The 57,130-nt window shown below is 61.7% G+C and carries 52 protein-coding genes, 1 tRNA gene and 3 pseudogenes (1 of these 56 running past the window's edge); 18 read left to right on the top strand and 38 right to left on the bottom strand.

What is annotated here, in order from left to right:
- The 12 genes from ACOZK4_RS22510 to ACOZK4_RS22455 all read right to left on the bottom strand — a co-directional run.
- On the bottom strand, positions 1-1,050 hold the 5' portion of the coding sequence (locus ACOZK4_RS22510) for an alpha-D-glucose phosphate-specific phosphoglucomutase (RefSeq protein ID WP_421593910.1). It extends 582 nt beyond the left edge of the window; only the first 1,050 of its 1,632 coding nucleotides appear in the window; it begins with the start codon at positions 1,048-1,050; its stop codon lies beyond the left edge, outside the window.
- 3 nt (positions 1,051-1,053) lie between these two features.
- Positions 1,054-2,493, bottom strand: coding sequence for a glycogen synthase GlgA (glgA, locus tag ACOZK4_RS22505; protein ID WP_421593908.1), 1,440 nt, complete (start codon positions 2,491-2,493; stop codon positions 1,054-1,056).
- Between the two features lie 7 nt (positions 2,494-2,500).
- Entirely contained in the window at positions 2,501-3,763 is a 1,263-nt protein-coding gene (glgC, locus tag ACOZK4_RS22500; protein WP_313521832.1) for a glucose-1-phosphate adenylyltransferase, read from the bottom strand.
- 20 nt (positions 3,764-3,783) lie between these two features.
- On the bottom strand, positions 3,784-5,997 hold the full coding sequence (glgB, locus tag ACOZK4_RS22495; protein ID WP_421593906.1) for a 1,4-alpha-glucan branching protein GlgB: 2,214 nt from the start codon (positions 5,995-5,997) through the stop codon (positions 3,784-3,786).
- Positions 5,997-8,456, bottom strand: coding sequence for a glycogen/starch/alpha-glucan phosphorylase (locus ACOZK4_RS22490; RefSeq protein WP_409530303.1), 2,460 nt, complete (start codon positions 8,454-8,456; stop codon positions 5,997-5,999). The genes glgB and ACOZK4_RS22490 overlap by 1 nt, the downstream gene beginning before the upstream one ends.
- 206 nt (positions 8,457-8,662) lie before the next feature.
- Positions 8,663-9,880 carry a TadE/TadG family type IV pilus assembly protein gene (locus tag ACOZK4_RS22485; protein ID WP_313521836.1) on the bottom strand — a complete coding sequence of 406 codons (1,218 nt, stop codon included), beginning with the start codon at positions 9,878-9,880 and terminating at the stop codon, positions 8,663-8,665.
- Positions 9,881-10,019: 139 nt separating this feature from the next.
- Positions 10,020-10,907 (bottom strand): transglutaminase family protein, encoded by an 888-nt coding sequence (locus tag ACOZK4_RS22480; RefSeq protein ID WP_421593904.1) that lies wholly within the window; start codon positions 10,905-10,907, stop codon positions 10,020-10,022.
- A 23-nt stretch (positions 10,908-10,930) separates the two neighbouring features.
- Positions 10,931-13,339, bottom strand: a complete 2,409-nt coding sequence (locus ACOZK4_RS22475) for a circularly permuted type 2 ATP-grasp protein (RefSeq protein ID WP_421593900.1) — start codon at positions 13,337-13,339, stop codon at positions 10,931-10,933.
- Positions 13,340-13,357: 18 nt separating this feature from the next.
- A complete protein-coding gene (locus ACOZK4_RS22470; protein WP_421593898.1) occupies positions 13,358-16,690 on the bottom strand; it encodes a DUF2126 domain-containing protein in 3,333 nt (1,110 codons plus the stop codon).
- Positions 16,691-16,828: 138 nt separating this feature from the next.
- Positions 16,829-17,605, bottom strand: coding sequence for a VOC family protein (locus tag ACOZK4_RS22465; RefSeq protein WP_421593896.1), 777 nt, complete (start codon positions 17,603-17,605; stop codon positions 16,829-16,831).
- Between the two features lie 26 nt (positions 17,606-17,631).
- Positions 17,632-18,366: a DUF899 domain-containing protein gene (locus tag ACOZK4_RS22460; RefSeq protein ID WP_421593895.1), complete on the bottom strand. Its 735-nt coding sequence runs from the start codon at positions 18,364-18,366 to the stop codon at positions 17,632-17,634.
- Between the two features lie 81 nt (positions 18,367-18,447).
- Complete coding sequence (locus ACOZK4_RS22455; protein ID WP_421593893.1) at positions 18,448-18,909, bottom strand: MarR family winged helix-turn-helix transcriptional regulator; 462 nt, start codon at positions 18,907-18,909, stop codon at positions 18,448-18,450.
- An 85-nt stretch (positions 18,910-18,994) separates the two neighbouring features.
- Here ACOZK4_RS22455 and ACOZK4_RS22450 point away from each other — a divergent pair, with 85 nt between their 5' ends.
- Positions 18,995-19,399, top strand: a complete 405-nt coding sequence (locus ACOZK4_RS22450) for a GFA family protein (RefSeq protein ID WP_421593891.1) — start codon at positions 18,995-18,997, stop codon at positions 19,397-19,399.
- A gap of 44 nt (positions 19,400-19,443) precedes the next feature.
- Here ACOZK4_RS22450 and ilvD read toward each other — a convergent pair whose 3' ends face one another.
- Entirely contained in the window at positions 19,444-21,279 is a 1,836-nt protein-coding gene (gene ilvD, locus ACOZK4_RS22445) for a dihydroxy-acid dehydratase (protein ID WP_313521850.1), read from the bottom strand.
- Between the two features lie 157 nt (positions 21,280-21,436).
- On the opposite strand from ilvD, the gene ACOZK4_RS22440 reads away from it, so the two are divergent.
- A complete protein-coding gene (locus ACOZK4_RS22440; RefSeq protein ID WP_421593889.1) occupies positions 21,437-22,522 on the top strand; it encodes a GntR family transcriptional regulator in 1,086 nt (361 codons plus the stop codon).
- Positions 22,523-22,532: 10 nt separating this feature from the next.
- On the top strand, positions 22,533-22,886 hold the full coding sequence (locus ACOZK4_RS22435; protein ID WP_421593886.1) for a VOC family protein: 354 nt from the start codon (positions 22,533-22,535) through the stop codon (positions 22,884-22,886).
- On the opposite strand, the gene ACOZK4_RS22430 is transcribed toward ACOZK4_RS22435, so the two are convergent.
- The gene (locus tag ACOZK4_RS22430) at positions 22,887-24,416 is read right to left on the bottom strand and encodes a UxaA family hydrolase (protein WP_421593885.1); all 1,530 of its coding nucleotides are present in this window, start codon (positions 24,414-24,416) and stop codon (positions 22,887-22,889) included.
- Between the two features lie 163 nt (positions 24,417-24,579).
- On the opposite strand from ACOZK4_RS22430, the gene ACOZK4_RS22425 reads away from it, so the two are divergent.
- Both ACOZK4_RS22425 and ACOZK4_RS22420 read left to right on the top strand, forming a co-directional pair.
- Positions 24,580-25,326 (top strand): FadR/GntR family transcriptional regulator, encoded by a 747-nt coding sequence (locus tag ACOZK4_RS22425; protein ID WP_421593883.1) that lies wholly within the window; start codon positions 24,580-24,582, stop codon positions 25,324-25,326.
- A 41-nt stretch (positions 25,327-25,367) separates the two neighbouring features.
- Positions 25,368-25,507, top strand: a pseudogene (locus ACOZK4_RS22420) (D-galactonate dehydratase); the annotation flags it as partial.
- A 32-nt stretch (positions 25,508-25,539) separates the two neighbouring features.
- Here ACOZK4_RS22420 and ACOZK4_RS22415 read toward each other — a convergent pair.
- Positions 25,540-25,943 (bottom strand): annotated as a pseudogene (locus tag ACOZK4_RS22415) (GFA family protein).
- A 251-nt stretch (positions 25,944-26,194) separates the two neighbouring features.
- Between ACOZK4_RS22415 and ACOZK4_RS22410 the strand changes: the two are divergent.
- Positions 26,195-26,332 carry a hypothetical protein gene (locus ACOZK4_RS22410; protein WP_421593881.1) on the top strand — a complete coding sequence of 46 codons (138 nt, stop codon included), beginning with the start codon at positions 26,195-26,197 and terminating at the stop codon, positions 26,330-26,332.
- A gap of 29 nt (positions 26,333-26,361) precedes the next feature.
- Here ACOZK4_RS22410 and ACOZK4_RS22405 read toward each other — a convergent pair whose 3' ends face one another.
- Entirely contained in the window at positions 26,362-27,495 is a 1,134-nt protein-coding gene (locus tag ACOZK4_RS22405) for a sensor histidine kinase (protein ID WP_421593880.1), read from the bottom strand.
- 54 nt (positions 27,496-27,549) lie between these two features.
- A complete protein-coding gene (locus tag ACOZK4_RS22400; RefSeq protein WP_313521864.1) occupies positions 27,550-29,034 on the bottom strand; it encodes a nucleobase:cation symporter-2 family protein in 1,485 nt (494 codons plus the stop codon).
- A gap of 366 nt (positions 29,035-29,400) precedes the next feature.
- Between ACOZK4_RS22400 and ACOZK4_RS22395 the strand changes: the two genes are divergently transcribed.
- Positions 29,401-29,580 carry a hypothetical protein gene (locus tag ACOZK4_RS22395; protein ID WP_313521866.1) on the top strand — a complete coding sequence of 60 codons (180 nt, stop codon included), beginning with the start codon at positions 29,401-29,403 and terminating at the stop codon, positions 29,578-29,580.
- 30 nt (positions 29,581-29,610) lie between these two features.
- Here the strand turns inward: ACOZK4_RS22395 and ACOZK4_RS22390 are convergent, their stop codons facing one another.
- The 3 genes from ACOZK4_RS22390 to ACOZK4_RS22380 all read right to left on the bottom strand — a co-directional run bounded on the left by ACOZK4_RS22390 (position 29,611) and on the right by ACOZK4_RS22380 (position 31,434).
- Positions 29,611-29,868, bottom strand: coding sequence for a hypothetical protein (locus ACOZK4_RS22390; RefSeq protein WP_313521868.1), 258 nt, complete (start codon positions 29,866-29,868; stop codon positions 29,611-29,613).
- 131 nt (positions 29,869-29,999) lie between these two features.
- Complete coding sequence (locus tag ACOZK4_RS22385; RefSeq protein ID WP_421593878.1) at positions 30,000-30,248, bottom strand: DUF982 domain-containing protein; 249 nt, start codon at positions 30,246-30,248, stop codon at positions 30,000-30,002.
- 1,018 nt (positions 30,249-31,266) lie between these two features.
- Positions 31,267-31,434, bottom strand: a complete 168-nt coding sequence (locus ACOZK4_RS22380) for a hypothetical protein (RefSeq protein ID WP_421593877.1) — start codon at positions 31,432-31,434, stop codon at positions 31,267-31,269.
- A 489-nt stretch (positions 31,435-31,923) separates the two neighbouring features.
- On the opposite strand from ACOZK4_RS22380, the gene ACOZK4_RS22375 reads away from it, so the two are divergent.
- Complete coding sequence (locus ACOZK4_RS22375) at positions 31,924-32,067, top strand: helix-turn-helix domain-containing protein (protein WP_421593875.1); 144 nt, start codon at positions 31,924-31,926, stop codon at positions 32,065-32,067.
- 216 nt (positions 32,068-32,283) lie between these two features.
- Here the strand turns inward: ACOZK4_RS22375 and ACOZK4_RS22370 are convergent.
- From ACOZK4_RS22370 to ACOZK4_RS22350, 5 genes and pseudogenes are all read right to left on the bottom strand, one after another.
- Positions 32,284-32,418: pseudogene (locus tag ACOZK4_RS22370) on the bottom strand (type II toxin-antitoxin system RelE/ParE family toxin); the annotation flags it as partial.
- Positions 32,415-32,705, bottom strand: coding sequence for a ribbon-helix-helix domain-containing protein (locus ACOZK4_RS22365; RefSeq protein WP_313521873.1), 291 nt, complete (start codon positions 32,703-32,705; stop codon positions 32,415-32,417). The pseudogene ACOZK4_RS22370 and the gene ACOZK4_RS22365, both read right to left, overlap by 4 nt.
- A gap of 90 nt (positions 32,706-32,795) precedes the next feature.
- Positions 32,796-34,019, bottom strand: coding sequence for a calcium-binding protein (locus tag ACOZK4_RS22360; RefSeq protein ID WP_421593873.1), 1,224 nt, complete (start codon positions 34,017-34,019; stop codon positions 32,796-32,798).
- A 122-nt stretch (positions 34,020-34,141) separates the two neighbouring features.
- Positions 34,142-34,591 carry a hypothetical protein gene (locus tag ACOZK4_RS22355; RefSeq protein ID WP_421593871.1) on the bottom strand — a complete coding sequence of 150 codons (450 nt, stop codon included), beginning with the start codon at positions 34,589-34,591 and terminating at the stop codon, positions 34,142-34,144.
- 12 nt (positions 34,592-34,603) lie between these two features.
- A complete protein-coding gene (locus ACOZK4_RS22350; protein ID WP_421593870.1) occupies positions 34,604-35,614 on the bottom strand; it encodes a DUF4892 domain-containing protein in 1,011 nt (336 codons plus the stop codon).
- A 126-nt stretch (positions 35,615-35,740) separates the two neighbouring features.
- Here ACOZK4_RS22350 and ACOZK4_RS22345 point away from each other — a divergent pair, with 126 nt between their 5' ends.
- On the top strand, positions 35,741-36,814 hold the full coding sequence (locus tag ACOZK4_RS22345) for a hypothetical protein (RefSeq protein WP_421593868.1): 1,074 nt from the start codon (positions 35,741-35,743) through the stop codon (positions 36,812-36,814).
- Positions 36,815-36,868: 54 nt separating this feature from the next.
- The gene (locus ACOZK4_RS22340; RefSeq protein WP_421594151.1) at positions 36,869-37,369 is read left to right on the top strand and encodes a ribonuclease H family protein; all 501 of its coding nucleotides are present in this window, start codon (positions 36,869-36,871) and stop codon (positions 37,367-37,369) included.
- A gap of 231 nt (positions 37,370-37,600) precedes the next feature.
- On the opposite strand, the gene ACOZK4_RS22335 is transcribed toward ACOZK4_RS22340, so the two are convergent.
- The 5 genes from ACOZK4_RS22335 to ACOZK4_RS22315 form a co-directional block, all read right to left on the bottom strand.
- The gene (locus tag ACOZK4_RS22335) at positions 37,601-37,801 is read right to left on the bottom strand and encodes a hypothetical protein (RefSeq protein ID WP_421593867.1); all 201 of its coding nucleotides are present in this window, start codon (positions 37,799-37,801) and stop codon (positions 37,601-37,603) included.
- A gap of 122 nt (positions 37,802-37,923) precedes the next feature.
- Positions 37,924-38,226, bottom strand: a complete 303-nt coding sequence (locus ACOZK4_RS22330; RefSeq protein ID WP_421593866.1) for a DUF982 domain-containing protein — start codon at positions 38,224-38,226, stop codon at positions 37,924-37,926.
- Positions 38,227-39,330: 1,104 nt separating this feature from the next.
- Positions 39,331-39,492, bottom strand: a complete 162-nt coding sequence (locus ACOZK4_RS22325) for a hypothetical protein (RefSeq protein ID WP_313521886.1) — start codon at positions 39,490-39,492, stop codon at positions 39,331-39,333.
- A gap of 206 nt (positions 39,493-39,698) precedes the next feature.
- Positions 39,699-39,980 (bottom strand): acyl carrier protein, encoded by a 282-nt coding sequence (locus ACOZK4_RS22320; protein ID WP_421593865.1) that lies wholly within the window; start codon positions 39,978-39,980, stop codon positions 39,699-39,701.
- 70 nt (positions 39,981-40,050) lie between these two features.
- Entirely contained in the window at positions 40,051-40,338 is a 288-nt protein-coding gene (locus tag ACOZK4_RS22315) for a hypothetical protein (protein WP_313521890.1), read from the bottom strand.
- 371 nt (positions 40,339-40,709) lie between these two features.
- Between ACOZK4_RS22315 and ACOZK4_RS22310 the strand changes: the two genes are divergently transcribed.
- Positions 40,710-41,237 (top strand): Panacea domain-containing protein, encoded by a 528-nt coding sequence (locus tag ACOZK4_RS22310; protein ID WP_421593864.1) that lies wholly within the window; start codon positions 40,710-40,712, stop codon positions 41,235-41,237.
- Positions 41,224-41,610 (top strand): hypothetical protein, encoded by a 387-nt coding sequence (locus ACOZK4_RS22305; RefSeq protein ID WP_421593863.1) that lies wholly within the window; start codon positions 41,224-41,226, stop codon positions 41,608-41,610. The genes ACOZK4_RS22310 and ACOZK4_RS22305 overlap by 14 nt, the downstream gene beginning before the upstream one ends.
- A 52-nt stretch (positions 41,611-41,662) precedes the next feature.
- Here ACOZK4_RS22305 and ACOZK4_RS22300 read toward each other — a convergent pair whose 3' ends face one another.
- The 3 genes from ACOZK4_RS22300 to ACOZK4_RS22290 form a co-directional block, all read right to left on the bottom strand.
- On the bottom strand, positions 41,663-41,866 hold the full coding sequence (locus tag ACOZK4_RS22300; RefSeq protein ID WP_313521894.1) for a hypothetical protein: 204 nt from the start codon (positions 41,864-41,866) through the stop codon (positions 41,663-41,665).
- Between the two features lie 11 nt (positions 41,867-41,877).
- A complete protein-coding gene (locus ACOZK4_RS22295; RefSeq protein WP_421593862.1) occupies positions 41,878-42,123 on the bottom strand; it encodes a hypothetical protein in 246 nt (81 codons plus the stop codon).
- Between the two features lie 318 nt (positions 42,124-42,441).
- A complete protein-coding gene (locus tag ACOZK4_RS22290) occupies positions 42,442-42,687 on the bottom strand; it encodes a hypothetical protein (protein ID WP_313521898.1) in 246 nt (81 codons plus the stop codon).
- 631 nt (positions 42,688-43,318) lie between these two features.
- On the opposite strand from ACOZK4_RS22290, the gene ACOZK4_RS22285 reads away from it, so the two are divergent.
- Positions 43,319-43,459, top strand: coding sequence for a hypothetical protein (locus tag ACOZK4_RS22285; RefSeq protein WP_421593860.1), 141 nt, complete (start codon positions 43,319-43,321; stop codon positions 43,457-43,459).
- Positions 43,460-44,015: 556 nt separating this feature from the next.
- Here ACOZK4_RS22285 and ACOZK4_RS22280 read toward each other — a convergent pair.
- A tRNA-Val gene (locus ACOZK4_RS22280) sits at positions 44,016-44,090 on the bottom strand.
- 94 nt (positions 44,091-44,184) lie between these two features.
- Positions 44,185-44,547, bottom strand: coding sequence for a response regulator CpdR1 (gene cpdR1 / locus ACOZK4_RS22275; protein WP_069061148.1), 363 nt, complete (start codon positions 44,545-44,547; stop codon positions 44,185-44,187).
- Between the two features lie 191 nt (positions 44,548-44,738).
- On the opposite strand from cpdR1, the gene ACOZK4_RS22270 reads away from it, so the two are divergent.
- On the top strand, positions 44,739-45,623 hold the full coding sequence (locus ACOZK4_RS22270; protein WP_421593859.1) for an N-formylglutamate amidohydrolase: 885 nt from the start codon (positions 44,739-44,741) through the stop codon (positions 45,621-45,623).
- A gap of 270 nt (positions 45,624-45,893) precedes the next feature.
- Positions 45,894-46,667 (top strand): histidinol-phosphatase, encoded by a 774-nt coding sequence (hisN, locus tag ACOZK4_RS22265; protein WP_421593858.1) that lies wholly within the window; start codon positions 45,894-45,896, stop codon positions 46,665-46,667.
- Positions 46,668-46,671: 4 nt separating this feature from the next.
- Here the strand turns inward: hisN and ACOZK4_RS22260 are convergent, their stop codons facing one another.
- Positions 46,672-47,634: an alpha/beta fold hydrolase gene (locus ACOZK4_RS22260; protein WP_421593857.1), complete on the bottom strand. Its 963-nt coding sequence runs from the start codon at positions 47,632-47,634 to the stop codon at positions 46,672-46,674.
- Positions 47,635-47,921: 287 nt separating this feature from the next.
- On the bottom strand, positions 47,922-48,455 hold the full coding sequence (locus ACOZK4_RS22255) for a GNAT family N-acetyltransferase (protein WP_421593855.1): 534 nt from the start codon (positions 48,453-48,455) through the stop codon (positions 47,922-47,924).
- 249 nt (positions 48,456-48,704) lie between these two features.
- Between ACOZK4_RS22255 and ACOZK4_RS22250 the strand changes: the two genes are divergently transcribed.
- A complete protein-coding gene (locus tag ACOZK4_RS22250; protein ID WP_421593854.1) occupies positions 48,705-49,166 on the top strand; it encodes an Hsp20 family protein in 462 nt (153 codons plus the stop codon).
- A gap of 60 nt (positions 49,167-49,226) precedes the next feature.
- On the opposite strand, the gene ACOZK4_RS22245 is transcribed toward ACOZK4_RS22250, so the two are convergent.
- Complete coding sequence (locus tag ACOZK4_RS22245) at positions 49,227-50,273, bottom strand: threonine aldolase family protein (RefSeq protein ID WP_421593852.1); 1,047 nt, start codon at positions 50,271-50,273, stop codon at positions 49,227-49,229.
- A 515-nt stretch (positions 50,274-50,788) separates the two neighbouring features.
- Here ACOZK4_RS22245 and gltB point away from each other — a divergent pair.
- Both gltB and ACOZK4_RS22235 read left to right on the top strand, forming a co-directional pair.
- Complete coding sequence (gene gltB, locus ACOZK4_RS22240; RefSeq protein ID WP_421593850.1) at positions 50,789-55,513, top strand: glutamate synthase large subunit; 4,725 nt, start codon at positions 50,789-50,791, stop codon at positions 55,511-55,513.
- A gap of 137 nt (positions 55,514-55,650) precedes the next feature.
- The gene (locus tag ACOZK4_RS22235; protein WP_421593849.1) at positions 55,651-57,108 is read left to right on the top strand and encodes a glutamate synthase subunit beta; all 1,458 of its coding nucleotides are present in this window, start codon (positions 55,651-55,653) and stop codon (positions 57,106-57,108) included.
- The last annotated feature ends 22 nt before the right edge of the window (positions 57,109-57,130 follow it).

The raw sequence follows: 57,130 nt of genomic DNA, 5'->3' as shown, positions 1-57,130 counted from the left end.
GCCGAAGAATTTCCAGCCGGTCGGTGTCTCATAAATGCCGATGCCGAGCTTTTCGGCCACGCGGTCGGCGGCCCCCGAGGTCGGCATGGAGCGGGCGATGCCGGCAAGGCCCGCGGCATAGCCGGGGGCGAGATGGGCGTTGGCCGCGAGCATTGCCAGGCTGTCGGAGGGTGTGACGAAGATGCCCTTGCCGATGATCAGGTTGCGGTCGCCGTCGCCGTCGGAGGCCGCACCGAAGTCGGGCGCATCCTCGGCCATCATGGTCTCGTAGAGGGCGCGGGCATGCACGAGGTTGGGGTCGGGATGGTGGCCGCCGAAGTCGGGCAGCGGCATGAAGTTGAGCACCGAGCCCTTGGCGGCGCCGAGGCGGTTTTCCAGGATTTCCTTGGCATAGGGGCCGGTTACGGCGCTCATCGCGTCGAAGACGATGCGGAAGCCGCCGGCCAGCAGCTTGCGGATGGCGTCGAAGTCGAAGAGGGTCTCCATCAGCGCGGCATAGTCGGCGACTGGATCGATGACGGTGACCGTCATGCCTTCGATCTCATGGGTGCCTTCGATGTCGAGGTTGAGATCGTCGGCATCGGCGATCCTGTAGCTGTCGATGGTCTTGGTGCGGGCGAAGATGGCATCGGTGATCTTTTCCGGTGCCGGGCCGCCATTGCCGATATTGTACTTGATGCCGAAGTCTTCCGTCGGGCCGCCGGGATTGTGGCTGGCCGAGAGCACGATGCCGCCGAAGGCCTGGTATTTTCGGATGACGTTGGAGGCGGCGGGCGTCGAGAGGATGCCGCCGCGGCCGACAAGCACGCGGCCGAAGCCGTTGGCGGCCGCCATCTTGATGGCGAGCTGGATGACCTCGCGGTTGTAGTAACGGCCGTCGCCGCCGATAACCAGCGTCTGGCCCGCAAACCCTTCCAGGCTGTCGAAGATCGACTGGATGAAGTTCTCCGCATAGTTCTTCTGCTGGAAGACGGGAACCTTCTTGCGCAGACCCGACGTGCCGGGCTTCTGGTCGCTATAGGGCGTGGTCGGGACGGTCTTGACGGTCATGGCTTACACTCGCGATAGAAGGCTGGAATAAAGGTCGGCATAGCGCGCGGCGCTGTTTTCCCAGGAAACGTCAGACTTCATGCCCTGGTTCTGGATGCGGCCCCAGATTTTCGGCTCGCTATAAGCTTTGAACACGCGGCGCAGCGCCTGGCGCAGCCCGTCGGCATTGATGGGAGTAAACTGGAAGCCGGTGGCGACGCGGGCGGAAAGGGCGGCTTCGTTGGCGTCGATGACCGTATCGGCAAGCCCGCCGGTGCGCGCGACGACGGGAATGCAGCCGTAGCGCAGGCCGTAGAGCTGGGTCAGCCCGCAGGGCTCGAAGCGTGAGGGGATGAGGATGGCGTCGCTGCCGGCCTGCATGAGATGCGACAGCGGTTCGTTATAGCCGATGACGATTCCGATGCGGCCACGGTGGCGGGATGCGGCGGCAAGCAGCGCGCCCTCCAATGCCTGATCGCCCGAACCGAGCACGGCAAGCTTGCCGCCCTGCTCGACGATCCAGTCGGCGACCTCGGCGATCAGATCGATACCCTTCTGCCATGTGAGACGGCTGATGATGCAGAAGATCGGGCCGGTGTCGTCCTCCAGGCTGAAACGCTCGGCGACGGCCTGCCGGTTGACGGAGCGCTGCTTCAGCGAGCCGGCGGCATAGGGGCGGGCGATATTGGCGTCGGTCTCCGGGTTCCACACGGCGGTGTCGATGCCGTTGACGATACCGATGAGATCGTTGGAGCGGGCGTTCATGAGGCCTTCGAGGCCCATGCCGTATTCCGCCGTCATGATCTCGTGCGCATAGGTCGGGCTGACCGTGGTGATCGACCAGGCGGTGCGAAGCCCGCCCTTGAGGTAGCCGACATCGCCGTAATATTCGAGCCCATCCATGGTGAAGGCTTCGGGCGGCAGGGCGAGCCCCGCGAAGATATCGGCGCCGAACTGGCCCTGGAAGGCGAGGTTGTGCACGGTGATGACGGTGGGAATGTGCTGCAACCCGGTATAGCGCATGTAGACGGCGGTCATCGCCGCCTGCCAGTCATGGGCGTGCACGATATCCGGCCGCCAGTCGGGCAGCAGGCCGCGAGCGATTTCGGCGCCCGCAAAGGAAAGTGCGGCGAAGCGCCGCCAGTTGTCGGTGAAATCCTTTCCCGTGGCATCCACATAGGGGCCGCCCGGCCGGTCGTAATAGGCCGGGGCGTCGAGCACGAGGATATCGAGGCCCTCATGCGTGGCGGCGAGGATGCGCGCCGGTTCGCCGAGCAGGTCGTCGAAACCGGCGACCACCTCGACCGCGCCCAGCCGCTGCATGACCGCGGGATAACCGGGCATGAGCGTGCACATGTGCATGCCATGCCCGGCAAGCGCGATCGGCAGCGCGCCGGCGACGTCGGCGAGGCCTCCCGTCTTGATGAGCGGGAATACTTCGGATGCCACCGAAAGGATGTTCATGACCCGGCTAGAGCTCCAGCTTGTCGATCATCGGTTGGGTGATGAGGCAGATGCCGTTCTCCGAGCGGCGGAAGCGGCGGGCATCGAGCTCGGGATCCTCGCCGACGACGAGGCCTTCGGGGATGACGACGCGGCTGTCGATGACGACGTTCTTGAGATTGGCATGCCGGCCGATCATGACGTTCGGCAGCACGACGGCCCCTTCCAGGCGCGAATAGGAATTCGCCCTGACGCCGGTGAACAGCATGCTGCGGTTCAGCGAGGCGCCGGAGATGATGCAGTCGCCCGAGACCAGCGAGGAGGTCGCCGATCCGCGGCGGTTCTCGTCGTCATGCACGAACTTGGCCGGCGGCTTGATCTCGGCGAAGGTCCAGATCGGCCAGGAGCTGTCGTAGATGTCGAGTTCCGGGGTGATGTGGGTCAGGTCGATATTGGCCTGCCAGTAGGCGTCGATCGTGCCGACGTCGCGCCAGTAGGCTTCGCGCTCGAAGTTCGAGCGCACGCAGGAGGAATTGAAGCGGTGGGCGACGGCTTTGCCGTTCTGCACGATATAGGGGATGATGTCCTTGCCGAAGTCGCGGCTCGACGTCGGGTCGGCGGCGTCGCGGCGCAAGAGGTCCATCAGGAACTTGGTGTGGAAGACGTAGATGCCCATGGAGGCGAGCGCGAAGTCGGGGTTGCCGGGAATGCCCGGCGGGTCGGCCGGCTTTTCCACGAAGGCGATGATCTGGTCCTTTTCGTCTACATGCATGACGCCGAAGCCGGTCGCTTCCATGCGCGGCACTTCCAGGCAGCCGATCGTGACCTGCGCGCCGGAATCGACGTGCTGCTGGAGCATCAGCTCGTAGTCCATCTTGTAAATATGGTCGCCGGCCAGGATGACCATGTATTCGACGCCGTAATCCTCGATGATGTCGATGTTCTGGTAGACGGCGTCGGCCGTGCCCTCATACCACTGCGTCTCGGAGACGCGCTGCGAGGCCGGCAGGATATCGAAGCTTTCGTTTCGTTCGGGGCGGAAGAAGTTCCAGCCACGCTGCATGTGGCGGATCAGCGAATGGGCCTTGTACTGGGTGGCGACCCCGATGCGGCGGATACCGGAGTTCAGCGCATTGGAGAGCGCGAAATCGATGATGCGGGCCTTGCCGCCGAAATGCACGGCCGGCTTGGCGCGGCGGTCGGTCAGCTCCTTGAGGCGGCTTCCCCGTCCGCCGGCCAGGACATAGGCCATCGCGTCACGGGCGAGGGGTTGAATACGCTTTTGCTCCATAGTGTCGCCTCCCAGCTCTGTTATGCATCCAGCTCGAACATTACCGTCGCCAGCGGCGGCAGGGTGATGGTGGCTGCTATTCTTCCGTTGCCGTGCTTTGTCGCCTCGACGGCGCCGCCGTTGCCCTTGCCGGAACCGCCGTAGATCTCGGCATCGGTGTTGAGTATCTCGCGCCACCTCCCCTCCGACGGCAGCGGCACGGCGTAGCCCTCGCGATAGACGGGTGTGAAGTTGGTGATGACGGCGATCGGCTTTTCGCCGGGCGCCTTGCGAAGCCAGGCGAAGACCGAGTTCTCGCGGTCGTCGGCGATCAGCCATTCGAAGCCGTCGCCCTCGCAGTCGCGGGCATGGAGTGCTGCCTTGCGGCGATAGGTGCCGTTCAAGTCACGCACCAGCCGGCGCATGCCCTCGTGCAAGGGATATTCGAGCAGGTTCCAGTCGAGCGATTTTGCTTCGTTCCATTCCTGCCACTGGGCGAACTCCTGGCCCATGAACAGGAGCTTCTTGCCGGGATAGCCCCACATGAAGCCGTAATAGGCGCGCAGGTTGGCGAACTTCTGCCAGTCGTCGCCGGCCATCTTGGCGATCAGCGAGCCCTTGCCGTGCACCACCTCGTCATGGGAGAGCGGCAAAACGAAGTTCTCCGAGAAGGCATAGATGAGGCCGAAGGTCATGTCGTTGTGGTGGAACTTGCGGTGCACGGGCTCGCGCGACAGATATTGCAGCGTGTCGTGCATGAAGCCCATGTTCCACTTGAAGCCGAAGCCCAGCCCGCCGTCATGCACGGGGGCGGAGACCTTCGGCCAGGAGGTGGATTCTTCGGCGATCGTCAGGATGCCGGGATGGGCGGCATAGACGCGGGCATTCATCTCCTGCAGGAAGCGCACGGCGGCCAGGTTCTCGTTGCCGCCATATTCGTTCGGCACCCATTCGCCGTGTTTGCGCGAATAGTCGAGATAGAGCATCGAGGCGACCGCATCGACGCGCAGCCCGTCGAGATGGAACTTCTCCGACCAGTAGAGCGCGTTGTTGATGAGGTAGGACAGGACCTCTGCGCGACCGAAATTGTAGATCGCCGTGTTCCAGTCCGGATGAAAACCCTGGCGCGGGTCTTCGTGCTCGTAGAGTGCGGTGCCGTCGAACTTGCCGAGCCCATGCGCATCGGTCGGGAAGTGGGCGGGCACCCAATCGAGAATGACGCCGATGCCGACCTTGTGGCAGCCATTGACGAAGCGGGCAAAGCCCTCCGGCTCGCCGAAGCGGGCGGTCGGCGCATAGAGGCCGGTCGTCTGGTAGCCCCAGGACGGATCGAAGGGGAACTCCGAGATCGGCAGGAATTCGATATGGGTGAAGCCCATGTCGACGCAATAGGGGATCAGCCGGTCGGCAAGCTCGTCCCAGGTGAGGAACTCGCCGGCAGCGTTGCGCTGCCAGGAGCCGGCATGGACCTCGTAGATGGAGATCGGCTGGCGGCGGGCGTCCGTGCTTGCCCAATGCTTCAGATGCGCCTCGTCCTCCCAGTCCTGCTCGATCGGCCCCGTCGTCATCGAGGCGTTGTTGGGGCGCAGTTCCGAGCGGCGGGCGAAGGGGTCGGCCTTGAGCGGCAGGACCTCGCCGTTGATGCCTACGATCTCGTATTTGTAGGCGTGGCCTTCGGTGATGCCGGGGAGAAAAATCTCCCAGATGCCGGTGTCGCGGCGAAGCCGCATGGCATTGCGCCGCCCGTCCCATTCGTTGAAATTGCCGACGACGGAGACGCGCTTGGCGTTCGGCGCCCAGACGGCGAAGTGGAAACCGTCGATGCCGTCGAGCGTCATCGGATGGGCGCCGAGCTTGTCGAAGAGCCTGAGATGCGAGCCTTCGCGGATATAGTAGTCGTCCATCGGCCCGAGAACCGGACCGAAACTGTAGGGATCTATGACAACCCATTCGCCGCCGTCATTGCGGGCGCGGTAGCGGATCGGCTGGAGTTTCTTCACCGCAATCTCGCCGGCAAAGATGCCCGCCGGATCGACCTGTGTAAGGGCACCGATCACCTTGCCCGACAGCGTTTCTGCCGTCACTTCGGCAGCGCCCGGCAGGAAGCAGCGGGCGACGTAGGTATCGCCCACCGCGTGGACGCCGAGCACTGCGAACGGGTCCCAGTGCCGGCTTTCCAATATCGCGTCGATGTCCGCTTTCGCCAGGAGCTCTGACGGTCGTTCCGTCGTGCCTTTGTTCGGCGGTGCGGTCATCAGGCTCTCCAGATTTCCTTGGCGTATTGGCGAATGGTGCGGTCGGAGGAGAACCAACCCATGCGGGCTGTGTTCCGTATCGTCTTCGAAAACCAGGCAGTTTTGTCCGCCCAGATGCCGTCGACCTGGCGCTGGGCCTTGGCATAGGCGTCGAAATCGGCCGCCACCATGAACCAGTCGTGATTGTAGATGCCGTCGACGAGACCGGTGAACCGGTTGCGGTCATCGGGCGAAAACACGCCGGAGGAGATCGCGGCGAGCGCCTGCGACAATTCCTTCGACTGCTCGATGATGGCACGCGGATTGTGTCCTTCGGCCCGGACCTTCGCCACTTCCTCGGCGGTCATGCCGAAGATCACGATGTTTTCCTCGCCGACATGGTCGCGCATCTCGACATTGGCGCCGTCGAGCGTACCGATCGTCAGCGCACCGTTCAGCGCGAACTTCATGTTGCCGGTGCCCGAGGCTTCCATGCCGGCGGTGGAAATCTGCTCGGAGAGGTCGGCGGCGGGAACCATGATCTCGGCCAGCGAGACATTGTAGTTCGGCACGAAGACGACCTTGAGCAGGCCGCGAACGGAGGGGTCGTTATTGATCACCCGCGCCACGTCGTTGGCGAGCTTGATGATCAGCTTAGCATTGTGATAGCTCGGCGCCGCCTTGCCGGCGAAGAGTTTCACACGCGGCGCCCAGTCCAGTTCGGGATGTGAGCGGATCTGGTCATAAAGTGCCACAGCCTCGATGATGTTGAGCAACTGGCGCTTATATTCGTGGATGCGCTTGATCTGGATGTCGAACATCGCCGCGGGGTCGATGCGCACGCCCATGCGGCTGCCGACAAGATTGGCGAGGCGGTTCTTGTTCTCGCGCTTGATCGTGGCAAAACGTGCCTGGAAATCCGTGTTGTCGGCAAAGGCGTCGAGCGCCTTCAGCGCCTCGGCATCGTCCATGAAGCCTTCGCCGATCGCATCGCGGATCAGGTTGAACAGGCCCGGATTGCACTGCATCAGCCAGCGCCGCGGCGTGATGCCGTTCGTCTTGTTGTTGATACGGTCGGGATAGAGCTTGTGCAGGTCGGCGAACACCGTTTCCTTCATCAGCTCGGTGTGCAGCGCCGACACGCCATTGGTCGAATGGGAGCCGACGAAGGCGAGGTTGCCCATGCGCACCCGGCGCTCGCCCGATTCTTCGATCAGCGAGATATTGCGGATGCGCTGGTCCTCGAAACCCTTGTCCTTACGCGCCTCGACGAGGATTTTGGCGTTGATCGCGTAGACGATCTGCATATGGCGGGGCAGCAGCCGCTCGAACAGCGGCACTGGCCAGCTTTCCAGCGCCTCGGGAAGAAGCGTGTGGTTGGTATAGGAGAAGGTGCGGCGGCCGATATCCCAGGCCACGTCAAAATCGAGCCCGTGCACATCCGTCAGCAGGCGCACGAGTTCGGCGACCGAGACCGCGGGATGCGTGTCGTTGAGCTGGATAGCGACGGCATCCGGCAGGGATGTGAAATCCGGATATTGCTGGAGGTGGCGGCGCAGGATGTCCTGCAGCGAGGCGGAGCAGAAGAAGAATTCCTGGCGCAGGCGCAGCTCCTGGCCGGCCGGCGTCGCATCAGCCGGGTAGAGAACGCGCGTCAGGCTTTCCGCCCGGTTGCTCTCCTTCAGCGCGCCGATATGATCGCCGGCATTGAAGGCTTCGAGCAGGATCGGGTCGATCGGGTTTGCCGCCCACAGGCGCAGCGTGTTGACGCGCTTGGCCCGCCAGCCGACGGCCGGCGTGTCATAGGCTGTCGCGATGACGCGCTCGGCCGGCTTCCAGACGAAGCGCTGCTTGTCCTCGCCGATATTGATGGTCTCGACGCCGCCGCCGAAACCGATCTCGTAGGAGCTTTCGCGGCGCTCGAATTCCCAGGGATTGCCGTGGGCGAGCCAGGTTTCCGGCAGCTCGACCTGCCAGCCGTCCGCCATCTGCTGGCGGAAGAGGCCGTGCACATAGCGGATGCCGTAGCCATAGGCCGGCACGTCGACGGTCGCCATCGATTCCATGAAACAGGCGGCAAGACGGCCGAGACCGCCGTTGCCCAGCGCCGCATCCGGCTCTAGCTCGGCGATGACGTCGATATCGACGCCATGCATGGCGAGCGCCTGGCGCATTTCTTCCATGATGCCGGTATTGGTCATGGCATCGCGCATCAGGCGGCCGATGAGGAACTCGAGCGATAGATAATACACGCGCTTGGCACCCGTCGCGTAGGTGCGCCGGGTCGAATCCATCCATTTGTCGGTGATGCGGTCGCGCGCAACCAGGATCGCGGCCGTCAGCCAGTCATGCGGCTTGGCGACTTTCGGGTCCTTGCCGATGCGGTATTTGAGGCGTTCGAGCAGCTCCGTCGCGAGCTGTTCGACATCTGAGGATCGTAGAGCGGGCGCGAGATCGTTGTTGGTAACCCGGTTCATCATCGGTGACCTTTGCTCCCTCGCATTCAATGCGTTCGTTCATCCGAAATCGCGTTTAAATCAATTTATGCATCTATCCGAAGCGCTTGCAATATACCTTTTCAAGAAACGCCCCATGCATTTTCGACATGTCTGAAACACGGCGAAAATGCTAAAAAAACCCGCTGCGGGACTGCAGCGGGTTTCGATTTTCGGGGATGTAGACCGAATTATTTCGTCAGGCGGGAGACCACGGCGGAGGTGCGCTCGCCGATCACCTTGAAGGCGGCGACGAGGGCGGCCATGTTTGTGGCTTCAAAGTAGTGCGAGCTGTCGGTCGCGCAGGTCTTCAGAAGGTTCTGGCCGGCGGTCGGTGCCATGAAGGCTACGGTGTAAATCTCCATGCCGTCTTTCTTCGCGCTTGCGCAGGTCGCCAAGGTGCTGGTGTCGTCGCTCGAGTAGTTGTTCGCGCCATCCGTCATGAAAACGATGTATTTCGTCGGCACCTGCCCATTCTTGGTCTTGTGCGCGGTGTTTTCCGTGGTTGCCTTCAGCTTGTCATAGGCGGTTTTTATCGAAGCGCCCGAAGCGGTACCCCCGTCGGCGACCAGCTTGTTGACATAGGCGAGCGAGGCTGTGGATCCCCACGCGAGTTCGCTCGGCGTGTAGCTTGCGAGATCATAGGAGATGGCCCCGGTCCGTACGAAGGTATTGGTTGGATCGGCGAGCGTGAACTGCGTGAACAGGCTCGCGACGGCGAGTTTCAAGGCCGCCATCTTCGAGACGTAGCAGGGGCTGGTCGGCTTGGTTTTGCTGTTGCCCCAGTTGGATTCCGTCCAGTTGATGCAGGAATTGACGAGCTTGTCCTTTTCGTTGGTGATCCAGGCCATCGAGCCGGACTTGTCGAGCACGAGGAACATCGAAAGGGCATTTTTCGATTCCGTCGCGCTTTCGGCGGTGCTCTTGGCATTCATGACAGTCGAAGTCTGGCCAAGCAGTCGGGTAAAGGCGTTGAACTTGACGGTATACTTCGTCGAGATGTCGACCTTGTAGGACTTGCCGTTGCCGAGCATCGCCGTTTCCGTGATGGTGATGTCGGTGCCGGTTGCGAATTCCGGATCGTTATCATCATCGGACTGCCCGGCCTGGTGCTCTTCGTCGGTGGCGACCCCGCCGTTCATCTGCGTCTTGAGAAACTGCATGGCAAGGAGCTTTGCTTCCGCCTTGCTCTTGCTGTCGTTTGCCAGTGCGGAGGCTGCGGCAAGGGCCGCGGAATCGGCCGCGTCCTGCAGGGTCGTCCGCGTCATCACCATCTTGGTGAGGTCGATCGCCACGCCGCCGGCCGCCAGGATGAGCGGGCAGACAATGGCTGTCATCATCGCGAAATTGCCGCCGCGGTCGCCGAGGAGCCGCGCGATCATCGTCCGTTTTCCAGTCTTCTTCGTCATGAGACTTTACCCACCATTGTCATAATGTGGGCTGAAGTTAACAACGAAATGTTATTTAACGGTTCGGGGCCGTGGTATAGTTTTCGTAAAATTTTATAGGCCTTGAATTTCCGGGTTTTCCCGCTGTTTCCAATCGGGATTAGGCGGTCTGCCGTACCGGAATAACATCGACCGCCTGGCTCGTTTTGTGCTGCCCGTATCCTTTCAGGACACCGATGACGGGGGCGACATCCGCATAATCTCGGCCATAGGCGACGACGATATGATCGGTGCCGGCGGGGATGTCGTTGGTCGGGTCGAGTTCCATCCAGCCGTTCACCCGGCCGCACCAATAGCGCACCCATGCATGCATGGCGTCCGCCCCCTCCAGGCGCTCCTTGCCAGGCGGCGGGATGGTGCGCAGGAAGCCGCTGACATAGCCGGCGGGAATGCCGAGGCTGCGCAGCGCCACGATCATCACATGGGAAAAATCCTGGCAGACGCCGCGCTTCAGCTTGAAGGCCTCGCGCGGGGTCGTGTCGACATTCGTCGCCTTTGGATCGTAGGTGAAGTCCTTGTGGATGCGCGCGCAGATCGCCGTTGCGATGGCGCGGATTGTCATGCCGGGCTTGGCTATCGCGCGGGCGTATTCGGCGATCTCGGGGCAATCCCTCAGCCTCGGGCTCGGACCTGTATAGTGGTGCGGCGAGCCGGCATCGAGCGACCAGTAGCCGGCGATATCCTCTGGCAGATCCTCGACACCGGGCGAAAAATCGGCGGCCGGCTCCGGCACATCGACATGCACGCGCGCCTGCATGCGGATATCCAGCCGCTCGTGGGCATTGCGGAAGAGGATGGCGCTCATCGGGTTTTCGAAGAAGTCGTTGTGATCGACCCGCTCGCCCGGACCGGGTGTTACGCCCACCGTGCCGGCGACGAGCCGCTGGCGGCCGCCGATCGAGAGCGGCAGGACCCGCACGATGTGTCGACCGCCGGAAACCGGCGTGTCGTAGAGGTAGCTGATATGAAGGTTGACGTCGTAGAGCATGGTTTTCGGCGCCTCCCTTTCGCTCAGCTCAGATAGGTTTGCGCGAGGATGTCCGACAGCTTTTCGAGTTCCGCCTCGAAACGCTGATAGACGGCATCCGTCATCGTTTCCGGCGTCATCACCGCGAGCCCCGCATGCAGGCGCATTGCCTCGCGGTAGAATGGCGACATCTGGCCGTTGGAATAGGCGTTCGGCAGCTGCTCGACCTCGTTCTTGATCTCATTCAGCTGGTAGAGGATCGAGCGCGGATTCAGCGGATCGAGCGCCAGCAGATCGGTGACGGTGAGGCGTGCGGTCGCCACATTGTAGCGGCGGCGGTGGGTCATCACGCTGTCGCCGATCTCCAGCAGCATGTCGAGTGCGCCGTCGGGTGCATCCTCGCCGGACATATGGCCGAGCAGGCGCGTCATATGCAGGCCGCGTTCGAGATAGCGGCCGATGGAGAGGAAGCGCCAGCCGGTGAAGCGGTACATGTTTTCATGCACGAGCCCGGCAAAGCCGGCGAGCTTGCGCAGGAGCACGGTCATGGCGCGCGTCGCGTCGTCGCCGGGTTCTATGCTGACGTGGAAGCGCCGTGCGGTCTTCGCCAGGTCGTTCAGCGCCAGCCAGCCGTCCGGCGAGAAACGGTCGCGGATGTTGCTGGCGGAGAAGACCGCGCTGTCGATGCTGCGGATGAGGGTCGACGGCACGGCTTCCGACGTGTCGATGTCGAGCGCGTCGAGATAGTCGCTGACATCCTTCAGCAGCGGCTGCTCCGGATTGGCATATTCGGCGTAGCGGCCGTGCCATGCACGCAGGATGCGCAGCGCGCCTTCCGCCCGCTCGATATAGCGGCCGAGCCAAAACAGATTGTCGGCGGCGCGGCTCGGCAGGCTGCCGGGCATATTGCGGGTGAAGACTTCTTCCGCCGGCAGGAGCGAGGTGCGCTCGACCGGTTTCTGGCTGACGATCCAGACGTCCGCCGCCGAGCCGCCTTCCTGCATGGCGATGGCCGAGACATTGTCGCCGGCGCCGATGCGGGCGAAGCCGCCGGGCATGATCTGCCAGCCGTCGCGCGTGCGGGCGGCGAAGACGCGCAGCGACATCGGCCGCGGCACGAGCTTGCCGTCGACGAAGGCAGGCGTGGTGGAGAGCGTTACCGCCTCCTGGCCGACCAGCTTGGTGCCGTCGCTTTCCAGCCATTCGGCGATCGAGTGTTTTGCCGTGTCGCGCAGCGTCGAGCCCAGCACGGACTGTTCGTTGTCGTCGAAGAAGGGGCGCGTCGAATAGGCCGGGCCGATGACCATGCGCTCGATATTGGCCGCGACGTGCGCGCGCTCCTCCTTCTGGCCGCACCACCAGGTGGCGATCGAGGGGAGGCGCTGTTCCTCGCCGAGCAGTTGCCGGCAGATATTCGGCAGGAAGGCGAGCATGGCGCGCGTCTCGACGATACCGGCGCCAAGCGCATTGACGAAGGTGACGGAACCGGAGCGCAGGGCCTCGACCATGCCGGGTGTACCGATATGGGAGTTCTGGTTGAGTTCCAGCGGATCGGCGAAGGCGGCATCGAGGCGGCGCCACAGCACGCCCACGGGTTTCAGGCCTGCGACCGTGCGCACCATGACCTTGCCGCCGACCACCGTCAGGTCTTCGCCCTCCAGCAGCATGAAGCCGAGATAGCGCGCGATATAGGCGTGTTCGAAATAGGTTTCGTTGGCAAGGCCAGGTGTGAGAACGGCGATGCGGTCTTCCGCCGATTTTTCGGCCTGCAACGTGTTGCGGAAGGCGCCGAAGAAGCCGGCGAGGCGGTGCGCGTGGGTCTCGGCATAGACATCGGAGAAGGCGCGTGTCGTCGCGACGCGATTTTCCAGCGCGAAGCCGGCGCCCGACGGGGCCTGCGTGCGGTCGGACAGCACCCACCAGTTGCCGTCGGGGCCGCGGCCGATCTCGAAGGAAACGAAATGCAGGAAATGCCGGCCGTGCGGCTGTACGCCGACGAGGGGGCGCAGGAATTCGCTATTGGACGCGACGAGGGCGGGCGGCAGCAGGCCGTTCGCGACCAGTTCGTTCTTGCCGTAGATATCGGCGACGACGGCTTCCAGCAGTTCGGCACGCTGAACGAGGCCGCGCGACAGATCTTCCCATTCGGTTTCGTCGATGAGCACGGGAATGTGGGAAAGCGGCCAGGCGCGATCGGTGGCGGCCTCCTTGCCATAGGCGCGATAGAAGACGCCGGCATCGCGCAGATACCGGTCGGCGCGGGCGAAGCGGCCTGCAAGGTCCGCCTCGTCCATGCGTTCGAGCGCTGAAAGGAAGTGCCGCCACACCGGGCGCACCTTGCCCTGCGTGTCGACCATCTCGTCGGCGACATCAGGAAGCGGTGCATAGGCGCGGGCAGGCGCTTCCACCGTCTCGGCCTCGATCTGCTCTGCCTCCACGCTCGTGGTCTTCAATCACTGTCTCCTAGAGGGCTAGATGCCGGGCGGCCTGCGCAAATCCAGCGTCAGCGGAAAATCCGCCGGCGGATTTTCCGGCTGCAACAGATAGCCGCCCGTCCTGTGCCCCCAGGGCTCGAACCGCGCCAGCCGGCGCGCCTCGGCCTCGTTTCCGTTTACCGGGAAGGTGTCATAGTTGCGTCCGCCCGGATGGGCAACGTGGTAAATGCAGCCCCCGATCGCTCGCTTCGACCATGTATCATATATGTCGAAAGTAAGCGGTGTGTTGACGGGCAGTCCCGGATGCAGGCCCGATGCGGGCTGCCACGCCTTGTAGCGCACGCCTGCGACCGAGACGCCACGGGTGCCCGTGCTTTTCAGCGGAACCGGGCGACCGTTGCAGGCCACGGTGTAGCGTTCGGGATTGGCGGTCTCCAACTTCACCTGAAGCCGTTCGACCGACGAATCGACATAACGTACGGTGCCACCGATCGCACCCTCTTCCCCCATGACATGCCAGGGTTCGAGCGCCTGGCGCACTTCGAGATTGGCGCCCTCGTATTCGACCTCGCCGCAGAAGGGGAAACGGAATTCGAGCTGGGCGGCAAACCATTCGGGCCTGAGATCGAAGCCGTTTGCCCGGAGGTCGGCCAGCACGTCGAGGAAATCCTGCCAGACATAGTGCGGCAGCATGAAACGATCATGCAGGGTCGTGCCCCAGCGCACGAAGCCGCCCTGTGCCGGGTTGAGCCAGAACCGGGCGATCAGCGCGCGGATCAGAAGCTGCTGGGCAAGGCTCATGCGGGCGTTCGGCGGCATTTCGAAGCCGCGAAACTCGACGAGGCCGAGACGGCCGGTCGGGCCGTCAGGCGAGAACAGCTTGTCGATGCAGATTTCCGAGCGGTGCGTGTTGCCGGTGACGTCGGTCAGGAGATTGCGGAACAGCCGGTCGACCAGCCACGGGAGCGGTGGCGCGCCCTCATTGGGCGCCGGCACCTGCGACAGGGCGATCTCCAGCTCGTAGAGACTATCGTGCCGCGCCTCGTCGAAGCGCGGGGCCTGGCTCGTCGGGCCGATGAACATGCCGGAAAACAGGTAGGAAAGCGACGGGTGGCGCTGCCAGTGCAGCACGAGGCTCTTCAGAAGATCCGGCCGGCGCAGGAACGGGCTGTTGTTCGGATTGTCGCCGCCGACGACCACATGGTTGCCGCCGCCGGTGCCGGTATGACGGCCGTCGATCATGAATTTGTCGGCGCCGAGCCGGGTGAGGCGGGCCTCCTCGTAGGTCGCGGTGGTGATCGCCACGCAATCCTGCCAGTTGGCGGCGGGATGGATGTTGACCTCGATGACGCCGGGATCGGGTGCGACCCGCATCACATTGATGCGCTCGTCCTGCGGCGGGGCATATCCTTCGATATGGACCGGCAGGCCGAGATCGGCGGCTGCCTTCTCCGCAGCGGCGATCAGGTCGAGATAGTCCTCGATGCGCTCGACCGGCGGCATGAAGACGCACAGGCGGCCGTCGCGCGGTTCGACGCTGAGCGCGGTCCGCACAGCGCCGCGGATGTCGCCGGTCGATCCGGCGATATTCTGTTCGTTGCGGTCCTGCTGGGGTTCTGCTGCCCGGAGCGATGCCTGCGCCAAGGTCCTTGCCGGAGCGCTGTAGTCGGGCAGCGGCTCGCGCGGGATCGAGGGATCGGCGTGATGGATATAGGGATATTGCGACGGCGGCACATAAGGCAGCGTGCCGAGCGGCATGCGGAAGCCGATCGGGGAATCGCCGGGAATGAGGAATATCTTGCCGCGGCGGGTGCGCCATCTCTCGCTCACCCAGCGCCGCCCGCCGGCCTTGGCGTTCCAAGCCTGCACCGGCAGGATGTAGCCGGTGGCGGTCGTCAGGCCCCGCTCGAAGACCTTTGCGATACGCGCCCGCTCTTCCGGACTTTCGAGTTTGGAATTCGAGGGATCGACGTTTTCCGGCAGGCTGCCTTCCTTGATGATCCACTCCGCCGGGTCTTCGTATGCGGGGATGATCATGTCCGGCTCGATATCGAGTTCGGCGGCGATGCCGGCCAAGAGGGCTTCGGCCTGCTTTTCGGTGACCTCGGTGTCGGCGGCCTCCGTGGCGATCAGCTCGGGATTGTGCCAAATCGGCTTGCCGTCCTTGCGCCAGTAGAGCGAGAAGGTCCAGCGCGGCAGGCTTTCGCCGGGATACCACTTGCCCTGGCCATAGTGCAGGAAACCGCCGGGGGCGAAGCGCTGGCGCAGGCGCCGGATCAGTTGGTCGGCCTTCTCGCGCTTGGTCGGGCCGACGGCCTCGGTGTTCCATTCTCCCGATTCGAAATCGTCGATGGAGACGAAGGTCGGCTCGCCGCCCATGGTGAGGCGCACATCATTGGCCGCAAGCACGCCTTCAACCTCGCGGCCGAGCGCATTCAGCGCCTCCCAGCTTTCGTCGGAGAAGGGTTTCGTGATGCGCGGATGTTCGGCGACGCGGTCCACCGTCATCGCAAAGTCGAATTCGGTGTTCGCCTCGCCGAAATAGCCGCCGCTGATCGGCGCGGCATTGCGGTAATGCGGCGTGGCGGCAAGCGGGATGTGGCTTTCGCCCGTCAGCAGGCCGGAGGTCGGGTCGAGCCCGATCCAGCCGGCGCCGGGCAGATAGACCTCGCACCAGGCGTGCAGGTCGGTGAAATCGACCTCGGTGCCGGAGGGGCCGTCGAGCGCCTTCAGATCCGGGGCGAGCTGGATGAGATAGCCCGAGACGAAGCGGGCGGCAAAACCCAGATTGCGCAGGATCTGCACGAGCAGCCAGCTTGAATCGCGGCAGGAGCCGAGCGCGGTCGTCAGCGTCTGCTCGGGCGTCTGCACGCCCGGTTCCATGCGGATGACGTAGCCGACCGTCTGCTGGAGCCGCGCATTGAGGCCGACGACCATGTCGACCGTGCGCTGTTTCGGCGTGCGGTCGATCGTCTTCATGAAGGCGTCGAGGGCCGGGTCCATCGGCTCGGGCGTGCGATAGATCTTGAGGTCTTCGCGCAGGTCTTCCGGGTAGTCGAAGGGCCAGTGTTCGGCCTCTTCCTCGACGAAAAAGTCAAAGGGATTGTAGACGGTCATGTCCGCAACGAGATCGACCTCGATCTTCAGCTCGGTGACCGGGTCGGGAAAGACGTAGCGGGCGAGATAGTTGCCGTAGGGATCCTGCTGGAGGTTCACGAAGTGGTTTTCGGGCGAAACCTTCAGCGAGTGGCTGATGACCTTTGTCTTGGAATGCGCCGCCGGCTTGAGCCGGATGATCTGGGGTCCGAGGCGGACCGGTTTGTCGTAGATATAATGGGTGAGGTGGTAGATACCGGCCTTGATGGACATGCGCGCTCTTGTTCCCCTCGGGCGGTCTTAAGCCGCCATCGAGGGGAGTTTGTGCAATGCGAAGAGAGATTGCAAGCGGGAATGCCTGCGGGGTGCCGGGGACCTTGGCACCCCGCCTGCTCGCCGACCGGCCATTCGTCAGCGGTGCATCGCGACCAGCGAGAAATGGGCGCCCTGCGGATCGGCGCAATTGAGGATCCAGGCGCCGCCGGGCACCTCCATCGGTCCCATCAGGATCTGGCCGCCGCCATCCATGACGCGCTTTCCGGCCGCATCCAGCCCTTCGACGACGAAATAGTAGCCCCAGACCGGCGGGGCGGGCGAACCGGGCGGGTTCGTCATCATGCCGCCGATGGCATTGCCGCCACGCACCGCAAAGGTCTGGTAGGTGCCCATACCGGCCTCCGACATGTCGACGGCCATGTCCTTCGTCCAGCCGAAGGTCTTCGAATAGAAGGCCCAGGCCTCTTCGAGGTCGCCGGCCATCAATTCATGCCAACCCACGCGCTGCGGCTCCATCATGCCGGGATCGGCGGGGCCTTCGTCCTCGGTGGAAAAGAGTGAGAAGATCGCCCCGTGCTGATCGGCGGCGACGGCAAAGCGGCCGACACCGGGAATGTCCTGCGGCTGGCGATGCACGGTGCCGCCATTCGCCGTGATATCCTTCAGCGTGTTCTCGATGTCGTCGCTGAAAATATAGCCCATCCACATCGACGGCATGTTGCCGGCCCCGGCGGGCGGCGACATCAGGCCGGCGACCTGGTTTTCACCGGCATAGGCGAGGGTGTAGTTCATGCCCTCCATGCCGGAATCGCGCATCGACCAGCCGACGACCGAGGCATAGAAACGTTCGGCGGCGGGCACATCCGGCGTCATCAACTCGTACCAGCAGAATTTGCCATAGTCCTTGTGCATGCGGGTTCTCCCGTTTGTGTCTTCGTTCAGTCGCAGCAGGAATGCGCCTTGGGCGCATCGGCATACTCGTCCTTGCGCTTGATGAAGCTCAGCGTGCCGGTCTCGTTACGGCCCTTCGGTGCCCGGTCGAGGATCATCAGGGTGCCCAAGGCTTCCTCCCCGCCGCGGGCATAGTCGGAATAGGTGTGGTAGACCGTGCCGTCCTCGTCCCTGGCGAAGGCACTGAGGCCGGGCAGTTCGTCATGCGCATCGGCGGTCGGCGTTTCGCGGTAATTGTACATCACCTTGCCGCTCGCCAGCTCCTCCTTGGTGAAGGAGACATGGTAGTCGAAGTTGAAATCGCTGCCGAAGGACGACACCCAGGGGAAGGTCCAGCCCATGCGCTTCTTGTAGGCGGTCAGCTTTTCCAGCGGCGCGCGCGAGACGGCGATCATCGTGACGTCGTGGTTGTTGAGATGCGGCAGCATGCCGTCAATGTGATCGGCCATGAAGGAGCAGCCGGGGCAGCCGGCCTCCCATTCTGGACCATACATGAAGTGATAGACGATGAGCTGGCTGCGGCCGTCGAACAGCTCGGCGAGCGTCTTGCGGCCATCGGCTGTCTCGAAAATGTAGGTCTTGTCGACCTTGACCCAGGGCAGGGTGAGGCGCTCGGCGCGCACCTTGTCGCGCAGCTTCGTTTCCTCCTTCTCCATGGCCAACAGCGCCTTGCGGGCGTCCAGCCATTCCTCCCGGGATACGACCTCGTGGTTCGGTCTCATGCTCGGAACTCCTCTTTCTCGGGCTTTCGACGAATGCGTTGGTATCAACATTTTCGGTCCGTGTCAAAGTGCGAGCCGGCCTCACCCATCCGGCACGGACTGTTTCTCGACGGCCTGCAATGCGGCGAGGACGGTTTGTGTTGCCTCCGCGATGTCTTTTTTGCCGAGTATCTCGCCCAACGCATTGGCCCAGACGGCTTGCCGCGCCTGGATCGTTTCGAGCGCTGTCTTGCCGGTCTCCGTCAGCGCCATCAGCTTGGCGCGCTGGTGGGCGGGGTTGTCGGCGTAGGCGATAAGGCCGTCCCGTTCGAGCAGGTCGGCGACGCGCTGCACGCCCTGCCGCGTCATGCCGAGCGCCCGCCCGGCATCGGCGACCGACATCGGCGCGTGATCGGCGGCGGCCAGCACCTGCCAACGGGCACTCGTCTGGCCGGCGGGTTTGGCAAGTGCGTCGCCGGCATTCTGCAAATGGCCGGCGAGGCGCAGGACGGAAATGGCGAAAGTGGCGAAGGCGTCGCCGGCGGGGGTACGATCCGGATTCATATTGACAGCATGTTGTCGTTTTGCGATGGTGACTTTGACAACATATTGTCATTTAACGCCTGACGGCGCAAGCGAGGAGAAAGCGATGCTGAAGACCTACAAGGGAAGCTGCCACTGCGGGAAGATAAGGTACGAGGCCGATATCGATCTTTCCGCCGGCACGGGTCGCTGCAATTGCTCTATCTGCTCGAAGAAGCGCTATTGGGGCGCCCAGATCAAGCCGGATGCCTTTCGCCTGCAATGTGACGAGGCGGATCTTGGCGACTACCAGTTCGGCACGATGAGCGGCCATCACCGCTTCTGCAAGAACTGCGGCGTCTCGGCCTTCGGCCACGGCTATATCGAGGCGATCGGCGGGGATTATGTTTCGATCAACGTCGCCTGCCTCGACAACATCGAGCAGAGCGAACTGGCGGAGTTGCCGATCCAGTATTTCGACGGGCGAAACAATGCCTGGTGGAACACGCCCGAGGTGACGAAGCACCTCTGAAAAGCAGACCGGGCGCGGAAGTAGTTTCCGCGCCCGGCAAAAGCTTATTCCGGCAGGATGCGCACAGCGCCCTTGTCGGCGCTGGCGGCGAAGGCGGCATAGGCCTTCAGCGCCGTCGTGACATTGCGCTTGCGGGGGGCTGCCGGCTTCCAGCCAAGCTTGTCCTGCTCGGCGCGACGGGCGGCGAGTTCGGCTTCCGGAACCGCGAGGTTGATCGTGCGGTTGGGGATGTCGATCTCGATGATGTCGCCATCGCGCACGAGGCCGATCGTGCCGCCCTGCGCCGCTTCCGGCGAGGCATGGCCGATCGACAGGCCCGAGGTGCCGCCGGAGAAGCGGCCGTCGGTGACGAGCGCGCAGGCCTTTCCGAGGCCTTTCGACTTCAGGTAGCTCGTCGGATAGAGCATTTCCTGCATGCCCGGGCCGCCCTTCGGGCCCTCGTAGCGGATGACGACGACGTCGCCGGCCTTCACTTCGTTGCCGAGAATGCCCTTCACGGCTGCATCCTGGCTTTCGAAGACGACGGCGGGGCCGGTGAACTTCAAGATCGATTCATCGACGCCGGCGGTCTTCACGATGCAGCCGTCGAGCGCGATGTTGCCCGAGAGGACGGCAAGGCCGCCGTCCTTCGAGAACGGGTGTTCGACGGAGCGGATGACGCCCTTTTCGCCGTCCGTATCCAGTTCGTCCCAGCGGGCTTCCTGGCTGAAGGCGACCTGGGTCGGGATGCCGCCCGGTGCTGCGCGGAAGAAGGTGCGCACCGTTTCGCTGGTCGTGCGGGTGATGTCCCAGCGGTCGATGGCGTGACCGAGTGTTTCGGCATGCACCGTCGGCGTGTCGCGGTGGATGAGGCCGCCGCGGTCGAGTTCACCGAGAATGCGCATGATGCCGCCGGCGCGGTGCACGTCTTCCATGTGCACGTCCTGCTTGGCGGGCGCGACCTTGGAGAGGCAGGGGACGCGACGCGACAGCTGGTCGATGTCATCAAGGTCGAAATCGATACCGCCTTCGTACGCCGCCGCGAGGATGTGCAGCACGGTGTTAGTCGAGCCGCCCATGGCCACGTCGAGCGACATGGCGTTTTCGAACGCCTTCTTGTTGGCGACGTTGCGCGGCAGGATGCTCTCGTCTTCCTGCTCGTAGTAGCGGCGGGCGAGATCGACGATCAGGTGGCCGGCTTCGACGAAGAGGCGCTTGCGGTCGGCATGGGTGGCGAGCGTCGAGCCGTTGCCCGGCAGCGACAGGCCGAGGGCTTCGGTCAGACAGTTCATCGAGTTGGCGGTGAACATGCCCGAGCACGAGCCGCAGGTCGGGCAGGCGGAGCGCTCGATGACCTGGACGTCTTCATCCGAAATCTTATCGTCGGCAGCGGCGACCATGGCGTCCACGAGGTCGAGCGCGTGGGTCTTGCCGTGCAGCACGACCTTGCCGGCTTCCATCGGGCCGCCGGAAACGAAGACGGCGGGGATGTTGAGGCGCATGGCGGCATTCAGCATGCCGGGCGTGATCTTGTCGCAGTTCGAGATGCAGACCATGGCATCGGCGCAATGCGCATTGACCATGTACTCGACCGAGTCGGCGATGATTTCGCGCGACGGCAGCGAATAGAGCATGCCGTCATGGCCCATGGCGATGCCGTCGTCGACGGCGATCGTGTTGAATTCCTTGGCGACGCCGCCGGCCTTTTCGATTTCGCGGGCGACGAGCTGGCCGAGGTCCTTCAGATGCACGTGGCCGGGCACGAACTGGGTAAAGGAATTCACCACCGCGATAATCGGCTTGCCGAAATCCGAATCCTTCATGCCGGTCGCGCGCCAGAGGCCGCGGGCACCGGCCATGTTGCGGCCGTGGGTGGTGGTTCGGGAGCGATATGCGGGCATGGTCAATTCCTCGAGGTGGATGTGGCTGGCATATGGGCGTCTTCAAGCCGGATTGCGAGCCTTACGAGGGTTTCCCTAGCGCAAAACGCCCCGCACGTCACGAAAGGAATGATGATTTTTTGACGGTGCGACGCAATTTCCTTGCTGGCGGTCGCTGGTGTCACGACCGTTGTCGGCATGGTGCATTCATGCCATGGTCCGCGCCATGAACGGCACGGGGCAGGATTTGGCGGAAGCGGGCGCTGAGGGGGGCGAGGCGGGGCTCGACAAGAGCCCGCTCTATCTACGCATTCGCGACGTGCTGGCGCAGGCGATTTCCGCGGGCCGACTGCCCAAGGGCGCACTGCTGCTGGAAGGCCCGGTCGCAGCCCTCTTCGCCTCCACCCGCACGCCGGTGCGTCAGGCGCTTGTTCTCCTCGAAGAGGGCGGCATGGTCCGGCGCTTCGATGGGCGGGGTTTTCTCGTCGGGCAGGGGCGCAGCGGGCCGAAGCGCGTGGCGCTGACGCCTGATATGCTCGGGCTGAGCGAAGAAGCGCCGGGTCTGCGCAAGGCGCTGGGCTGGGAAGCGATCTATGAAAGTCTTGAGCGGGAGATGGTGCATCTCTCCGTCTTCGGCCGCCATCGCATCAACGAAGTGGAGCTGGCGCGTGCGCGGGGCGTCGGAAGACAGGTGGCGCGCGATGCGTTGACGCGGCTCGAAGCGCTCGGCATCGTCGAGAAGGACGAGCGCATGCGCTGGACGCTGGTGCCGCTCGACGAGAGCCGCATGCGCGACCTGCACGATATCCGCGTCGCACTGGAGCCGGTGGCGCTGATGCAGGCTGCGCCCTTCATTCCGCCGGCCGAGCGGCGCATGATGAGCGACCGGCTGGAAGAGGCGCTCGCCGCCTATCCCGACCTTTCGGTCCAGGCGATGGACGATCTCGAAACCGATCTGCACATCACCTGCCTCGGCTACTGCCCGAACCGGGAGCTGCTGATCGCGCTGCGCCGTGCGCGGTTCATGCTGAATGTCAGCAAGCACATCATCGGCGTCTCGCACCGCATGCCCGCGGCCGAGCCGTTCATCGCCGAGCATCTCGCCGTGTTCCGCGCGCTCGACGTCGAGGATATCGCGCGCGCGGCCGAGACTTTGCGCCATCACATCGTCGTCTCGCTGCCCAAGGTGATCAGCCGCGTCGCGGAACTGCGTGCAGCGCACCGTCCCGACGTTCCCGCCTATGCCACCCCGGTCGCGCGCTGAGGAGTTTCCCATGAAGGTCAAACGCATCGTCGCCAATATCGAGACTGCCGATCCGGGCGCGGTCGCGCGGTTCTATGCGGATGTGCTCGGGCTGGACCTGCTGATGGACCACGGCTGGATCGCCACCTATGGCAATGACGGCACCATGCCGCTGCAGGTGAGCTTTGCCTCGGAAGGCGGTTCCGGCACGCCGGTGCCAGGCCTCTCGGTCGAGGTCGACGATGTCGAGGCGGCCTATCGGGCCGTGCTTGCCGGCAACTACGCCGTGGAATACGGGCCGACGGACGAACCCTGGGGTGTCCGGCGCTTTTTCGTGCGCGATCCTGCCGGCACACTGGTCAACATCGTCATGCACACACGCTGATCAGGTAATCGCGCCGACCTGCCAGGGCACAAATTCGTTGTCGCCGTAGTCGAAACCTTCGCTCGCCGTCTTGCGGCCGGAGGCGGTCTCGATGACGAAGTCGAAGATGCGGCGGCCGGCCTGTTCGATCGTCTCGGTGCCGTCGACGATGGTGCCGCAATTGATATCCATGTCCTCCTTGATGTGCTCGTACATCGGCGTGTTGGTGGCGATCTTGATGCAGGGTGCCGGCTTGTAGCCGGAGACCGAGCCGCGGCCGGTGGTAAAGGCGACGAGGTTGCAGCCGCCGGCGATCTGGCCGGTCACGGCGGCGGGGTCGTAGCCGGGCGTGTCCATGAAGACGAAGCCGGGCTCCGTCACCGCCTCGGCATATTCATAGACCGCGTTGAGCGGCATGGAGCCACCCTTGGCCACGGCGCCGAGCGACTTTTCCAGAATGGTCGTGAGGCCGCCCGCCTTGTTGCCGAAGGAGGGGTTGTTGTTGAGCTCGGCGTCGTTCTTTGCCGTGTAGTCCCGCCACCAGTCGATGCGGGCGAGCAGCTTTTCGGCGACCTCCGGCCGGGCGGCGCGGCGGGTGAGGAGATGTTCCGCGCCATAGATTTCCGGTGTTTCGGACAGCACGGTGGTGGCGCCCTCCTGCACGAGAAGGTCGGATGCAATGCCGAGCGCCGGATTGGCGGAAATGCCGGAATAGCCATCGGAGCCGCCGCATTCCAGCGCCAGCTTGATGCCGGAGAGCGGCTGCGGCGTGCGGCGGATGCGGCCGACATCCGGCAGCATGTCATCGATCATGGCGCAGGCGGCCTCGATCGTCTTGCGCGTGCCGCCCTGTTCCTGGATCATCATCTTGCGGAAGGTTTTTCCCTCTTCCAGTCCGGCTTCCTCGATCAGCGGGCCGTATTGAAAGGTCTCGCAGCCCAGCCCGATCATCAGGATGCCGCCGAAATTGGGATTGCGGGCGTAGCCCTTGAAGGTGCGCGTCAGGATGCGCCCGCCCTCGGATTTGAGGTTGAGCGCGCAGCCGCCGCCATAGGTCAGCGCCACCACACCGTCGATATTCTCATGACCGGTCTCGCGGAACCTGCGGGCATAGTGCTCCGCCACATAGCGCGAGACGGTGGCGGAACAGTTCACCGTCGAGAGGATGCCGATATAGTTGCGCGTGCCGATGCGGCCATTGCCGCGGTCGTAACCATCGAAGGTGTGCCGTTCGGCCTGCGGCACCATGACCGGCGGTGCATTGTCGACGCAGAATTCGTGTTTGAGCGCAACGTCGAGAATGGCGAGGTTTTGCAGATGCACATGCTCGCCGGGGCGGATCGCCTTCGTCGCATAGCCGATGATCTGGCCGTATTTCAACACCGGCGCATTTTCGGCAATCGCCGCAATCGCGACCTTGTGGCCGCGCGGGATGCGTTCAATGGCAGTCACGCCGTTCACCAGCGCCCGGCCGGCATCGACATTGGCCGGCACCACGCCGACATTGTCTTTCGGGTTGAGCACGAGCACGGCGGGAAGGTCGGCGAGCATGGCGGGTCCTCCTGAGGGATCGGCGCATTATGCACTTTGCCGGCAGAAGTCAAACATAGGAATTTTCATTGTGGGGAACAAAGCGTCATGGTTTCCGCCATCAATTTGTCATATCATTATTCAGTAATTGTACGATGATTTGAACTGCGGATCGGGAGGTTGCGTGCCGGAGAAAGCAAGGAGACAGGCCCAGCGGCCTTTGTCGCGCCGTCCGCGCGTGCGTCACAATGTGACGGCGGCCATCGGCACGGACATCTGCGGCGGGCGTTTTCCGCCGGGAACGGTTCTGCCGCGCGAAAGCGACCTTTGCGAGACCTATGGCGTCAGCCGCACCGTCATCCGCGAATCCCTGAAGGTTCTGGAGACCAAGGGGCTGGTTCGCGGCCGCCCCCGTGTCGGGACGCTCGTCTGCGACCGGTCTGACTGGAACGTGCTCGACGCGCAGATCCTCGAATGGATGGGGCCGGATGTGCTCTCGGCCGAACTCCTCAGTTCCATTCTGGAAGCACGCCGCACGGTCGAGCCGGCCGCCGCCTTCCTCGCCGCCTCGCGCGCCACCGCGCAGGAAATCGCCGATCTCGAACGGGCCTGCGACGAGATGGGGGAGGCGGAGGGTGATCTCGAGACCTTCACCGCGGCGGACGCCCGTTTCCACGAGACCCTGCTCAGGGCGAGCCACAACAAGGTCTTTCACCAGCTCTCCTCCATCATCCACGCTGCCCTTTCCTATGCGCTGCACGCCTCCAACCGGGCATCGGCAAAGCGTGACGAGGCGCTGGATGTGCACCGCGATCTCGTGGATGCGCTGCGGCTTCGCGATGGTGCCCGGGCAGAGACCTGTTCGCGCCACATTCTCGATCTCGCCGCGCGCGACCTGTCGGCGCTGATGGGCAAGGCGGCGGAAATCTGACGAATCTCTCGGGAGACGAGACCCGCGATGCAAGCAAACGGATGAAGATCATCAAGCTTACCACCTATATCGTGCCGCCGCGCTGGCTGTTCGTGAAGGTGGAGACGGACGAGGGCATCGTTGGCGGGATGAGCCGGTCGTAGAACGCCGCGCACTGACCGTCGCAGCCGCTGTGCACAAACCGGGATAATGCCCCGGCTCCCGCTTGCCTTGTCAACCGCTCGGCAGGCCCTGAGCATGCTCCATCGTCTCGTCGAGCGTGACCCAGCCGTGTTTGGATTGCTCGAAGACCGAGAGGCTGGGCGGGGCAAAGGCCGGGTCGGCGAAGGCGCCGACCGCCACGCCGATCCAGAACGGCGCGGCTTCGGCCTTCCAGAAAACGGTCGAGCCGCAGGTCGGGCAGAAATGCATGTGGACCATGCGTCCGCTTTCGGCGGTGCGGACGAATTCCGTGCTCGGTCCTGAAACCTCGACGCAATCGATTGCATAGAAGGCATTGGCGCTGAACGGCGCACCAGTCGTCGTTGGCACGCCAGGCAATGGCAGAGTGCCGTCAAGCGCGGCGGTTCGCGGGTTGCCAGTCGGAGTGCGCCACAGGCGCATTGGGCATCGGCCATGAAAAGTCCTCCCGTTGACACGGTTCATAGTCGTTGGATTGGGGGGCTGAAGGTGCAGGCCTGCGGCGCAGGGTGCGAAGGGCTGAGGCCTGAACGATTTCAGGCGTGCCGAGTTCCAGATAGGGCGGGAGAGGCCGAAGTTCAGGCGTGGGTTGGTGTTCCAGAGGTGCCCCAACTTTTCATCTGCCAGTGCGGTGGACGGAATCACTTGCGGCCCCTATCTCTTAGGGGCACTATCCAAGGAGAGATTCATGCGTCCCACTTCCGGTTTCATCATTGCCACACTCGCCGTCCTCGCGCTTGCCGGCTGCAGCACAACGGCGGCCGACAACACGACCTATGCCCGCCCGGCCGTGTCGAGCGGTGCGGTTTCCATCCCGCTGAACTGATAGCGCGGCTCCGGAAGACCTGAACGCTCCTAGGCTTTGCGGAGCGGCAGGCTGATGGCGGCCCGGTAGCGGCTGCCATTCACCGGGCCTGACGAAAGCTGCCACCTTTTGCCAAAACGGGCTTGCAGCCGATCGGTGATATTCCTAAGGCCGATGCCCATGCCCATGCCTGCCGGTTTGCGGCCTGCCTGTTCCGGTGGCAGATCGTTTTCGACGCTCAGCACCAGACGGTCTGTCTCCTGCCGCGCGTCCAGCACGATGGTGACGCGTCTGCTTGACGGGCCAACGCCGTGTTTGACCGCGTTTTCAATCAATGGCTGAAGAATGAGGTTCGGCACCAGCGCGGTTTCAAGCTCTACCGGAAGGCGTATCTCGAAAGCCATGCGTTCGCCGAAGCGTTCGCGTTCGATTTCGAGATAGTCGCGCTGTAGGGCTACCTCCTGCACGAGCGGTACGTCATGTAGCGGGTTGAGCGACAGGGTCGTTTGCAGAAAGCGCGACAGGGACAGCACCATGCGGTCCGCCCGTCCTGCCGATCCCTCCTCGATGAGGCCGGCGATGGAATTCAGTGTGTTGAAGAGAAAATGCGGATTGAGTTCGTAGCGCAGCGCCCGCATTTCCGCATCCAGCTTGCGGCGTTGCGCATTGAGCAATGAGAGCGCGGCCACGTAGAAGCCGAAAACGATGACGTTCCAGATCATGCTGAAACGAAACTGCAAGAGGGCTTTTTCCCACGTATTGGCGATCGCAAAGCCGGGAACGCTCAGGCCGCCCGGCAGGATGTGGGGACCGGCCAGCATGATGATGGCGATATCGAGCACGGCCTGGCTCATGCCGGCAAGAACGACGGCGAGGATGCCGAAACCGATGGCCAACCCTTTGGGTTGGTTTTGAAGGTGCTGAAGTATCCTTGCCAGAACGATGGCGAGCAGAATGCTGCTCAACCAACCGGGGGCGATGAGCGGCAGGCCGCCCGGCAGCATCAGGATGTCGTTGATCGACAGCGCCGTCCACAGGGTAACGGCCAAAACAAGCGCCTCGCGCCCATTCAATATGCCTGCCATGAAAACTCCCGAAGCCACTGTTTTACGAACGGCCAAACGCCGTGTTTTGCTATGCCTTGGAAGTGAGGAGAGGAAAATGGCCGGGCAACCATTGTGCACGAAAAACCCGGCCTGCGGATCGCAAGCCGGGTTTCGATTGAGCGAGTGTCGCGGTTAGTGCGAGTCGGCCATGCGGGCCGCTTCGACTGCGGAGGACTGGTTGAACCCGACGCCGTTGAAGAAGGCATTGAGGATAACCGCGACGATCGAGGCGAGCACGATGCCCGATTCGATGATCGGATGGATCGCATGCGGCATCCACATCAGATAGTTCGGCGCCAGCAGCGGAATGAGACCGAAGCCCACGGAGACCGCAACCACGAAGAGGTTGTTGCGCGAGGACTTGAAGTCGACATTGGCGAGGATGCGCACACCCGTTGCGGCGACCATGCCGAACATCACCAGGCCCGCACCGCCGAGCACGAATGTCGGAACGGCCTCGACGAGGGCGCCCATCTTCGGAATGAGGCCCAGGATGATCATGATCACGCCGGCCGCCACGCAGACATAGCGGCTCTTCACGCCGGTGACGCCGACGAGGCCGACATTCTGCGAGAAGCTCGTGTAGGGGAAGGTGTTGAACAGGCCGCCGATCATCGTGCCGATGCCATCGACGCGTAGACCCGAGGTCAGCTGCTGCTGGCCGATCGGCCTGTCGGTGATTTCGCCGAGCGCCAGGAACATGCCGGTCGATTCGATCATCACGACGATCATGACGAGCGCCATGGTGGCGATCAGCACGGGCTCGAAGATCGGCATGCCGAAGCGCAGCGGCGTGACGACGGCAAACCAGCCGGCATCGCCGACGCGGTCGAAATGCATCAGGCCAAAAATTGTGGCCGCGACGCAGCCGATAACGACGCCGGCAAGCACCGCGATATTGCTGATCAGGCCCTTGCCGAAACGGGCGATGAGCAGGATCGAGATCAGGACGAGGGCCGAAAGCGCAATATGGCTCGGCTCGGCATAAACAGGGTTGGAAATGCTCGGCGCGATGGCAAGACCATCGGGAATGGCTGGGCCGCCTGTCTTGGCGAGTTCCTTCATCTGCGTCAGCCAGGCGGCATGGGCCGGGTCGATCAGCTTCGGTGCCGTCGGGCCGAAGGGATTGCCGAAGGTCCAGTTGATGCCGACGCGCATCAGCGACACGCCGATGACGAGGATGATCGTGCCCGTCACGACAGGCGGGAAGAACCGCAGCAGGCGTCCCATGAGGGGCGCAAGCAGCAAGGCGATGAAGCCGGCCCCTATGATGGCGCCGAAAATCATGCGGGCGCCATCCGGGCCGGGATTGAGCGTCGCCATGGAAACCATGGGGCCGACGGACGCGAAGGTGACGCCCATCATGACCGGCAGGCGAATGCCGACATGGCGGCCGACGCCGAGCGACTGGATGATGGTGACGAGACCGCAGACGAAAAGGTCGGCGGAAATCAGGAATGCCACGTCCTGCGGACTGAGCTGCAGGGCCCGGCCGACGATCAGCGGTACGGCGACCGCGCCGCCATACATGACGAGGACATGCTGGATGCCCAGCGTTGCGAGCCTGCCGACGGGCAGTTTCTCGTCCACCGGGTGTATACTGGATGCGTCGTTCATGGATACTCCTCCTATCACGTCGACCCTACCTGTCCCGTCCTCCAACGGGGTGTCCTATCCTTTTCGCGCTGCGGTCGTGCGCTGCAAGCATAGCCAGGCGATAAACACTTTACGTATTCCCGGGGTAATCGTGCGACGGGGAGTTTTCGCAGTCGGCCGGCGCCGACCGGAATTTCAATGCCTTTTCATGGAATTGGCATTTGATTTTTGAGGCGGCAAGCGGCTTGTCCCTGCCGGCATTTGAGCGCAAAACACTTGATGCCGTCAACTGTTTCCCACACGGCATATGTGTATTTCCGCCCGGCGTTCGGCTGCGCTGCAACGGAGCTGAGGAAGCGCCGGAAGCCAGGATAAGAACCGAAGAATGTGCGGGAAACCGAGGCGCTTGCTCTGGCGCAGAAGGCAATAGAGGCTGGTGCCGTCGGACGTCACGAGGACGCCGTCCTGCACTGGAGGGCAGCGTCAGCCGTTGCCGATGTGCATCTGCCCGGCGCCGATATCGACCACAGCACGTCGAGCCGACCGTTCACGCCGTCGACGTTGTAAGTCGCGATCTTTATCGGACCGCAAATCATATCAGAACGGTGTGAAGGAAAAGCCTGTTCGCGGGCGCACTCCAACCGGATCATGTGCCGGCTCCGGATCTGCCTGATAAGCAGCCGCCTGACGATCGGCAACGCGTTGGATCGCCTCGAAAACCGCCTCAGGCGGCCAGCCAGCGATGATCACACGATCGGCAAGCTCCTGCACGGCCGCATCGACTGCGTGCTCACATTCTACTACGACATCTGGATCAGTCGTCGGTCGTTGGGGCGGTGAAATTCGGACGTTCATTGGTGGCCTCCTGTCGATCGGCTCTGACCCCTGCAATAAAGCAGAGGACTAGTGCTGTCGGACCAACTCTCAGAACGCGCGGTTCGTTCCGGCCTTCGCAAGAGTAGCATTCGAAAGACTGGGTGGATACTCTAGCGAACCACCTCGACATTGGCCTCTCGGGCAGCTGCGAGGAATGCCAGGCGAGCCCTGGACGGAGAGCATTTTCCTTCGATCGCCTTCGCGCAAAATGCGAGCGCCCGCTGAAAAGCGCGTCCATACGTCACCGGCCATTTCTCGGCCAGCACAAACATGGCGTTGCGCGGATCCCTGATCTCTATTGCGCGGGGCGTTCCCGGTAGGAGAATTGCGAGGGCATGGTCCCAAATCACAGAAAGCATTTCAAAATTCCCATCTAACTGGGGCGAGAAATGCCGATCAGGTGAAGGTGGTTCCGTGACAGATCAACGAAATTTGTGAGGCAAGTGTGCGAGGGCGTCGCGGCGGGATTAATCACCCGTCTTCGGCGGCGCGTCCTCTCCGGAGACGGGTGTGATGTCAGGGGCTTCTTGGGGACGACATGGGTCCCGGCCTCGAATCTCGAAATATAAATACCATAAAATCCAAGGGGTTTTTTGATACGGCCACCGGAACATCGCGTCACCATTTCCGTTTCCAATAATATTCAAAAGTATGGGAGGTCGAGATGTTTCAAGCGTCTCTCGGTGGCGGCTTCGGCGCGCAGGAATACGGGCTGCGCGCCTCCATCAAAGCCGCGGTAGCTTACGATGAGCTTTGCTCACAGTTCACGATCGAAATCACATTTCAGCCCCAGGCTATCGTCATCAATGGGCGAGTACCTCCGTCGGTAGCTAGCCGAGTGAGGGCCATAATCGTAGAGGTGGCGGGCGCGGTTGCAGTCTGGGATCGGACCTTCTGGCTGGATTAGAGCCAAGCGCTTTTATAGGCAGTCCGCGGGGGCTGGCTCCACGGACGCCGCTCAGGCTGCGATAATATCGGGCTTCTTCAGAAAAATGTTGTCAAAACGAAACCAAGCGCAGTGAACGCACGGTGTGTTCAAACCTTTTAGCAAAGGGCTTGTCATCTGCTTCATGATTTCGAGCTAGACGCCCAAAACAGCTTAATGAGCGCAGGAAAGCGCCGATGATAGCCCTCAGTAGGAAAAGCGCGGCACAACCCACGGCGCATGCCTCTCATGTGGTGCATATTTTGCAGGCTTGGGGCTTCCAGCCCCTAGTGTAGCCGCGGCCCATGGCGATCGCCGCGATACGCAAAAGATCTTCCACCGCGTCGCGTCCCGCAAGCACCGTTCGGATGGCCTCGGGTGCATCGAGTCATGGAGCGCAAGCACTTCGAAGGCTTCGTCTTTCGGACTCTCTTGGTGTAGGGACTGCAGGATCATTGTAGGCGCAGCTTCAACTGCTTTTTGCTCTTGAGGACGTAGAGGGGGCGGGTAGCCACCTGCATCTCCTGAAGTCGCTCGGCGAGCTCAGCTGCTACTTTTTCGCGCCATACGCGGGATCCTACCACTGTCGCAAGGGCTCTTGCTAAAGTATCAGTCTGCATAGCTATCTCCATCTTTGTTCTTCTTATGCTCACGTTTTTATTGTGAGATATGCCGTGGTTCGTTTCGTGGAAGTGCAGCGAGCATAGGTCTTTTAAGGGTTATTTTGGGATCTGTTATTTTGGATGTAGGATAATTTCTAATGACACAAAAATATTTTAGAAAAATTTTTGATATTTTTGTGTATAAAATTATTTTTCCAGAAAAACGTAAATAACGTAAATATTGAATTGGGAATAGTTCTTGATAATAATAGTTACATCAAATTGATCTCGCTGTTAAAGCGCTGAAAAAATAGCAGTGGGTTGTTATGTCAAGGTACGCTTTGGCGTGGCGTCGCTCGCCGGGGAAGCCGCCCTGTAACATACAGGTTGGCCGGCTCTATTTGTTACGAGGTAGCCTTGGGCCTAAACCTAAAGGTGACGAAATAGCCCGCATCGGTTACGCACGTGTAAGTTCCGCTGATCAAGACCTAGAACCCCCGCGGTGGCGTGGCGCGGATTGATCGGCAGGTCATTTTCGATGCGCAGGCAGCGGTGCTATGCCCTGCCGACATAGCCCGCCGGGTTGGTTGCTCCCGAATGCAGGTCTATCGGATACTGAACATGACAAAGCCTGTTAGCGGGCTCGCTTGAGAATGGCGCCCTAGGACCGCCGATACTATTGTAATGATTTAGGTCAATCAGACGTCGCCAATGGATATGACATCGGTATCCTTGCCGCCGTGATAAATGCGAAGGATCGTTAAGGTGTCGTCTTTGACGCGAAAGGCGATGGTGGCTCTGCGGCGATAGCCTAAGATCCGTAGGCCGAGCGCCACGTCTCAAGCCCCGCTCGGGAAATGTCGCGAATTCCGTGCAATAGTCGATCAGCTTATCCACATAGGCCCGAGCCACGCGCTCGCCGGCTTGCGGCACAAGGTAGGTCAGCAATTGCGCCAGATCGCCTTCTGCCGCATCGCTGAACAAAACGACGTAAGATATCATGCGCGAGAGGACGTCCTGCCCGCCAAAGCATCGATACGGGCATGAAGCCGTCGCCGGGTTTCCTCCGGTGACGAGGTGCGCATATCGCCGGCGTCAATGGCCTCGACGGTTGGGGCGACCTCATCCAGCAGCCATTTCTCGATTGCGGCATCACGAGCGGCCAAGGTGCGCAGGCCATCACGGATCACTTCGCTCTCCGTCGCATATTCGCCGGAAGCGACTTTGGCTTTTACCATCTGCGCCATTTCCACGGGCAGGGTGATGCTGAGGGATTGGGTTGTGCGCATGATCGGTATCCTTTGCTACCACGTTTAATACCATAGAGCACGATTTAATCCTACAGATTTGCCGGATACCGATGTCGACTCATGCGCGGACTACAGGATGAAGTCGCTACCCCTCATGGCAAGGCTGAGATCGAGCACGATGGTGAAGTCCGCCACGCCGTCTCCATTGACGTCACCCGAGATGTAGGTGTCGCCTGACTTGATCTCGTAGTGCAGTTCGCCTGCGACTTTGTGGAACGCCTGTGTTCCGATGAATGTGAACTCCTGATCCCCGCTTGCCTTGGTACTGGCGTCAATCAGCTTCAAGTCGACCTTCTCAGCATCGGCACGCGCGAAGTCCTTGATGATATCGCGTCCGGTTGAGGCAACCGTCGAATCTCGCACCGATTTGAAGACGAATGTGTCCTTGGCGGCTCCCCCCGTCAGCGTGTCCTTGCCTAGCCCGCCATAGAGGGTGTCGATCCCATCTCCACCGTTCAGGATGTCGTTGCCGTCGTCGCCTTGAAGGATATCGTTCCCGTCATCACCGTTGAGCGTGTCGGCGCCCTTGCCGCCGTAGAGCTTGTCGTTGTCGGAGCCGCCGTTGAAGAAATCATTGTCGACCCCGCCACGAAGCGTATCGTTGCCTGCGCCTGCGAAAATGTTTCCCGTCAGCCGACCACCCGCGCCGTTATAGACGTCGTTCCCAGCCTTGAACATGATGTTGCCGGCAATCTTGCCGCCGACATTGTTGACTACGTCGTTTTGGTTGCCCAGCTCGACAACACCACGAAACGTGCCGCTGTTGGTGATCCGATATGCGACGCCGCTGGCGCCTGCGATGGCAAAGGAACCGCCCCAGATCAGGCCGCTATTGGTCACGGTGAGGGTGCCGGTTTCATCACCGAAGTTGCACATGAGGGCATTGTTGCCGCCGATGATCTGCCCGGAATTCTCGATCGTTCCGCCATGGCTGGGGTCGGACAGGGCATAGATCATGCCGTTCGCGCCACCGGTCACTTGGCCGGCATTCTTGAACTCAAACCTGTCACCGGACAAGGAGGCGCCATAGCTGTCGCCTGAGACCCGCGCCCCCTGCTCTATCTCGATCCACTTGTCAGCTTTGGTGGTGTCCGTCAGGCGAATAACCCCGACCTCGCCGCTCAGACGGGCTCCGGCAGAGACGAACACGCCAACGTTTTGGGACCAGCTGTCGATCAGCGTCCAGCCCCTTCCGTTGAGATTTACGCCCGTCGCAATGAACAGATCGGTTCCCGCTGAAAGGCTTAAGGTATCAACGTCGGCGTTGTCGCGTGTGATGATTTGAAGTGCCATATGAAGCTCCAAAGACCGGTACTCGGTAGAGTCCCGAATGAATTACCCGCTTTGCTTTAGGCCGCGCTTGGATCAGTCGACGGGTGTAGGCTCACCCATGCCCCGGTCTCTTCACCCGACCCTCAATCTGCCAATACCTGTACGAAGCGCTTGGCCACCCAGCCGGATCGGCACGGGCCGGTATAGGGGCCATCGAAGTACGGTGGAGCTTCGGGTATCTGGCAGGTTTCCATCAAAGGGACATCGTCTCTCACAGCAGGCGCGTAGATAACGCCGACAAATGTTGCGACATCCCAATCGTCAGGCGTGGCAAGGATGACGCGTGCCCCCTGATCCAAACGATCGATCTCCGCGGCCTTGATGGACGGTGCGGCGCGGACGGACAAGAAACCGTCGCCATTTTTCCGAAGGCCGATGATTTCGGCAACCGCTCCACCCGGTGCGATCTTTTGGCCATCGAGGACGATAGATTTCACCACGACAGGTTTGGGCGCTATTTCGCCGGAAAAGCAGGGTTTTCCAGTCAGCAGGGCGACGGTCAGAATGAGTGCGGCAATGCTGCTGTATTGCATGGTCATCACTACCTAGCGTTTGACGAGTTCGACGCGGCGGTTCTTGGCGCGACCGGTCTCTTCGTCATTGGATGCGACCGGCGAGGACATGCCGGCACCGAACGGCGTCAACCGCTTCGGGGAAATTCCGTAGTGCTTTGCGAGATCGGCCACCACGGCGTCGGCACGCTGCCGGGAGAGATCGATGTTATAGTCGAAGCCGCCTTTCGAATCGGTATGTCCGGTGACGACCACCGAGATATCTCCGTTCGCCTTCAGGAACTTGGCGATCTCATCCAAAGTCGGGCGAGACTCGGCTTTGATGTCGGCTTTGTCGAAATCGAACTGGATGCCGTAGAGAGCAACGTGGCCGCTTGCTGCAATCGACTGCTCCATCGCGCCGGCATCGACAAAGGCGATCTGGTCGCCCTGCATCGATTTGACGTCCGCTGCTATGACATGCACGAGCGGTCCGGTCTTGCTCTCGCCAAGAATGACGGCGGCATACACATCCCCGGCCGGCTTGGTTGCCTTGGCCAGAAGGTAGCGCACGCCATCGCCGTAGCGGTAATCTATTGTGCCATCACCCCCGACGAAATTGAAGCGATAGACGCTCGTGTTTCCCTTGAAGCAAGTTTCGTCCGCGCAGGAATAGAGGGTCTCGAAACCGTTTGATTTCAAAGATTCCTCGTAGTTCTTCATGATTTCGAGGAGGGACCGATCCTTAGGCGCGTTATAGCGGATGTCGGTAATGCCGCCTTCCACCTTGATGCTGTTGGTGTCTGTCAGCGTTTCGCCATCTACCTTGAGGTCGATTGGCGCATTGAGGAAGCGTTGCTCGTCAAATTCCGAGAGCTTGTAGCTGAAGATTTCAGAACCGGCATATCGGCCAATGAGAGGATGATCCTTTGAGCCTTTGATGTCCTCCTTCGCGGCGAGAGGACTGGAAAGAACCCCCACGATCGTCAATGCGACGACAAAACAGCTCGGAAATGAATACTGCTTCAAAATATTGCTCCGTATCAGGCGACCGCGCGTCACCATGCTTGGCGAAGGTCCGCCAGATGGCCCGCCGATCCCAAAGCAGCATTAGCAGCGACTAAACTCTTGCAATATTCCCCGACCGGGGAGCATTTGGTGACTTCAGAGTATTTTGGAGTGAGGCGCCTCTTGCGTGAATCGCGTTCCAAGCGGCAGTGGAGTGAACTCGACGTGGTCTGCGGCGCGAGCGTCGGGCTGGAGGTCATCGCACCCGATATCTGCCGCATCCTGCGCAGCATTGTCGGCGCTGACGCGGGCGCACTCTTCTGGATGGGGCAAGGCGACTTGCCGGTGGGGTTCTTCCATGAGGATTCTTCAGGGGCGGTCCGCGATCTATTCGCCAACGCCTACGAGGAATTGTTCGTCGGGCCTGCGGAGATCAATGTCGCCTCGCTGATCCGTCGTAAGGACCGCGCTTCCGGCCACGTGATCGCGCCGCCTGAAAGCTATTGGAAATCCAATACCTATAATTTGCTCGTCCGAGCGAGCGGACACCAGCATTCCCTCGACCTCCGTATCGATGAGAATGGTGTTGCCTGTGCGGTCCTTCTGCTGTTCCGGGAACGCGGCAGACCACCCTTCACCGAAGATCACATGGCGTTGCTGCAAATGGCACTGCCGGCTCTGCGCCGTGCGGTCCACCTGTCGCCGGCGCCACAACGATGGTCGGCTAAGGGGTCTCCAGCCTATCTGTTGGTCGATGGCCTTGCCCGGCAGTTGCTGTTCTGCTCGCCAACAGCAACCGAGCTATTGCAACGAAGCAATCTCGTTGCGCAGGGCGTGCCGATGTTTGGGGCGCTCACGACACCACCCGCCTTCGCCGCGGAACTCTCCCGGCGATTAAAGAGCGAGCACCGTCCGCGCATATATTTGCCAATCCCGGAAGGCCGACTCCACATCACAGCAGAGCGCCTTGCTGCAAACGGGGGCGAGGACGCAACCTTGATCACTCTGCAACATGAAGAACCAGATCGTATTGCAATCATGCGGCGTGTGCTGGGGTTCGATCTTTCACCGCGGCAGAAATCTATTATGCTGGCCGCCGCAGCTGGAGCGTCCCGCGCAGAGGCGGCCGAGCAGACCAGCACAAGTCCCGAAGCAATGAAAAAGCATCTTGCAGCGATATTCGATGTTGTAGGCGCACGCTCTTGGACCGACCTCACGCAGGTTTTTGCCACGCGCAGCACAGGCGAGAGCGAGTAGCTACACTATTCAATTTCCTCGCACTCGACGACGGCCATTCTGTCAGCCTTGTCGGTGTGTGGCGTTGTCATCTACCGCGAGGGCGTCGAGATCGCTCAGCAGTGCGGCGGCCATGCCGGCACGACGAACAACCAGATGGAGCTCACGGCGCTTCTGGTGGCGATCGAGCGGGCAGGGCAGTTATCCGGAAATTCCGGAGAACTCGTCACGATATGGTCCGACAGCCAGTATTGCGTGAACGGTGTCAACGAATGGCTGGCCGGTTGGAAGCGGAATGGTTGGAATCGGAAGAAGCCGAACAGCCCTAACCGCGCGGCCTGCGAGATCAAGAACCTTGAGCTTTGGCAAGCGATCGACGCGGTGCTGGGCGATGCGCTGACTACGAGCACGCTCGCTATCAGGTGGGTGAAGGGCCATGCCGGCATCGCTGGCAACGAGCGCGCCGACGAGCTGGCGGAGATGGGCCGGCAGGAGGCCATCGAGATGCGAGCGGGTTTGCTCACATCGTCCGACGACCTTGACGCGCGTTACCGCCAGATCATGGGGGCGGCATGATTGGTGCCCTGACCATGGCCACGGAGCCCGCCCGAGGCGTAAAGTCTCATGATAATCATACGTTCGACAATAGCGGTCGCACGGTGGGCCGAGACAGCCACCGCAACTGCGGCCTTCAAGATGACGCTGGCGATTTTGTCACGAACTATCATTTGGATGTCTCCGCGAACCATATCACCGACAATCCACGGCCGCAAAATTGGTTCCCATCGCAGGGTTGTCTCGCAGCCGCTAGGACCCCACCCAACCGTTCACGATATCATCTTCGAAGGAATTTCCTCCTGGTACGGGCGTGACATCCGGTGCCTCTTCAGGGACAACATCGGGTCCCGGTTCTTCAATCGGGCGGTCCGGAATGTCCGGCAGATCTTCTGGAGTCTCTTCCGGAGGAACTTCCAGGGGCTTTTTCGGATCGTTTGGGTCATTGGCCATATCGCTCTCCTCTACGACCATGCAACCGGCGCAGGCCGGCGAATGTTCCGCGAGGTGGCGGAATGATGTCGCCCCTAAGAAAGAGAGGCCGCGGTTGCAGCCTCTCCAGATCGCTACGGGCGCTATGCGGACAAGCGGCCGCCCCCGGAGCGCGAGCGGATCATCCACGGCTGAACACCGGGAGAATTCACCAGGATGCCCTTCTTCTCTCCAAAGGAGCGGATGGCATCGCGTCCGATTTTTACGGGCTTGTGACCGTCGAAGGCCATGTAGCAGGTCTTCAAAGTCGCATCGTGAATTATGTCACGATCGCGTTCAGGCCATTCTTCGAGGAAGTCGATGGCGTCTTCCAAGCACGTTATCTCCCGGACCAGTTCCCTGCGTTCCTTCAGATAGACGGGCTTATCAAATACCTTCGAGTTCATTTCTACCTCACTGAAAACGTTGGTGATCAACAAGGATGGCGTCGCGTCGCGACGCCGGCTGACAATTTGTGGACGACGCCGGGCGAGTTCAAGAGGCTTTTGTCTTGGTTTTTATGGCGGCCAGGTCTGAATTGATTCAGGAACGCGTCAATATCTTCAACGTGGCCAGAGATTGCGGCGTTCGGCTCTTGGCAGCGAGCACAGTCCTGCGAGCCGTCGGCCAGGCGAGTGTTTTGCAAGCCCACAGTCCGCGAGATCGGTCAGCGATGGGGAGAGGGCCATCTGCGGCTAACACTTCGCCTGATGGCGGGTACGCGCTCGAATGCACGCGAACTCTACGCCGACATGCTGAAGGCGGTGGCCCGGCTCCTCGCTCGCAATCCTGATTTGATCCGCCGGCAATCATTCGTCGTTGAGTTCAACAACACTGACCTTGGCGAACTCCGCCGCCAAGCAAAGATGATGCGGTACGGGGTACCGACTAGCGATGTGTTGCTGGTTCTGCTGTTGAAAGGCCCAAAGTGCTAGGGCAACGCCATGCCTGAGACCGTCAGGCAACGTTCCGAGGCTTACGGCCATTCAGAAGGCCAGTTACCGTGAAACTGCGTCAGCGGCTTCCCCCGGACGAATGGAGCAATGCTTTACGTGGATAAATGCGCTGCAGGATCAAAACGACAGGGAGTTGCCGTACAACTGGTCTTTCATCAAAGTGCGCACCGGGCGCTATCTGTCTGATTTCGCTGAAGAAAATGATATGGGCGAGCGAAAACTCCTTCGGGTTATAACGGCTATATGCCAGTGCATTGCCGATAGCTTGAACCAAGCGAGGCAAATTCGGCTTGACCGCCCGGATTGCGCTATGTCCGAAAATGCGTTTGAACTCACGTCAACAACGGCAACGTCCGAGAAATGCGCCACACACTGGCGCGATACGGACGGGAGGCCGCATATCGACTCTGTCCTTGGTAAACGAGGGTACTCGACCCCCGGTTCATCCGGTCGCGGCATTCCGATAAGAACCGCAGTCTTCGAGTAAGGGGATAACGCAGCGGAAGCTACCCCGGTGGTGCGGCGCGTTTAGTAATCCAACGCGCCGCCCTCAATTCACACCGCTACACGGCGCGCAGCCTTGTCAGCGGCTTTGCGATCCGAACCGTGCTCGGCAAGGATCTTTCCGGCATCCTCAACGGAAATCCGGTGCTTCTTTGCCAATGTCTTGGCATCATAATTCTGGGCAGACGCCGAGGCGTCTTTCGATTGTGCCATGATGTTTCTCCTAGGGATTGCGGCAAGGCATGAGCGCCACTAGGCGCGCCAAAGCCGATGAGCCTTATGTAGGTGGTCCACCGCCATATAGCAACCAGCTGAAATCCAAGGGGGAGCCGCTGCACCCCGCATCATTCGGGGCCTTGGCCACCTGCGGGTGACGCCGCCACGGTCCAGCGGCCAAGCCGGGCGGGTAGCTCGGCATTTCACATAAGAGGCGAGGGGTTTGCGCCGCGTCCGCGCGCTGCGAAAACAAAATCAACCGTACGGCCAACTGTTGAAAGGTCGGTCACCGGCGTTTCCGGAAACGTGATCCAGAATTCGTCTTCAATCAGCATCATGATTTGGGTGACCTCTAGGGAATCGGCCCCGAGATCCCCTATGTACGACGCATCGTTTTCGAGTTCTTCTTTTGAGACGTGAAGCTGCGCCGCGACAATTTTCTTTACCCGATAGGCAACATCAGATCTGCTTACATCGGTAAACATTGGGATTTTCCTCGATTGGTAACGGGGTCTGGGTTGCACGCGTCGAGCGCGCTACGCATTCCCGGTGGGATTAGCGAGTAGGACGGGTCGGCCCCTTAGGAGCCCCGCCTTCATCGTCCCAGACGTCGATGCCGGCATTTCGATCGCGGTGCGACGCGGCCTTGGAAAGCGGATAGTCTTCCGCTCCGATTGTCGCGCTCTTTATGAGGCGAATGATCTTTCTGGCTTCTTCGTTCTCCGGGCCAACGCCGCCCATAAGTTTTTCAGTCTCGTAATTCGCGTCGCTAAGAACCTGGCGAAGCACGGTCTTGGTGACTTTTGCCTTTGTCCGTGGCGCCCTGAAAGTCAGGATCACCATATCCAGCCTTCGGTTAGGACATAAATGACCATGATCAAGCTGGCTCCAAGCCCAAAGTGAGAGGCCATCTCGGTAACCATCTGACGGTTCTGGAAACGGTAGATTGTGGAAGACATGCAGTCCTCCTTCATTTGGGGCCAGGGTATCAAGCCCTCAAACAGCAGCGCCCGTAATGATGGCTGCTGGAATAACAACCATGCGCGCTCACCGAGGCATTAGCAAGAAATCAAATGAGGCCATTTAAAGCCTTCAGATCAGGCGGCCCCATACGGCATAGCCGCAACAGAAGAGATGCGTGAGGTTTGGTGCGCCAATGGCCCTCCTGAAAACTGACACCTTTTTTTTACGCAGACTCAGCGTATATAGGGGTAATGAGATTTAGTGTTGACAAAGAGAAAACAATTGAAGCGCTTCTTTATATCGTGACGCGATATGGAGAGGTGGGCCGATTCCATGCTCTGAAAACGCTCTATTACGCTGATCGGGCACATCTCCAGCGCTACGGCCGACCTATCACTGGCGACCGCTATATCGCCATGGAGAACGGCCCGGTTCCATCTTATGCCTACAACGCCGTGAAGCAGCAACTGCCCGAGGCAGAGCGTGTCATCGTCGCGGGAGCGCTGTCCCCGGGTAACGGAGCCCGCCATCCGACGTATAAGCCGCACCGGGAGCCCGACCTGTCCTTTTTCAGCCGGACAGACTTGGAGTGCCTGGAGGAGGCGTTCGACTATTGCCGTCGTCGGTCCTTCGGAACCATTTCTGATGAGACGCACGATCATCTTGCGTGGAAGAAAGCCGACCTCAACGGTGAGATGCGCGTCGAAGACATGCTCGATGGTGCATCCGACGAGATAAAGCAGGAAGCGGAGCTGTTTGCTTCCTATGGCGTCTTGTAAGCTTGGCCACATCTACATCGTTGATACTGTCCTGACCAAACCGGCCAAGGAAAAGTTTGCGCTTTGCGTCTGCATCTCCGACCGCTATTTCGTTTGGATCAATACCAACCCCGCGCCGCACGGCAAAGATCAGTTGTTCCTGCCCGCGGGCTGTCATCACCTCGTCCAGCACGACAGCTATCTCGACCTGTCCCGCATCGTATGCCATCCCGAATGGGAGCTAGATGATGCTAAGGAATTCCCTCAGATATCGAAATCCGTTGCTTCCGACATCGTGGCGCTGATCGACGCCGGCCTCAACGTGATGCCGCCGCGCCATGCTGCAATAGTGCGGGCCGGTGTCGTAAATATCACTAACCAAGCTGGCGCGTAACCCCAGCATGCTTGAAGCGAGAGCCGGGCTTGGGCCCGGCTTCTCAGAGAGTTTAATCGCCACTCTTGCCGAGCCCTGATGGTCCATCAAGGCGGCCGGCCGTTGCGGCCAGCACTCGGATTGCATCCATCGCCGTGGCTAGGCCTTGCATCAGCATAGCAGTATCGCGCGTTCCGCTGAACTTGTCGATTTCGAGTGCCCGGCTACGAAGCCCGGCACTCTCGGATTCCAAACGGGCGAGAAGGTCATCGTTCATGGTGCTCTCCTTCAGGAACCATACGCAGCTTTATTAGGATGCTTCGGCGCTTCTGAATTCACCGCCATCTGACCTTCTTTCAAGGCAGGCTTATCAGCCATCCCAGAAACATGGTCGGCGGGGCCGGTCCCTTTCGTGGCTTTCGGCTGTTTGTGTTCGCGCGCCGAGGGGTGTGTCCCGTCAGAAATACTACCGGGATGCGGGTCTTCGACGACCGGTGTCGGTGTAGCGGATTTGCTTTCGTCGGGCTTCGCCATAGTTGCTCTCCTTTTCTGGGAGAACGCTACCGCTCGCTATCGGGTTCCTCTGCCGATCAAAACCATTGCCACGCCATCCAAAAGCAGGCGTAGGCGAAGACCCCGATAACGAACAGCAAAGCAATTTGCCGGGCCATGACACAATATCCCTCTCGTTCAATCAGGATGCGCCATCAGCGGGCCGGAGTCGACGCTTCCCTGGAGGGTAGCGGCAAAAGCCGCCGGTGTCCGTAAGCTCGTAGAGGCCGCTAGCCGGCCGTCAGAAATTGCCCACGCTCACATCGAGCATGCATGCCGTACCTGCGATCTGCGCGCCGCCTAGGTCACGACGATCTGGCCGTTTTGCACGAACTCGGTGACATCGAGATCGAACCGCTGCACAACGGCTTGATCATCACCCTCTGTGGCCGGCGCGAAGTGCAGGAAATAAGACGCATTCCGGCTTCTGGAGCGTTCAATCTCCGTGGCGGACAGTTTCTGCCCAACGTAGATGCCGTCACCGATTTCGTGGCCATCAACCATGACAGCCTTCTTCACGGTGAACTTCACAGGGGTGATGGTCATGGGCTTCCTCCGTTCGACTGGACTTTGCCACGGCCATGGCGAAAGCGAAACTCGCGAATGAGTTAAACCAAAGATGAGAGTAGTATGCCGCCCTTCTGCTCGCGAACGGGGCTATGACAGCAGATGGGATAAGGCGCGCAAAGCCTTCCTCGCCAAGCCGGAGAACCAGTTCTCTGAGCGCTGCAAGGCCTCTGGTTTTCTGACGTCGGCAACCTACGCATGGATGGGACAGCCCAGACGAACCCCAGGCGCATGCATCTCGTCGTCAACCACCACACCCCCCAAAAAGGCGACCAGCCTCTATTCTGGGACCGCTCCAATTGGGAAATTGTCTGTCCCGACCACCATGACATCCGCATCCAGCAAGAGGAGCGTGGCAAGGTGAGGAGCGGGACAGGCGTTGACGGTCGACCGCTCGACCCAACCACCCATGGAAACCGAAACGGCGGGTGACCATGCCCGACCCTCGACGTAGGCGAAAGAAAGTTGCGCAACTGCGTACGAAAGCGCCGATGGGGAGGGGGCATCGAAAGTCGGAGGGCCTTGGGGTCCGGACCAGCCAGGGGCAGCGTTCGCACTGAGATCAAATCTGAAACAAAAAGTTGGGGCCACCCCGTAGGGGTGATGTGTCATGAACGTTATCGGAATTGACGGAACTGGCGAGATCGTCACCGAGCCTGACTGGGAAAGCATCTTCAACGATGTGCTCGAAATCGGCCAGGCGCAAGAACACTGGCGGCGCGTCACAACCGAGTTGAAGGACCGGGTGTGATGTCGCAGGGAATGCCCATGCGCTACAGCGCCTGGTCGTCGCCTATGTCCTGTACGACCGGTCCCTTCGTGAGGTGGCAGAAAACGGCGCGGTGACCCGGCCGAAGCGTGGAAACCCGAAAACGATAACCCGGACCAGTCCCCACTTCATCGCCATGCGCGAAATGGCATCTGATGCGTGCCAATCTCGAGCTGACCGAGCTCGCCGCCGACAAGCTGGCGAAGGCGCTCCAGAAGACGTTCGACCCGACAGCGGGTGGTGCCGTGGACACGTATCATTCAATCTCATCTCGGCCATGCGCCCGGATCGCGGGTTACGGATCAGGTCTACGTGCATACGACACCCGACGATTACAGGGCTGTCATCTTTGATTTGTCGAAGATGAGGCCGGCTGGTAAGCGAGCCGCGTGAAGATCGCTCCATGCCGTTGTGCCAAACGCTTGGCACCGGCAACCTCTCTTTCTCAAGATGCGCTTTGCACCATCCGAACTTGGCACCATCTGGCACCAGAAATGACAAAGGCCTTGGCGATTTCTCGCTAAGGCCTTTAAAAGGATGGTGGGCGTGACAGGGATTGAACCTGTGACCCCTACGATGTCAACGTAGTGCTCTCCCGCTGAGCTACACGCCCATCCGATGAGGGGCATAGACCACAAAACATCTGGCGGCGTCAATAGCTTTTTGAAGCTTTTTTTACACGCCGTTTTTGTGGTCTTTTCCGGGGCTTAGGCGGCCAGCATCTTGTTGACTTCGTCGACGAGGTCACGCAGATGGAAGGGTTTCGACAGCACCTTGGCGTCCTTCGGAGCCTTGGAATCCGGGTTCAGCGCGACCGCGGCAAATCCGGTGATGAACATCACCTTGAGGTCGGGATCGAGCTCGGTGGCGCGGCGCGCCAGCTCGATGCCGTCCATCTCCGGCATCACGATGTCGGTGAGCAGAAGCGAGAAGGGTTCTTCGCGCAGCCGGTCATAGGCGCTGGCGCCGTTGTCGTAGGACAGCACCTGGTAGCCTGCCTTTTCGAGCGCCTTCACCAGGAAGCGGCGCATGTCGTTGTCGTCTTCGGCGAGGAGAATCTTGGGTGTCATGGATTTCGGGAACCATTGCTGAAGGTTGTCGGCCCGCGGACGGGCGGTTCTGATACACAAACGTATTCCGGTAAATATCCGGTGAATGTGGCAGGGCAAGGCCTATGCCCAATGTTCTCAGTATGGACAGGCGGGCATGCCGCTGGCAACATGGGCGACGCAATGATTTCAAGGCATGGTAAAGGACTGCAATGGCGGGGGCCCCAAGCGAAAACAGCCATTTCGAAGTGCTGGAGCCGGTTTCGCAGAGCGTGCCCCTCGTCTTCAACTCGCCCCACAGCGGCCGCCGTTATCCACAGGGCTTTCTTGCGCAGTCGCGGCTGGATGCGCTCGGCATCCGCCGTTCGGAAGATCATTATGTCGATGAACTGTTTTCCGTGGCACCGGCGCTCGGCGCGCCGATGCTGATCGCGCATTTCCCGCGCGCCTGGCTCGACGTCAACCGCGAGCCTTATGAGCTCGATCCGCGCATGTTCGAGGGTGCACTGCCCTCCTATGCCAATATCAATTCCATCCGCGTCGCCGGCGGTCTCGGCACGGTGCCTCGGGTCGTCGCGGAGAATATGGAGATCTATCGCCATCGCTTTCCCGTCGAAGAGGCGCTGGAGCGGGTGGAGACGGTCTACAAGCCCTATCACGATTGCCTGCGCCGTCTCGTTGTGCGCACCCATCTCGCCTTCGGCTTCTCGGTGCTGATCGATTGCCATTCCATGCCGGGCAATATCCGCGTCGCGGGCTCGGGGCTGCGGCCGGATTTCATCATCGGCGACCGCTACGGCACCAGTGCCTCGGGCGATCTGTCGCGCACCGCCATGCGGCTCTTGGAGGACATGGGTTTCACCGTCGTGCGCAACAAGCCCTATGCCGGCGGCTTCATCACCGAGCATTACGGCCGGCCGGCCAAGGGCCTGCATGCTTTGCAGATCGAGGTGAACCGGGCGCTTTACGTTGATGAGACGACGCTTGCCAAGCGGCCGGACTTCGCCGTGCTGCAGACGGCGATCTCCGCCTTCCTGCAGGACTTTTCCGAGCATGTCGAGGAATATGCCGCAGACCGGGCACTTGCCGCCGAATAGGTCCGCTTCCCTTTCAAAAAAAACCGCGCTTGCGGCGCGGTTCAAGTCTAGGGAGGAAACACCCAAGGAGGGTATTTACAGTCGGTGAAGACTGTAAGGAAATGGTAATGTTGCGTCGCACAAGAGTCAAGCGCAGCTGCGAGATAAATTTGCGATTCGCTAAGCAAGAATGTTGCGTTCGCCTTCGGGCCGCTTTTGCGTCAATCCGGTTCCGTTTTGCCTGACGATGCAGTATTGAGAGGCGTGAAAAATCCCTCCGAGAGAGCCTCCATGTTGCCTGATCGCGCCTTTTTCGACCTTCTTGCCGAGGCGGCCAAGAAGGAAACCCTGCCGCGCTTCCGCGTCGGCGCCGATATCGTCAACAAGGAGGCTGCCGGTTTCGATCCGGTGACGGAGGGCGACCGCGCCGCCGAGACGGCGATCCGCACGCTGATCGAACAGCATTTTCCCGATCACGGCATTCTCGGCGAAGAGCACGGCTCGGTCGGCCTCGACCGCGAATATGTCTGGGTCATCGATCCGATCGACGGCACGCGCGCCTTCATTTCCGGCGTTCCGGTCTGGGGCACTCTGATCGGCCTCTATCGCAACGGTGATGCGGTGATGGGCCTGATCGACCAGCCTTTCACGGGCGAGCGCTATTTCGCCGATGGCAAGGCCTCGCACTATGCCGGCCCCGACGGCAGGAAGGTGCTCTCGACGCGCGCCTGCAACAACCTGTCGGATGCGATCATGTTCACCACGTCGCCGCATCTGTTCAAGGATAGCGGCAAGACCCGATTCGAGGCCGTGCAGGACAAGGTGCGGCTGTTCCGCTACGGCGTCGATTGCTACGCCTATGCGCTTCTGGCGGCAGGCCATGTCGATCTCGTCGTGGAATGCGGGCTGAAGCCCTATGATGTCGGCGGTCTCATCCCGGTCATCGAGCAGGCGGGTGGCATCATCACGACGTGGGATGGCGGGCCGGCGGAGAATGGCGGCGAGATCATCGCGGCCGGCAGCCGCGCGGTCTATGATCAGGCGATGGCAATTCTCAAGGCTTGACCGGTCAGGCGCCGAGGTTGGTTTCCTCGGCGTCGCTGCCGGGAATGAAGGCATCGATCGCCGCCAGCGCCTGGGCGCGGAATCGGTCGGATTCCTGGAACAATTCGTGTTTTGCGCCGTCGATCTCGATGAGGCGGGCGGCGCGGAAAATGCGGGCGAGGTTGCCGATCGTTGCGCGCGGCACCAGTCTGTCGGCCGTCGGGCAGAGAATGAGGGTGGGAACGCGGATGCGCGTCAGGTGATCCTGATGCGTCACGCGCGCCATGGCCTTCAGTGTCTCGTTCAACCAGCGCGCGCTCGGCCAGCCGATCGACAGTTCCGGATGTTCGGTGAAGATCGCCGTGTTGCGGGCGAAGCGCCGCGCGTCCGAGGTGACGACATTGCTGGCAAAATCAAGCGACGGATCGCCCTTGCGGAAGGTGCGCCGGCCAAGACCGAACAGCGAAGCGAGGCGGGCGATGATGCTGATTTTGCGCTGGCTCATCGACTGGCCGCCGAGCGCGATGAAGGGGGCGGCAAGCACCATGCGCTCGATGCGGTTTTCCAGCTCCGGCGCCTGCGAGAGGGCGACAAGGGCGCCTGTCGAATGGGCGACGATGTAGAAGGGCAGGCGGGCATCCGGCAGCACGATCTTTTCGAGGAAGAGGGCGAGGTCGGCCTCATAGTCGGAAAAGCGGGCGACATGGCCGGCGCGGGTGCCGGATACCAGCCGGTCCGATCCGCCCTGGCCGCGCCAGTCGAAGGTGGCGACCCACAGGCCGCGCGCCGTCAGGTCGTTGATCGTCTCGAAATATTTCTCGATGCATTCGCTGCGCCCGCCAAGCAGCACCACCGTGCCTTTGGCCTCGCGCTGTTCTGAACGGAACACGGCATAGCGAATCTTCACGCCGCCGTGGCCTTCCATGAAGCCGGCGAAGTGGTTTTCGGGAACCGGATTGTCGGCTGTGGCGTGGAGGATGGAATCCATCGGGCGGACAGGTCTCGGCAACGTCGATGACTAATGGGCGTCGATGGAAGATGGATAGGCGCTCGCTCCGGCGTCGTCAAAGAAAAAAGCCGGATGCATGTGGCAACGGGGGTGGCGCACATGCAGTCCGGCCGCAATTTAACCGGGGAGGAAGGGACGTTACACCCCGGTCGTCAGAAGTTTTCGCTTCCGATGCTCCGGTTCTAGCAGCGCGAAGCTGAACGCTGTCCGAAGCGGCCGTTCATCCGGCGTTCATCTGCCGAAAATCTTTTTGGCCAAACGGGAGGTCAGGCGCCGCGCCAGTCCGGGCGGGCCAACTCGTACCAGACCTCGCCCTGTTCGCTGCCGGGAATGGGATCGGGCCAGTCGGTGTATTCGGTGCGCGTGTGGCGCATGCCGAGCTTTTTCATCACGCGGCGCGAGGCTTGGTTCACCGCCATCGTGGTCGCCACGATCCTGTCATAGCCGCCGTCCCTGAAGCCCCATTCGACCAGTGCTAGAGCCCCTTCCGCCGCCAGCCCCTGGCCCCAGTCCGCCCGGCGCAGGCGATATCCGAGTTCGGCCAAGTCCTTGCTTTCCGGCCATAGGCAGAACCAGCCGGTAAAGGCGTCGTCGGCTGTGCGCCGTGCCGTCCAGACATAGGGCTCGGTGCCGTCGGGCATGAGGAATGTCGCGTTCGGATCGGCGTTGGCCCGATCGACGGGGTGTCCACCGTTGAGAAAGCGCATGACGTCGGGATCGCGTTCGAGCGTGATGAAATCGGCGCGATCATCAAGAGTGCAGGGGGTGAGCGTCAGCCGCGTCGTCTGCAAAACGTGCATGTCATGGTCCTCCAGTGCATGGCCACTATGCGGAGATTCGCGCCCGGTTCCAGATCCGAAGCAAATTGCATCGTGCCCTCTTGAACGCCCGAAAACGCGTTACCATCTCATCGTCACGGACGCCGAAAGGGTCCGTCGAGGTTTCCGTCGCCACTCACGGGGCGGAGACCGGATGAACCGGGCCGCACCCTTTTGAGATCAGGGGTGGCTTTTTGGAAGATCGCAACCGTTGCTCTCAAGGAGGACACCATGCGTCACGTCGATTTCTCCCCCCTCTACCGTTCCACCGTCGGTTTCGACCGTCTCTTCACCATGCTCGACAGCCTCGGCCAGCCTGACCAGGCCCAGAGCTATCCGCCCTACAACATCGAACGCACCGGCGAAAACACCTACCGCATCACCATGGCGGTGGCTGGTTTCGACGAAAGCGAACTGTCGATCGAAGCGCGCGAACATGCGCTGACCGTCAAGGGCGAGAAGAAGGACGAAACGGCTGATGAAAGCCAGTATCTCTACCGCGGCATTGCCAAGCGCGCCTTCGAGCGCCGCTTCCAGCTCGCCGATCATGTGGAAGTCCACGCCGCTTCGCTGAAGAACGGCCTTCTCCACATCGATCTCCTGCGCGACATTCCGGAAGCCGCCAAGCCCCGCCGTATCGAGATCACGGCCGTCAACCGTGAAGCCAAGCAGATCGAAGCGCAGAGCAACTAAGCTCGGCCCCTTGATCGGAAATGAAGAGGGCGGCGCCGCAAGGCACCGCCTTTTTTCGTTTCAGAGCGCCGAGAGGAAAGTGTCGACCTCGGCTTCCGTCGTCGCAAAGCTCGTGACGAGGCGGATCAGCGTTTCATCCTCCCGCATCGTCGCCTTCACATCCGGCCCCGCCGGCCAGTCGTAGAAGACGGCGCCCTTATCCTGCAGAGCCTTCATCGCGTCGTTGCGGATGATGACGAAGAGCTCGTTGGAGCCTGTCGGCCAGGCGAGGCGGGCGGTGTCGGACGTGGCGAAGCCGGCGGCGAGGCGGGCGGCCATGCCGTTGGAATGGCGGGCGAGGTCGAGCCATAGGCGGTCGCGGAAATAGGCGTCGAACTGGGCGGCGATGAAACGGGATTTCGAGAAGAGCTGGGCGGAACGCTTGCGCAGGAAATGCATCTGCTGCGCCTTGGACGTGTCGAACAGCACCAGCGCCTCGGCGCACCAGCAGCCGTTCTTCGTGCCGCCGAAGGAGAGGATGTCGACGCCGCGCTTCCAGGTCATGTCCGCCGGCGTCGCGCCGAGATGAACAAGCGCGTTGGCGAAGCGTGCGCCATCCATATGGAGCGGCAGGCCGGCTTTTTTCACGACATCGGAAATCGCTGCGATCTCATCCAGTGTATAGGCGGTGCCGGCTTCGGTGGCCTGGGTGATGGTGACGGCCATCGGCTGGCCGCCATGCACGAAGTTCGGCGGGAAGCGGCCGATGGCGGCGGCAAGCGCTTCCGGCGCGATCTTGCCAGCGGGGCCGTCGATCGGCACCAGCTTGCTGCCGGTCGCGAAAAATTCCGGCGCATTGCATTCGTCGACATTCACGTGCGCCTCGCGGTGGCAGAAGACCTGCCCGCCCGGCCGGTTGAAGCTTGCCAGCGCGATCGAATTGGCCGCCGTGCCCGTTCCGACGAAGAAGACGGCGACATCGCGCTCGAAAATCTCCGAGAAGGTCTTTTCCACACGCTTGTCGAGATCGCTGGTGCCATAGGCGGAAGCGAAGCCGCCGGAGGCATCGACGAGGCTCTTTGCGATGTCGGTATGGGCGCCTGCCCAGTTGTCGGAAGCGAAAAACATGCTGTTTCCAATGCGAATTGACGATTTTCGACGACCATAATGCAGAAACACCTGTGATCAATCGGCGTATCGGGGTGAAAAACGCACTTTGCCAAATATTGAAACTTCCGGAAAATTTACGCACTCAAATTGTAATTAAATTTCAAGCTCGCGAAAAAGCGGGCAATTTTTCTTCATGAGGTGGTGTTTATTTGGCATGATGGTCTTGTGGCGGTGGGAGGTTTCTGGCATAGGACTCGTGAAATAGGACAGGGCTCCTGTCCTATTTCGGTCAAAAGACCGAAACGGCGCCGTCTTGCAGGGATGCGGATGCGCTGGAAATGGCCCGGACGGGAGCGCACGCCGCACCGTTCGACGCCGGGATGGTCCGATGATCGTTATCTGGTCGGCTGTCCGTTCGGCTGGATCAGGCTCAGGAAGAATGCGCTCGGTGACGGGCTTGCCGGAAGGCAGGCGGCAGTCACACGGGCGAAAACGAATGTCCGCAGGATGCGGGCCCCACAGGAGGGACGACGATGATGGAGAAGACCCAAGCATATGATTTGCGGCAGACCCGGGCGCAGACGACTGCGACGGGCGCCAAAACGCGCGCTTCCGCTCCGGGCCTGCCGAAAAAACAGGGACTCTACGATCCGCGCAACGAGCACGATGCCTGCGGCGTCGGTTTCGTGGCGCATCTGAAAGGCAAGAAGTCGCACCAGATCGTCAAGGACGGGCTTTTCATGCTCGAGAACCTGACGCATCGCGGCGCCGTCGGCGCAGATCCGCTGATGGGTGACGGTGCAGGCATCCTTGTCCAGATTCCGGACCGCTTCTTCCGCGAGGAGATGGCCAAGCAGGGTGTCACGCTGCCCAAGGCAGGCGAATACGCCGTCGGCCACATCTTCATGCCGCAGGACGAGAAGCTGGTCGACTATTTCAAGAAGGTCATCGGGGACGTCGTCGCCGAAGAGGGGCAGGTCCTCATCGGCTTCCGCGACGTGCCGGTCGACAATTCCTCGCTTTCCAGGGCGCCCGAGATCGCCGCCACCGAACCGCGTCACGTTCAGGTCTTCGTCGGCGCCGGTCGGGAAGCCGCGACGAACGGCGAGTTCGAGCGCCGCCTCTTCACGCTGCGCAAGGTGATCTCCAACCGCATTTACGACGAATACGAGGGCGAAGAGAGCAACTTCTATCCCGTCTCTCTCTCCTCGACGACCATCGTCTACAAGGGCATGTTCCTCGCCTATCAGGTCGGCGCCTATTATAAGGACCTCGCGGACCCGCGCTTCGAGTCCGCCGTCGCTCTCGTGCACCAGCGCTTCTCGACCAACACCTTCCCGTCGTGGAAGCTCGCGCATCCGTACCGCATGGTCGCCCATAACGGCGAGATCAACACGCTGCGCGGCAACGTCAACTGGATGGCAGCCCGCCAGGCCTCCGTCTCCTCGCCGCTGTTCGGCGAAGACATCACCAAGCTCTGGCCGATCTCCTACGAGGGCCAGTCGGATACGGCCTGTTTCGACAACGCGCTCGAATTTTTGGTGCGCGGCGGCTATTCCATGGCGCATGCGGTCATGATGCTAATCCCCGAAGCCTGGGCCGGCAACCAGCTGATGAGCCCCGAGCGGAAGGCGTTCTACGAATACCACGCCGCCCTGATGGAGCCGTGGGACGGCCCGGCCGCCGTCGCCTTCACCGACGGTCGCCAGATCGGCGCGACGCTCGACCGCAACGGTCTGCGCCCGGCCCGCTATCTCGTCACCGACGACGACCGCGTCATCCTCGCTTCCGAAGCCGGCACGCTGCCGGTCAAGGAAGAGAGCATCATCAAAAAGTGGCGCCTCCAGCCCGGCAAGATGCTGCTCATCGACATGGAAGAGGGCCGCATCATCTCCGATGAGGAGGTGAAGTCCGCGCTTGCCGAGAAGCACCCCTATCGCGACTGGCTCGACAACACCCAGATCATTCTGGAAGACCTCGGCCCGGTCGAGCCGCGCGCGCTGCGCCGCGACGTCTCGCTGCGCGACCGCCAGCAGGCCTTCGGTTATACCCAGGAAGACACCCGGCTGCTGATGTCGCCCATGGCGACCACGGGGCAGGAGGCGATTGGCTCCATGGGTACGGACACGCCGATCTCGGCCATGTCCGACAAAACCAAGCTGCTCTACACCTATTTCAAGCAGAACTTCGCGCAGGTGACGAACCCGCCCATCGACCCGATCCGCGAGGAACTGGTCATGAGCCTCGTCTCCTTCATCGGCCCGCGCCCGAACATCCTTGACCATGGCGGTGCCGCCAAGGCCAAGCGCATGGAAGTGCGCCAGCCGATCCTGACCAATGGCGACCTGGAGAAGATCCGCTCCATCGGCCACGTCGAGGACCGTTTCGACACCAAGACGCTCGACTTCACCTATGACGTCTCGCGCGGTGCGGAAAGCATGCCGGAAATGCTAGACCGCCTCTGCGAGCGCGCCGAGCAGGCTGTCGGCAGTGGCTACAACATCATCGTGCTCTCCGACCGCCAGATCGGCCCGGATCGCGTGGCGATCCCGGCGCTGCTGGCGACCGCTGCCGTGCACCACCACCTGATCCGCAAGGGTCTGCGCACCTCGGTCGGCCTCGTCGTCGAGACCGGCGAGCCGCGCGAAGTGCATCATTTCTGCCTGCTTGCCGGCTACGGCGCGGAAGCGATCAACCCGTATCTCGCGTTCGATACGCTCACCGACATGCACAAGCGCGGCGAGTTCCCGAAGGAAGTCGACGGCGAAGAGATCGTCTATCGCTATATCAAGGCGATCGGGAAGGGCATCCTGAAGGTCATGTCCAAGATGGGCATCTCGACCTACCAGTCCTATTGCGGCGCGCAGATCTTCGACGCGATCGGCCTGTCGTCCGAGCTGGTCGACAAGTTCTTCTTCGGCACGGCGACGACCATCGAGGGCATCGGCCTCGATGCGATCGCGCAGGAGACCTTCAACCGCCACAAGGCCGCCTTCGGCCGCGATCCGCTGCTTGCCAACACGCTCGATATCGGTGGCGAATATGCCTATCGCATGCGGGGCGAGGAACATGCCTGGACGCCCGACGTCATCGCCTCGCTGCAACACGCGGTGCGCGGCAACGCCGCCGACCGCTATAAGGAATTCGCCGAATTGGTGAATGCCTCGTCGCTGCGCATGAACACGATCCGCGGCCTGTTTTCCATCAAGGGTGCGGAAGCGGCCGGCCGCAAGCCTGTTACGATCGATGAGGTTGAGCCGGCGGTCGATATCGTCAAGCGCTTCTCGACGGGCGCCATGTCCTTCGGTTCGATCTCCCGCGAGGCCCACACGACGCTCGCCGTCGCCATGAACCGGATCGGCGGCAAGTCGAACACCGGCGAGGGCGGTGAGGAAGCCGACCGCTACCTGCCGCTGCCGGATGGCTCCGCCAATCCCGAGCGTTCGGCGATCAAGCAAGTCGCGTCGGGCCGCTTCGGCGTAACCACCGAATATCTCGTCAATGCGGACATGCTGCAGATCAAGGTCGCGCAGGGCGCCAAGCCCGGCGAGGGCGGTCAGCTGCCGGGCCACAAGGTGGATGCGACGGTCGCCAAGACCCGTCACTCCACGCCGGGCGTCGGCCTCATTTCGCCGCCGCCGCACCATGACATCTATTCGATCGAAGACCTGGCGCAGCTCATCTACGATCTGAAGAACGTCAACCCGGAAGCCGACATCTCGGTCAAGCTCGTATCGGAAGTTGGCGTCGGCACGGTTGCCGCCGGCGTCGCCAAGGCGCGCGCTGACCACATCACCATCGCCGGCTTCGACGGTGGCACGGGCGCCTCGCCACTCACCTCGCTGAAGCATGCCGGCTCGCCTTGGGAAATCGGCCTTGCCGAGACACATCAGACGCTCGTGCTCAACAAGCTGCGCTCGCGCATCGCCTTGCAGGTCGATGGGGGCCTGAAGACCGGCCGCGACGTCGTCATCGGCGCGCTGCTCGGGGCCGACGAGTTCGGTTTCGCCACCGCGCCGCTGATTGCGGCCGGCTGCATCATGATGCGCAAGTGCCACCTCAACACCTGTCCGGTCGGCGTTGCGACGCAGGATCCGGTCCTGCGCAAGCGCTTCAAGGGCACGCCGGAACATGTCATCAACTACTTCTTCTTTGTTGCCGAAGAGGTGCGTGAAATCCTGGCTTCGCTCGGCGTGCGTTCGCTGAACGAGATCATCGGCGCCTCGGAACTGCTCGAGAAGGAGACGATGATCTCGCACTGGAAGGCCAACGGCCTCGATTTCTCCCGCATCTTCCACAAGGTCGATGCGCCGAAGGAAGCGACCTACTGGACCGAGCGCCAGAACCACCCGATCCAGGACGTTCTCGACCGCAAGCTCATCGAGCAGGCCAAGCCCGCGCTCGAAGAGAAGACGCCCGTCGCCTTCGAAGTCGACATCAAGAACGTCGACCGTTCGGCCGGCGCGATGCTGTCGGGTGCGGTCGCCAAGCGCTACGGCTTCAAGGGCCTAAAGGACGACACGATCTCCGTGAAGCTGCACGGCACGGCCGGCCAATCCTTCGGCGCGTTCCTGGCGCGTGGCATCACCTTCGATCTGGTGGGTGCGGGCAACGACTATGTCGGCAAGGGCCTGTCGGGTGGCCGTATCGTCGTGCGTCCGCCGGAAGGCAACCGCGCGGTGCCGCATGAATCGATCATCGTCGGCAACACCGTTCTTTACGGCGCGATCGCGGGCGAGTGCTACTTCAACGGCGTGGCCGGCGAACGTTTCGCCGTGCGCAACTCCGGTGCGGTCGCCGTCGTCGAGGGCGTGGGCGACCATGGCTGCGAATACATGACGGGCGGCGTCGTCGTCGTCATCGGCCAGACGGGGCGCAACTTCGCGGCCGGCATGTCGGGCGGCGTCGCCTATGTGTTGGACGAGGAGGGTGATTTCGCCCGCCGCTGCAACATGGCGATGGTCGAGCTCGAGCCGGTGCCGGAAGAGGACGACATGCTGGAGAAGCTGCACCACCACGGTGGCGACCTCATGCACAAGGGCATGGTCGACGTGTCCGACGACATGACGCGCCATGACGAGGAGCGGCTCTACCAGCTGGTCTCGAACCACCTGCACTATACGGGCTCGCCGCGGGCCAAGGAGATCCTCGACAACTGGGTCGAGTATCGTCCGAAATTCCGCAAGGTGATGCCGGTCGAGTACCGCCGCGCGCTCGAAGAGATGGAGCGCATGAGGATGGGGATCGCTGCCGAATAAGGCGGCGGTCCATCTCCCTTCACTGACCGGCTGCGCGGGAAGCGGCATCCGGATCGAATTCATCTTCACCGGTGTGACAGCGAAGCTGTGCACCGGTCCGGGGCCGCAAGGCACCGTCTTGAGCAAGGATTATAGACGTGGGCAAGGTTACTGGTTTCATGGAAATCGACCGGCAGGTGGCGAAGTATCAGCCGGCCTCCGACCGCATCCGCCATTTCCGCGAATTCACCATCCCGATGTCGGACCCCGAGGTCCAGAAGCAGGCCGCACGCTGCATGGACTGCGGCATTCCCTATTGCCACGGCCCGACCGGGTGTCCTGTCCATAACCAGATCCCAGACTGGAACGATCTCGTCTATAACGGCAACTGGGAAGACGCGATCCGCAATCTGCATTCGACCAACAACTTCCCGGAATTCACCGGCCGCGTCTGCCCCGCCCCCTGCGAGGAGGCCTGCACGCTGAACCTCGAGGATGCGCCGGTCTCCATCAAGACCGTCGAGCAGGCCATCGCCGACAAGGCCTATGAGATGGGCTATATCGTGCCGCAGCCGGCAACGGTGAAGACCGGCAAGAAGGTTGCCGTCATCGGTTCCGGCCCCTCCGGCATGGCGGCGGCCCAGCAGCTCGCCCGCGCCGGCCACGAGGTGCATCTCTACGAGCGCGAATCCAAGGCCGGCGGCCTGCTGCGCTACGGCATTCCGGACTTCAAGATGGAGAAGAACTTCATCGACCGCCGCGTCGACCAGATGCGCGGCGAAGGCGTGACCTTCCACTACGGCGTCAATGTCGGCGTCGACAAGCCGATGGCGGAGATGCTCGCCGAGCACGATGCCGTGCTCTATTGCGGCGGCTCGGAAACCCCGCGTGACGCCGGCATTCCCGGTGTTGATTTCGCCGGCGTGCATGATGCCATGCCCTATCTCGTGCAGCAGAACCGCCGCGTCGGACGTGAGAACATCGACAGTGTCGGCTGGCCGTCCGAGCCGATCGTCGCCGGTGGCAAGCACATCGTCGTCGTCGGCGGTGGCGATACCGCGTCGGACTGCGTCGGCACGGCATTCCGCCAGGGCGCGGTGAAGGTGACGCAGCTCGACATCCGCCCGCAGCCGCCGGAAAAGGAAGACAAGCTCGCTGTCTGGCCGTTCTGGGCGACGAAGATGCGCACCTCCTCCTCGCAGGCCGAAGGTGCCGTGCGCGAATTCCAGGTCGGCACGCTCGAATTCGTCGGCGACGAGGACGGTGTTCTGACCGGCGTGAAGTGCTGCCAGGTGGATGATCGCCGCAAACCGATTGCCGGCACGGAGTTCATCATCAAGGCCGACCTCGCCTTCATCGCCATCGGCTTCCGCGGCCCCTTCACCGACAGCGTGCTGAAGGACCTCGGCGACAAGCTTGCGATCAACACCGACAAGCGCGGTTCGTCCAATGTCATCGCCAACGAGCGCGACTACAAGACCTCGGTCGACAAGCTCTGGACGGCCGGCGACGTGCGCCGTGGCCAGTCGCTCGTCGTTTGGGCGATCCGCGAAGGCCGTCAGGCCGCCCGCGCCATCGACGAGGCCCTGATGGGTGCCACGACGCTGCCGCGCTGAGCGGCTGAAAACATGAAAGAGG

It is taken from the genome of Shinella sp. M27, from assembly GCF_049199905.1.
Lineage (GTDB): Bacteria > Pseudomonadota > Alphaproteobacteria > Rhizobiales > Rhizobiaceae > Shinella.
The sequence above is the reverse complement of the archived record's forward strand: the minus strand, read 5'-3'. Positions and strand labels throughout refer to the sequence as shown.

Coding starts and splice junctions, on each gene's coding strand:
- hisN (WP_421593858.1), top strand. CDS start 45,894: ATGTTGCCTGATCGCGCCTTTTTCGACCTTCTTGCCGAGGCGGCCAAG.
- ACOZK4_RS22490 (WP_409530303.1), bottom strand. CDS start 8,456: ATGATGAACCGGGTTACCAACAACGATCTCGCGCCCGCTCTACGATCC.
- ACOZK4_RS22460 (WP_421593895.1), bottom strand. CDS start 18,366: ATGAGACCGAACCACGAGGTCGTATCCCGGGAGGAATGGCTGGACGCC.
- ACOZK4_RS22360 (WP_421593873.1), bottom strand. CDS start 34,019: ATGGCACTTCAAATCATCACACGCGACAACGCCGACGTTGATACCTTA.
- ACOZK4_RS22385 (WP_421593878.1), bottom strand. CDS start 30,248: ATGCTTTCTGTGATTTGGGACCATGCCCTCGCAATTCTCCTACCGGGA.
- ACOZK4_RS22365 (WP_313521873.1), bottom strand. CDS start 32,705: ATGCGCACAACCCAATCCCTCAGCATCACCCTGCCCGTGGAAATGGCG.
- ACOZK4_RS22245 (WP_421593852.1), bottom strand. CDS start 50,273: ATGTTTTTCGCTTCCGACAACTGGGCAGGCGCCCATACCGACATCGCA.
- ACOZK4_RS22325 (WP_313521886.1), bottom strand. CDS start 39,492: ATGGCACAATCGAAAGACGCCTCGGCGTCTGCCCAGAATTATGATGCC.
- cpdR1 (WP_069061148.1), bottom strand. CDS start 44,547: ATGACACCCAAGATTCTCCTCGCCGAAGACGACAACGACATGCGCCGC.
- ilvD (WP_313521850.1), bottom strand. CDS start 21,279: ATGCCCGCATATCGCTCCCGAACCACCACCCACGGCCGCAACATGGCC.
- ACOZK4_RS22260 (WP_421593857.1), bottom strand. CDS start 47,634: ATGGATTCCATCCTCCACGCCACAGCCGACAATCCGGTTCCCGAAAAC.
- ACOZK4_RS22330 (WP_421593866.1), bottom strand. CDS start 38,226: ATGAACTCGAAGGTATTTGATAAGCCCGTCTATCTGAAGGAACGCAGG.
- ACOZK4_RS22400 (WP_313521864.1), bottom strand. CDS start 29,034: ATGAACGACGCATCCAGTATACACCCGGTGGACGAGAAACTGCCCGTC.
- ACOZK4_RS22485 (WP_313521836.1), bottom strand. CDS start 9,880: ATGACGAAGAAGACTGGAAAACGGACGATGATCGCGCGGCTCCTCGGC.
- ACOZK4_RS22270 (WP_421593859.1), top strand. CDS start 44,739: ATGGCGGGGGCCCCAAGCGAAAACAGCCATTTCGAAGTGCTGGAGCCG.
- ACOZK4_RS22470 (WP_421593898.1), bottom strand. CDS start 16,690: ATGTCCATCAAGGCCGGTATCTACCACCTCACCCATTATATCTACGAC.
- ACOZK4_RS22300 (WP_313521894.1), bottom strand. CDS start 41,866: ATGAACGATGACCTTCTCGCCCGTTTGGAATCCGAGAGTGCCGGGCTT.
- ACOZK4_RS22255 (WP_421593855.1), bottom strand. CDS start 48,455: ATGCACGTTTTGCAGACGACGCGGCTGACGCTCACCCCCTGCACTCTT.
- ACOZK4_RS22350 (WP_421593870.1), bottom strand. CDS start 35,614: ATGGTGACGCGCGGTCGCCTGATACGGAGCAATATTTTGAAGCAGTAT.
- ACOZK4_RS22410 (WP_421593881.1), top strand. CDS start 26,195: ATGCGTCCCACTTCCGGTTTCATCATTGCCACACTCGCCGTCCTCGCG.
- ACOZK4_RS22335 (WP_421593867.1), bottom strand. CDS start 37,801: ATGGCCAATGACCCAAACGATCCGAAAAAGCCCCTGGAAGTTCCTCCG.
- ACOZK4_RS22310 (WP_421593864.1), top strand. CDS start 40,710: ATGAGATTTAGTGTTGACAAAGAGAAAACAATTGAAGCGCTTCTTTAT.
- glgB (WP_421593906.1), bottom strand. CDS start 5,997: ATGACCGCACCGCCGAACAAAGGCACGACGGAACGACCGTCAGAGCTC.
- ACOZK4_RS22380 (WP_421593877.1), bottom strand. CDS start 31,434: ATGCAGACTGATACTTTAGCAAGAGCCCTTGCGACAGTGGTAGGATCC.
- ACOZK4_RS22355 (WP_421593871.1), bottom strand. CDS start 34,591: ATGCAATACAGCAGCATTGCCGCACTCATTCTGACCGTCGCCCTGCTG.
- ACOZK4_RS22450 (WP_421593891.1), top strand. CDS start 18,995: ATGCTGAAGACCTACAAGGGAAGCTGCCACTGCGGGAAGATAAGGTAC.
- glgC (WP_313521832.1), bottom strand. CDS start 3,763: ATGGAGCAAAAGCGTATTCAACCCCTCGCCCGTGACGCGATGGCCTAT.
- ACOZK4_RS22290 (WP_313521898.1), bottom strand. CDS start 42,687: ATGACCATCACCCCTGTGAAGTTCACCGTGAAGAAGGCTGTCATGGTT.
- gltB (WP_421593850.1), top strand. CDS start 50,789: ATGATGGAGAAGACCCAAGCATATGATTTGCGGCAGACCCGGGCGCAG.
- ACOZK4_RS22305 (WP_421593863.1), top strand. CDS start 41,224: ATGGCGTCTTGTAAGCTTGGCCACATCTACATCGTTGATACTGTCCTG.
- ACOZK4_RS22465 (WP_421593896.1), bottom strand. CDS start 17,605: ATGCACAAGGACTATGGCAAATTCTGCTGGTACGAGTTGATGACGCCG.
- ACOZK4_RS22320 (WP_421593865.1), bottom strand. CDS start 39,980: ATGTTTACCGATGTAAGCAGATCTGATGTTGCCTATCGGGTAAAGAAA.
- ACOZK4_RS22435 (WP_421593886.1), top strand. CDS start 22,533: ATGAAGGTCAAACGCATCGTCGCCAATATCGAGACTGCCGATCCGGGC.
- ACOZK4_RS22480 (WP_421593904.1), bottom strand. CDS start 10,907: ATGCTCTACGACGTCAACCTTCATATCAGCTACCTCTACGACACGCCG.
- ACOZK4_RS22250 (WP_421593854.1), top strand. CDS start 48,705: ATGCGTCACGTCGATTTCTCCCCCCTCTACCGTTCCACCGTCGGTTTC.
- ACOZK4_RS22285 (WP_421593860.1), top strand. CDS start 43,319: ATGAACGTTATCGGAATTGACGGAACTGGCGAGATCGTCACCGAGCCT.
- glgA (WP_421593908.1), bottom strand. CDS start 2,493: ATGAACATCCTTTCGGTGGCATCCGAAGTATTCCCGCTCATCAAGACG.
- ACOZK4_RS22315 (WP_313521890.1), bottom strand. CDS start 40,338: ATGGTGATCCTGACTTTCAGGGCGCCACGGACAAAGGCAAAAGTCACC.
- ACOZK4_RS22455 (WP_421593893.1), bottom strand. CDS start 18,909: ATGAATCCGGATCGTACCCCCGCCGGCGACGCCTTCGCCACTTTCGCC.
- ACOZK4_RS22295 (WP_421593862.1), bottom strand. CDS start 42,123: ATGGCGAAGCCCGACGAAAGCAAATCCGCTACACCGACACCGGTCGTC.
- ACOZK4_RS22390 (WP_313521868.1), bottom strand. CDS start 29,868: ATGAACGTCCGAATTTCACCGCCCCAACGACCGACGACTGATCCAGAT.
- ACOZK4_RS22430 (WP_421593885.1), bottom strand. CDS start 24,416: ATGCTCGCCGACCTTCCCGCCGTGCTCGTGCTCAACCCGAAAGACAAT.